The organism is Nocardiopsis xinjiangensis YIM 90004, from assembly GCF_000341145.1.
GTDB lineage: Bacteria > Actinomycetota > Actinomycetes > Streptosporangiales > Streptosporangiaceae > Nocardiopsis > Nocardiopsis xinjiangensis.
Window position 1 is genome coordinate 1 of record NZ_ANBE01000052.1, and the last position, 57051, is coordinate 57051.

55 protein-coding genes (1 of these 55 only partly in view) are annotated in these 57051 nt (G+C 70.7%); 32 read left to right on the top strand and 23 right to left on the bottom strand.

The annotated features are described in order from the left end of the window. Nucleotides 1-187: ABC transporter ATP-binding protein (locus D473_RS25215; protein ID WP_033353805.1), on the top strand; the 187-nt coding region annotated here is incomplete at its 5' end. 67 nt (nucleotides 188-254) lie between these two features. Here the strand turns inward: D473_RS25215 and D473_RS0121740 are convergent. Continuing rightward, complete coding sequence (locus D473_RS0121740) at nucleotides 255-1040, bottom strand: sporulation protein (RefSeq protein WP_017611151.1); 786 nt, start codon at nucleotides 1038-1040, stop codon at nucleotides 255-257. Between the two features lie 174 nt (nucleotides 1041-1214). Beyond that, nucleotides 1215-1835, bottom strand: coding sequence for a TetR/AcrR family transcriptional regulator (locus tag D473_RS0121745; RefSeq protein ID WP_017611152.1), 621 nt, complete (start codon nucleotides 1833-1835; stop codon nucleotides 1215-1217). A 211-nt stretch (nucleotides 1836-2046) separates the two neighbouring features. Between D473_RS0121745 and D473_RS0121750 the strand changes: the two genes are divergently transcribed. Together D473_RS0121750 and D473_RS0121755 are read left to right on the top strand one after the other, a co-directional pair. Continuing rightward, a complete protein-coding gene (locus D473_RS0121750) occupies nucleotides 2047-2433 on the top strand; it encodes a hypothetical protein (RefSeq protein WP_017611153.1) in 387 nt (128 codons plus the stop codon). A gap of 189 nt (nucleotides 2434-2622) precedes the next feature. Further along, nucleotides 2623-2985 carry a GntR family transcriptional regulator gene (locus tag D473_RS0121755; protein WP_017611154.1) on the top strand — a complete coding sequence of 121 codons (363 nt, stop codon included), beginning with the start codon at nucleotides 2623-2625 and terminating at the stop codon, nucleotides 2983-2985. Between the two features lie 163 nt (nucleotides 2986-3148). Here D473_RS0121755 and D473_RS0121760 read toward each other — a convergent pair whose 3' ends face one another. Then, nucleotides 3149-4552 carry a sigma-70 family RNA polymerase sigma factor gene (locus D473_RS0121760; protein WP_026127187.1) on the bottom strand — a complete coding sequence of 468 codons (1404 nt, stop codon included), beginning with the start codon at nucleotides 4550-4552 and terminating at the stop codon, nucleotides 3149-3151. Nucleotides 4553-5056: 504 nt separating this feature from the next. Beyond that, nucleotides 5057-6223, bottom strand: coding sequence for an AMP-binding protein (locus D473_RS0121765; RefSeq protein ID WP_017611156.1), 1167 nt, complete (start codon nucleotides 6221-6223; stop codon nucleotides 5057-5059). A 255-nt stretch (nucleotides 6224-6478) separates the two neighbouring features. Between D473_RS0121765 and menB the strand changes: the two genes are divergently transcribed. The 4 genes from menB to D473_RS0121790 all read left to right on the top strand — a co-directional run bounded on the left by menB (nucleotide 6479) and on the right by D473_RS0121790 (nucleotide 12677). Further along, nucleotides 6479-7318, top strand: a complete 840-nt coding sequence (gene menB / locus D473_RS0121770) for a 1,4-dihydroxy-2-naphthoyl-CoA synthase (protein ID WP_017611157.1) — start codon at nucleotides 6479-6481, stop codon at nucleotides 7316-7318. Next, entirely contained in the window at nucleotides 7315-8286 is a 972-nt protein-coding gene (locus D473_RS0121775; RefSeq protein WP_017611158.1) for an o-succinylbenzoate synthase, read from the top strand. Before menB ends, D473_RS0121775 begins: the two co-directional genes overlap by 4 nt. Nucleotides 8287-8397: 111 nt before the next feature. Beyond that, nucleotides 8398-10113, top strand: a complete 1716-nt coding sequence (menD, locus tag D473_RS0121780) for a 2-succinyl-5-enolpyruvyl-6-hydroxy-3-cyclohexene-1-carboxylic-acid synthase (RefSeq protein WP_017611159.1) — start codon at nucleotides 8398-8400, stop codon at nucleotides 10111-10113. A gap of 524 nt (nucleotides 10114-10637) precedes the next feature. Beyond that, nucleotides 10638-12677 carry a PhoX family protein gene (locus D473_RS0121790; protein ID WP_017611161.1) on the top strand — a complete coding sequence of 680 codons (2040 nt, stop codon included), beginning with the start codon at nucleotides 10638-10640 and terminating at the stop codon, nucleotides 12675-12677. Nucleotides 12678-12756: 79 nt separating this feature from the next. On the opposite strand, the gene D473_RS0121795 is transcribed toward D473_RS0121790, so the two are convergent. Next, complete coding sequence (locus D473_RS0121795) at nucleotides 12757-13209, bottom strand: DUF6194 family protein (protein WP_241474851.1); 453 nt, start codon at nucleotides 13207-13209, stop codon at nucleotides 12757-12759. Between the two features lie 41 nt (nucleotides 13210-13250). Between D473_RS0121795 and D473_RS0121800 the strand changes: the two genes are divergently transcribed. Continuing rightward, nucleotides 13251-14003 (top strand): MerR family transcriptional regulator, encoded by a 753-nt coding sequence (locus D473_RS0121800; protein ID WP_017611163.1) that lies wholly within the window; start codon nucleotides 13251-13253, stop codon nucleotides 14001-14003. Here the strand turns inward: D473_RS0121800 and D473_RS0121805 are convergent. Further along, entirely contained in the window at nucleotides 13969-15252 is a 1284-nt protein-coding gene (locus tag D473_RS0121805; RefSeq protein WP_017611164.1) for an isochorismate synthase, read from the bottom strand. The two genes, D473_RS0121800 and D473_RS0121805, sit on opposite strands and share 35 nt — an antisense overlap. A gap of 222 nt (nucleotides 15253-15474) precedes the next feature. Here D473_RS0121805 and D473_RS0121810 point away from each other — a divergent pair, with 222 nt between their 5' ends. The 6 genes from D473_RS0121810 (at nucleotide 15475) to D473_RS0121835 (ending at nucleotide 20857) form a co-directional block, all read left to right on the top strand. Beyond that, on the top strand, nucleotides 15475-17085 hold the full coding sequence (locus D473_RS0121810; protein WP_017611165.1) for a glycoside hydrolase family 10 protein: 1611 nt from the start codon (nucleotides 15475-15477) through the stop codon (nucleotides 17083-17085). A gap of 186 nt (nucleotides 17086-17271) precedes the next feature. Then, nucleotides 17272-17673, top strand: coding sequence for a TOBE domain-containing protein (locus tag D473_RS0121815; protein ID WP_017611166.1), 402 nt, complete (start codon nucleotides 17272-17274; stop codon nucleotides 17671-17673). Further along, a complete protein-coding gene (gene modA, locus D473_RS0121820) occupies nucleotides 17666-18502 on the top strand; it encodes a molybdate ABC transporter substrate-binding protein (RefSeq protein WP_017611167.1) in 837 nt (278 codons plus the stop codon). The genes D473_RS0121815 and modA overlap by 8 nt, the downstream gene beginning before the upstream one ends. Further along, entirely contained in the window at nucleotides 18499-19335 is an 837-nt protein-coding gene (locus D473_RS0121825; RefSeq protein WP_017611168.1) for an ABC transporter permease, read from the top strand. Before modA ends, D473_RS0121825 begins: the two co-directional genes overlap by 4 nt. After that, nucleotides 19335-20390, top strand: a complete 1056-nt coding sequence (locus D473_RS0121830) for an ABC transporter ATP-binding protein (protein ID WP_017611169.1) — start codon at nucleotides 19335-19337, stop codon at nucleotides 20388-20390. The genes D473_RS0121825 and D473_RS0121830 overlap by 1 nt, the downstream gene beginning before the upstream one ends. A 143-nt stretch (nucleotides 20391-20533) precedes the next feature. Continuing rightward, complete coding sequence (locus D473_RS0121835) at nucleotides 20534-20857, top strand: DUF3040 domain-containing protein (protein ID WP_017611170.1); 324 nt, start codon at nucleotides 20534-20536, stop codon at nucleotides 20855-20857. Nucleotides 20858-20956: 99 nt separating this feature from the next. Here D473_RS0121835 and D473_RS27510 read toward each other — a convergent pair whose 3' ends face one another. The 5 genes from D473_RS27510 to D473_RS0121860 all read right to left on the bottom strand — a co-directional run bounded on the left by D473_RS27510 (nucleotide 20957) and on the right by D473_RS0121860 (nucleotide 27976). Beyond that, a complete protein-coding gene (locus tag D473_RS27510; protein WP_017611171.1) occupies nucleotides 20957-21118 on the bottom strand; it encodes a hypothetical protein in 162 nt (53 codons plus the stop codon). Nucleotides 21119-21212: 94 nt separating this feature from the next. Next, complete coding sequence (locus D473_RS0121845; protein WP_017611172.1) at nucleotides 21213-21530, bottom strand: hypothetical protein; 318 nt, start codon at nucleotides 21528-21530, stop codon at nucleotides 21213-21215. Between the two features lie 251 nt (nucleotides 21531-21781). Continuing rightward, nucleotides 21782-24886 carry a penicillin-binding transpeptidase domain-containing protein gene (locus tag D473_RS28260; RefSeq protein WP_017611173.1) on the bottom strand — a complete coding sequence of 1035 codons (3105 nt, stop codon included), beginning with the start codon at nucleotides 24884-24886 and terminating at the stop codon, nucleotides 21782-21784. 764 nt (nucleotides 24887-25650) lie between these two features. Next, complete coding sequence (locus D473_RS0121855; protein ID WP_017611174.1) at nucleotides 25651-26997, bottom strand: FAD-dependent oxidoreductase; 1347 nt, start codon at nucleotides 26995-26997, stop codon at nucleotides 25651-25653. Between the two features lie 289 nt (nucleotides 26998-27286). Then, complete coding sequence (locus tag D473_RS0121860) at nucleotides 27287-27976, bottom strand: lysophospholipid acyltransferase family protein (RefSeq protein ID WP_017611175.1); 690 nt, start codon at nucleotides 27974-27976, stop codon at nucleotides 27287-27289. A 211-nt stretch (nucleotides 27977-28187) separates the two neighbouring features. On the opposite strand from D473_RS0121860, the gene D473_RS0121865 reads away from it, so the two are divergent. Then, a complete protein-coding gene (locus D473_RS0121865; protein WP_017611176.1) occupies nucleotides 28188-28841 on the top strand; it encodes a cyclase family protein in 654 nt (217 codons plus the stop codon). A 31-nt stretch (nucleotides 28842-28872) separates the two neighbouring features. Here the strand turns inward: D473_RS0121865 and D473_RS0121870 are convergent, their stop codons facing one another. From D473_RS0121870 to D473_RS0121880, 3 genes are all read right to left on the bottom strand, one after another. Then, complete coding sequence (locus D473_RS0121870) at nucleotides 28873-30951, bottom strand: FUSC family protein (RefSeq protein WP_026127190.1); 2079 nt, start codon at nucleotides 30949-30951, stop codon at nucleotides 28873-28875. A gap of 80 nt (nucleotides 30952-31031) precedes the next feature. Next, nucleotides 31032-32258, bottom strand: coding sequence for a coiled-coil domain-containing protein (locus D473_RS0121875; RefSeq protein WP_017611178.1), 1227 nt, complete (start codon nucleotides 32256-32258; stop codon nucleotides 31032-31034). A 128-nt stretch (nucleotides 32259-32386) separates the two neighbouring features. Continuing rightward, nucleotides 32387-32929 carry a GNAT family N-acetyltransferase gene (locus tag D473_RS0121880; RefSeq protein ID WP_017611179.1) on the bottom strand — a complete coding sequence of 181 codons (543 nt, stop codon included), beginning with the start codon at nucleotides 32927-32929 and terminating at the stop codon, nucleotides 32387-32389. Nucleotides 32930-33261: 332 nt separating this feature from the next. Between D473_RS0121880 and D473_RS0121885 the strand changes: the two genes are divergently transcribed. Continuing rightward, nucleotides 33262-34191, top strand: a complete 930-nt coding sequence (locus D473_RS0121885) for a LysR family transcriptional regulator (RefSeq protein ID WP_017611180.1) — start codon at nucleotides 33262-33264, stop codon at nucleotides 34189-34191. 2 nt (nucleotides 34192-34193) lie between these two features. On the opposite strand, the gene D473_RS0121890 is transcribed toward D473_RS0121885, so the two are convergent. Further along, nucleotides 34194-35120, bottom strand: a complete 927-nt coding sequence (locus D473_RS0121890) for a LysR family transcriptional regulator (protein WP_017611181.1) — start codon at nucleotides 35118-35120, stop codon at nucleotides 34194-34196. A gap of 71 nt (nucleotides 35121-35191) precedes the next feature. Here D473_RS0121890 and D473_RS0121895 point away from each other — a divergent pair, with 71 nt between their 5' ends. Beyond that, nucleotides 35192-36271, top strand: a complete 1080-nt coding sequence (locus D473_RS0121895) for an EamA family transporter (protein WP_017611182.1) — start codon at nucleotides 35192-35194, stop codon at nucleotides 36269-36271. Nucleotides 36272-36291: 20 nt separating this feature from the next. On the opposite strand, the gene D473_RS0121900 is transcribed toward D473_RS0121895, so the two are convergent. After that, entirely contained in the window at nucleotides 36292-36612 is a 321-nt protein-coding gene (locus tag D473_RS0121900; protein WP_033353806.1) for a winged helix-turn-helix domain-containing protein, read from the bottom strand. Continuing rightward, a complete protein-coding gene (locus D473_RS0121905) occupies nucleotides 36609-37034 on the bottom strand; it encodes a hypothetical protein (RefSeq protein WP_017611184.1) in 426 nt (141 codons plus the stop codon). The genes D473_RS0121900 and D473_RS0121905 overlap by 4 nt, the downstream gene beginning before the upstream one ends. Before the next feature lie 141 nt (nucleotides 37035-37175). On the opposite strand from D473_RS0121905, the gene D473_RS0121910 reads away from it, so the two are divergent. The 3 genes from D473_RS0121910 (at nucleotide 37176) to D473_RS0121920 (ending at nucleotide 40871) form a co-directional block, all read left to right on the top strand. After that, nucleotides 37176-38978 (top strand): hypothetical protein, encoded by a 1803-nt coding sequence (locus D473_RS0121910; protein ID WP_026127191.1) that lies wholly within the window; start codon nucleotides 37176-37178, stop codon nucleotides 38976-38978. Between the two features lie 61 nt (nucleotides 38979-39039). After that, on the top strand, nucleotides 39040-39690 hold the full coding sequence (locus D473_RS0121915; protein WP_017611186.1) for an alpha-ketoglutarate-dependent dioxygenase AlkB family protein: 651 nt from the start codon (nucleotides 39040-39042) through the stop codon (nucleotides 39688-39690). 89 nt (nucleotides 39691-39779) lie between these two features. After that, nucleotides 39780-40871, top strand: coding sequence for a magnesium and cobalt transport protein CorA (locus D473_RS0121920; protein ID WP_026127192.1), 1092 nt, complete (start codon nucleotides 39780-39782; stop codon nucleotides 40869-40871). Between the two features lie 26 nt (nucleotides 40872-40897). Here the strand turns inward: D473_RS0121920 and D473_RS27775 are convergent, their stop codons facing one another. Both D473_RS27775 and D473_RS0121935 read right to left on the bottom strand, forming a co-directional pair. After that, complete coding sequence (locus tag D473_RS27775; protein ID WP_017611188.1) at nucleotides 40898-41128, bottom strand: hypothetical protein; 231 nt, start codon at nucleotides 41126-41128, stop codon at nucleotides 40898-40900. Between the two features lie 1007 nt (nucleotides 41129-42135). Further along, nucleotides 42136-42894 (bottom strand): nucleotidyltransferase domain-containing protein, encoded by a 759-nt coding sequence (locus tag D473_RS0121935; protein ID WP_017611190.1) that lies wholly within the window; start codon nucleotides 42892-42894, stop codon nucleotides 42136-42138. A gap of 177 nt (nucleotides 42895-43071) precedes the next feature. Here D473_RS0121935 and D473_RS0121940 point away from each other — a divergent pair, with 177 nt between their 5' ends. Beyond that, a complete protein-coding gene (locus tag D473_RS0121940) occupies nucleotides 43072-43875 on the top strand; it encodes an SAM-dependent methyltransferase (RefSeq protein ID WP_017611191.1) in 804 nt (267 codons plus the stop codon). Nucleotides 43876-43993: 118 nt separating this feature from the next. Here the strand turns inward: D473_RS0121940 and paaK are convergent, their stop codons facing one another. Continuing rightward, nucleotides 43994-45349: a phenylacetate--CoA ligase PaaK gene (gene paaK / locus D473_RS0121945; RefSeq protein WP_017611192.1), complete on the bottom strand. Its 1356-nt coding sequence runs from the start codon at nucleotides 45347-45349 to the stop codon at nucleotides 43994-43996. Between the two features lie 305 nt (nucleotides 45350-45654). Here paaK and D473_RS0121950 point away from each other — a divergent pair, with 305 nt between their 5' ends. From D473_RS0121950 to D473_RS0121995, 10 genes are all read left to right on the top strand, one after another. Next, on the top strand, nucleotides 45655-46398 hold the full coding sequence (locus tag D473_RS0121950) for an enoyl-CoA hydratase/isomerase family protein (RefSeq protein ID WP_017611193.1): 744 nt from the start codon (nucleotides 45655-45657) through the stop codon (nucleotides 46396-46398). Between the two features lie 53 nt (nucleotides 46399-46451). Then, a complete protein-coding gene (locus tag D473_RS0121955) occupies nucleotides 46452-47267 on the top strand; it encodes a 3-hydroxyacyl-CoA dehydrogenase family protein (protein ID WP_394296777.1) in 816 nt (271 codons plus the stop codon). 4 nt (nucleotides 47268-47271) lie between these two features. Beyond that, nucleotides 47272-48060, top strand: a complete 789-nt coding sequence (locus tag D473_RS0121960; protein WP_017611195.1) for an enoyl-CoA hydratase/isomerase family protein — start codon at nucleotides 47272-47274, stop codon at nucleotides 48058-48060. Between the two features lie 129 nt (nucleotides 48061-48189). After that, nucleotides 48190-49164, top strand: coding sequence for a 1,2-phenylacetyl-CoA epoxidase subunit PaaA (gene paaA, locus D473_RS0121965; protein WP_017611196.1), 975 nt, complete (start codon nucleotides 48190-48192; stop codon nucleotides 49162-49164). Then, nucleotides 49161-49472 carry a 1,2-phenylacetyl-CoA epoxidase subunit PaaB gene (gene paaB / locus D473_RS0121970; RefSeq protein WP_017611197.1) on the top strand — a complete coding sequence of 104 codons (312 nt, stop codon included), beginning with the start codon at nucleotides 49161-49163 and terminating at the stop codon, nucleotides 49470-49472. Before paaA ends, paaB begins: the two co-directional genes overlap by 4 nt. A 67-nt stretch (nucleotides 49473-49539) precedes the next feature. Further along, complete coding sequence (gene paaC / locus D473_RS0121975; RefSeq protein WP_017611198.1) at nucleotides 49540-50418, top strand: 1,2-phenylacetyl-CoA epoxidase subunit PaaC; 879 nt, start codon at nucleotides 49540-49542, stop codon at nucleotides 50416-50418. Next, nucleotides 50412-50927, top strand: a complete 516-nt coding sequence (gene paaD / locus D473_RS0121980; RefSeq protein ID WP_017611199.1) for a 1,2-phenylacetyl-CoA epoxidase subunit PaaD — start codon at nucleotides 50412-50414, stop codon at nucleotides 50925-50927. The genes paaC and paaD overlap by 7 nt, the downstream gene beginning before the upstream one ends. Before the next feature lie 2 nt (nucleotides 50928-50929). Continuing rightward, nucleotides 50930-52024 (top strand): 1,2-phenylacetyl-CoA epoxidase subunit PaaE, encoded by a 1095-nt coding sequence (paaE, locus tag D473_RS0121985; protein WP_017611200.1) that lies wholly within the window; start codon nucleotides 50930-50932, stop codon nucleotides 52022-52024. A 46-nt stretch (nucleotides 52025-52070) separates the two neighbouring features. Further along, nucleotides 52071-52496, top strand: coding sequence for a hydroxyphenylacetyl-CoA thioesterase PaaI (gene paaI, locus D473_RS0121990; protein WP_026127194.1), 426 nt, complete (start codon nucleotides 52071-52073; stop codon nucleotides 52494-52496). Between the two features lie 79 nt (nucleotides 52497-52575). Beyond that, nucleotides 52576-54804 (top strand): serine/threonine-protein kinase, encoded by a 2229-nt coding sequence (locus tag D473_RS0121995; protein WP_017611202.1) that lies wholly within the window; start codon nucleotides 52576-52578, stop codon nucleotides 54802-54804. A 529-nt stretch (nucleotides 54805-55333) separates the two neighbouring features. On the opposite strand, the gene D473_RS0122000 is transcribed toward D473_RS0121995, so the two are convergent. From D473_RS0122000 to D473_RS27780, 3 genes are all read right to left on the bottom strand, one after another. Continuing rightward, entirely contained in the window at nucleotides 55334-55555 is a 222-nt protein-coding gene (locus tag D473_RS0122000; RefSeq protein WP_017611203.1) for a hypothetical protein, read from the bottom strand. Between the two features lie 239 nt (nucleotides 55556-55794). Next, entirely contained in the window at nucleotides 55795-56412 is a 618-nt protein-coding gene (locus tag D473_RS0122005) for a hypothetical protein (RefSeq protein WP_017611204.1), read from the bottom strand. A 57-nt stretch (nucleotides 56413-56469) separates the two neighbouring features. Further along, nucleotides 56470-56610: a hypothetical protein gene (locus tag D473_RS27780; protein WP_193373312.1), complete on the bottom strand. Its 141-nt coding sequence runs from the start codon at nucleotides 56608-56610 to the stop codon at nucleotides 56470-56472. Between the two features lie 207 nt (nucleotides 56611-56817). On the opposite strand from D473_RS27780, the gene D473_RS25220 reads away from it, so the two are divergent. Then, nucleotides 56818-57051 carry the 5' portion of a TetR/AcrR family transcriptional regulator gene (locus tag D473_RS25220; RefSeq protein ID WP_017611206.1) on the top strand. It continues 402 nt past the right edge of the window, so the window shows 234 of its 636 coding nt (coding positions 1-234); the start codon lies at nucleotides 56818-56820; its stop codon lies beyond the right edge, outside the window.

Genomic DNA, 57051 nt, shown 5'->3' on the forward strand with positions numbered 1-57051 from the left:
GATGAGGAAGGGCGAGATCGTGGAGGCGGGCCACAGCGACGAGATCTACGAGAACCCCCGGAGCGAGTACACGCGCTCGCTGCTGGCCGCGGCTCCGGTGCTGGACGCCGACGAGTCCCGCCGCCTGCGCGCGGTGAGAAGGGGTCAGAGCATGGGTCGGTGGTGTTCGTCGGAGCGTCGAGCATAGACCGGCGGGGCTGAAAACCCGCCCCCGATCTCGCCCCGACGAACCCCGTCCATGACTCGGAAACGACTCAGATCAGGTTCCTGGTGCCCGCCAGGGAATCGATCCACTGGTGCAGGTGGCCGGACCAGTCGCGTCCGGCGCCGCCGTGGTGGTCGACGCTGAAACGGTGGAAGGTGTCGCGTCCTTCGGAGAACAGCAGGCCGCGTTTCTTGTCCAGTTCCAGGACCACGTCGAGGCCCTGGTGGTCGGTGACCATGGTCAGCTCCAGCTCGTTCAGCCCCCGGTAACGGCGGGGCGAGCGGTACTCGATCTCCTGGTAGAAGGGCAGCTGCTGCCGGGTCCTGTTGATGCGGCCCCGTTCCAGGTCGGCGCTCTTGAAGGCGAAACCGAGGGATCCCAGGGAGTCCAGGACCGCAGTCTGAGAGGGCAGGGGCTGGATGTCCACGGGATCCACGTCCCCGGGGTCGACCGCGTTCGCCACGTGCAAACGGGTGTTGACCCCGACCTGCATGGGGTGCAGTCGGCGGTTGCCGTGCAGGGTGAGGGGGGTTTCCCACGGTACGGGGAGCTCGAAGGGGACATGCAAGCGCCGGCCGGGGGAGAGGTCCAACTGCCCGCCCACGCTCACCCGGTGGAACTCCACGTCGTTCTTGATCTCGTGGTCGCCGACCTCGGTCTCGACCCGGGACTGGAGGCCGACGGTGAGCTGCTCGATGTGCTGCTCGACCTCGCCGCCTTCGATCAGGACCGTGCCCCGCAGTGCGCCGCCGGGGGTGGCCACGGGTGTGTCCAGGACGGTTTCCACCGAAGCTCCACCGAAACCGATACCGGCGAGCAGTCGTTTGAGGACCATGGGAGCCTAACTTTCTCGGCCGCCCGGCAGCGCAGTGGCCGGGCGGGTTCAGGGGCCGTTCTCCAGGGCAGACGCGGCGTACGTGCGTGCGGTTCCCTGCGCGCTCCCGATTCTTGCCCGGATCAGGACGAAGCCCTGGCGGCAACGGCTCGGCCCAGGCCCCACCGCGTCGGCTCAGGCCAGCCCCCGCAGCAGGGCCCGCAGCCCGAACCGGAACCGTGCCGCCCACTCCTGAGCGTCCGGGGCGTCCTCGTCGTCGTGGCCGGAGTGCCGCACCTGGTGCACCACCGAACCGATGCAGTAGGAGTGCAGGGCGTCGGCTGCCCGGTCGATGTCCTCCCCGGCCAGCCCGGCCTCGTCGAAGGCGTGGCGCATCAGTGCCCACGTCGTCGCACTGTTGGGGGTACGCGGCGACCGGTGGGCCAACAGCGACAGCGCGCCCGAATAGGTCAGCAGCCGCTCCCGGTAGGCCTCCGCCCACGTGGTCAGCCGCTGGTCCCAGGGGCGCTCGTCGGCCACCGCCCGCTCCTCGACCTCTGTCTGTTCCTCGCCGTCCTGGCCGATCTCGTCGTGGAAGGCGGCGCCGGTGGGGGAGGGAGAGGCGACGTAGGCGGCGATCGAGTTGAACAACTGCTCCTTGCCGAGGGGGAAGTGGTGGTAGATCGCCATCGCCTCCACCTCCAGGGCGTCGCCCAAACGGCGCATGGACAGCCCGCCCAGCCCTCGGCCGGCGATGATGTGCAGCGCCTCGATGAGGATGCGCTCACGGCTGAGTCCGGCGTTGTTCCTGCTCACGGTCTTCCTTTCGGGGGTGTGCCCGACAAAGCTGGCAGCTCGGGGCGGCGAGGGCCAGGCCGACGCGCCGCTCACGGCACGGGTGACCGACCGTCGACACCATGTTTTCCATTGTGGCGGCCGCACAGGTACCCGCGCTCGCCGCCGTCCCCGGCCCGGATGAGACTAGAGTGACTGTGACCGACCACACGCGGGTAACGGAGGACAACAGATGTCACCGGTCATGCAGGGCAGGGAAGAGGCGAAGCAACGCTTGGCCGAGGACCAGGAACGGGCCGACCGGCTGCCCGACCTGCTGCGCTCGGTCCTTCGGGCCCAGAGCGCGCTGGAGGCCGCCCGTGTACAGCGAGCCCCCGCCGAGGAGGTGCGCCACCACGGCCTCGAGCTGGACACGGCCCTGACCGAGGCGATGCGCGCCGCCTACGCCAAGGAGCGCGCACTCGTGGGCCCCAAGGGGTACACGGACCGCATCCACCGCCGCAAGCGCCTGGCCAAGCCGGTCGTGCGCCGTGCCACGGAGGAGGCCGAGGAGCTGCTCACCGCCCGTGAGGACCACCGGCTCCACGGCATCCAGCGCATCCCCCGACACACGTACTGATCCTGCCCGGACGGGCCCCGTGCTGAACTGCACCCTGCCGCACGGGGCCCGTTCGCCTGTCCGGTTCCGGCCGAGCGGGCACACACGGAGGGGGCGCACGGGGTAGTTTGGGTCCCGACCGGACCAGGACAGACCCCCGCACTCGATGGGGACGGGGCCCGCGGGCCCCTGTAGGGAGCGCAGCAGGAGATGGCGGAGTTCATCCGCATTGATCCGACGTCGAAGGTTCCGCCCTACGAACAGATCCGGGCGATCGTCGCGATCGCCGCGGCCAACGGGGAACTTCCTGTCGGGTACCGACTACCGACGGTACGGGCGCTGGCCGGGCAGCTCTCGGTGGCCGTGAACACGGTCGCCCGTGCCTACCGGGAGCTCGAGCAGGCAGGCGTCGTGGAGACCCGGGGCCGCTCGGGCACGTTCGTCGCGGCCTCCGGCGACGACCAGCGGGCCGAGGCCCTGGAGGCGGCCCGCGCCTACGCCGAGGTCATCCAGCGCGTGGGCCTGGACCGTGAGGAAGCCGTGCGGATCCTGCGCGCTGCCCTGGAGAACTGACCGGTCACACCCGGCGACGGGTTCCGGGACCAGGGCATCGACGGGTCCCGCGGCCGTTCGGTTGCCTTCTGCCCGGTAGCGGCAGGCCCCTTCCCTGTGACACACGTGGGGGCCGTCCCGCCGGGACGGCCCCCACGTGTGGTCGTGGACCCCGAACAGGTCCTCAGCTCGCGAAGTCCAGGAGCTGCTGGGCCCGGCTCGGGTGGCGCAGCTTGGACAGCGACTGCTTCTCGAGTTGGCGGATGCGCTCACGGGTGAGCCCGAGATGCTTGCCGATCTCGTCCAGGGTGCGCGGACGGCCGTCCATGAGGCCGAAACGCAGGGACATGATCGTGGCCTCGCGAGGCTCCAGGTCCGAGAGCGCGTTGCGCAGCTGGTCGGCCATGATCTGGCGGTCGACCACCTCGGAGGCCTCCGAGGCGTCCACGTCCTCGATCAGGTCGCCGATGCGGGTCTCGCCGTCCTCACCGATGGTGGAGTCGAGGCTGATGGGCTGACGCGTCACGCGCAGCAGTTCCTCGATCTGGGTCGGCGTCTTGTCCAGCTCCAGCGCCAGCTCCTCGGGCGTGGGCTCGCGGCCCAGCGCCTGGTGCATGTCACGCTCCAGACGGCTGACCTTGCTGAGCAGCTCCAGCACGTGAACGGGCAGGCGGATCGTGCGGGCCGAGTCGGCGAAGCCGCGCTGTATGGCCTGGCGGATCCACCACATGGCGTAGGTGGAGAACTTGAAGCCCTTGGTGTAGTCGAACTTCTCCACCGCGCGGATCAGGCCGAGGTTGCCCTCCTGGACCACGTCCAGCAGCGACATCCCGCGGTCGCTGTACTTCTTGGCCACCGACACCACCAGGCGCAGGTTGGCCTCGAGCATGTGCGACTTCGCGGCACGGCCGTCCTCGACCACCCACTCGAGCTCGTCCTGTTCGGCCGGTGCCAGGGCATAGGACTCGTCGACCTCGCCGTGCTGTCCGAGGCGGTACTCGGCGTAGAGACCGGCCTCCACCCGCTTGGCCAGGTCGACCTCCTGCTCGGCGGTGAGCAGTGGCCTGCGGCCGATCGCCTTCAGGTAGGTGTGGACGGAGTCGCCCATCGCGGGGGACTGGTCGTCGAGATCGGCCTCGGTGGAGTCCGGATCGATGTTGTTCTGGGCGTCCTCGGCCTTCTTCGCGCGCCGCGGGGAGCGCGGCTTCCTCCGGGTGGAGGTGCTCTTGCGGGTCGAGGCCTTGCCGGATGCGGCCTTGGGCGCCTCGTCGGTGTCGAGCACCGTGGCGATGAGAGTGTTTTCCAGCACGTCGTCCTCGGCGTCAGGGTCGGCCACCAGGGCGGAGTCGTCGCTGCTCTTGGAGAGGCGGACCCCGTTCTCGGTGAGTTCACGCAGTATGGTGCGGCCCTCGGAAGCGGATACTCCGGCCGCGGTGAAGGCGGTACGCAGTTCGGAGAGGGACACCTGTCCCTGCGCACGGCCTCGGGTGATCAGGTCGGTCAGGGCCGCGTCGACAGTGATCTCCTCGGTCGGAGCGCTTCCAGCCGTCGCTTCTTCATCCGAAGCGGTCATGCCAGTGCTTGTCATCCGGGCAACTCCCTCCCTTCCTCGGCGATTGGCACGCGGCGGAGGGTTCCCGCCGACTGGACGCGCCAATATGTCCAACGCGTCGGGGAGTCAAATGTTCCCAGTCTCGATTGGATATCGGCGAGAGTGGTATAAGTCACTGTGTCTGCAGTAGCCGTATGGGCGCCGGAGCGGGTAAAGGGAGCCGTCCCTGAGGGGTCGCGGCAGGACCGAGTGTTCCCGGGCCCGGGGGAGGGCGCAGGGTCGCGGACGGATGGGCCGATGGCAGTAGCCAACCGCGGGCCTCCTTGGGACTGAGGGGCCGAAGGACCGGATACTCGGGTAAGACGCGAAGAAGCCTCCGGAAGTTCCCGGCCGCACATCACCGCTCGGCCGGAGCCCTCCCATTACCGTGTGCACCCGACCGGGCCGGTGTGTACACGCACATCTTCCGCCCCAGGCTCCCACGGGTTGGGAGCGCACCGGTAAACGCCGCTTCGTCCCCCGAACGTCCGCCGACGCCGCTCAGGCCTCCCGAAGGGCCACGAGGTCCGGTTTGCCGGAGGCCAGCAGCGGGATCGACCCACGCAGGTCGAGCTCGCGCGGTGCGGCGTAGGCGGGAAGGTGCTCACGCACCCACGACCGCAGATCCGCTAAGGTCGGCGGGGCACCGGCGTCGGCCGGGACCACCACGGCGCTCACCCTCTGGCCCCACTCCGGGTCGTGGCGTCCCACCACGACCGACTCGGCCACCGCCGGGTGTGCACTCAGAAGGGTGTTGACCTGGCTCGGTACGACCTTGTGCCCCCCGGTGTTGATGACCTCGTCGACCCGGCCCAGGACCCGGAGGCGCCCTTCCTCGAACCGCCCCAGGTCCTGAGTGGGCAGCACACGCCGCCCGGAGGGCTCGTGCACGAACGGATCGGGGCCCGGATCGCTCCCCGGCGGGTACCGGTACCCGCTCGCCAGGACCGGGCCCGAGAGCACGATCCGCCCCGGCCGGCCGGGCTCCTCGGACTCCACCCGGGCCTCGACACCGTCCAAGGGCACCCCGTCGTAGACACATCCGCCGCAGGTCTCGCTCATGCCGTACGTGGTCATCACCCGGCCCCCGGCCGCACGGGCGGCCTCCAGGAGCTCGGGTTCGGCGGCGGCCCCGCCCAACAGGACCGTGCCGAACCGGCCCAGGTCCATCCCGGCCGCGAGCAGGCGGCGCAGTTGTGTGGGCACCAGGGACACGTGCGGATTCAGGCGTTCGGCCAGCTCGGCCACCCTGTCCACGTCGAAGGGGGCGTGCACGGGCTCGGCCCCCGTCGCCAAGGCGCGGGTGATGACCTGCAGCCCCGAGATGTGCCCGGCGGGCAAGACGCACAACCAGTGGTCCTGCGGCCCGGCGCCGATGCGCTCCACCGAGGCCCGTGCCGAGGCGAGAAGGGCCGCCGACGACAGCTCCACACCCTTCGGGGCACCCGTGGACCCGGAGGTCGTCACCACCAGAGCGGTCTCCTCACCCACCGGGGAGCCGCCCTCCAACGGCGTCCGCCCCTCGGGGGTCAGCACCGAGTCCGGGCGCATCGACTCCAGCAGCTCGCGTACCCGTGCCTCGGGGGTGCCGGACGGGATCGGCAGCAGGGCCGGCCCCTCGCCCTCCAACGCACGTGCGTACAGTTCGGTGATCCGCTCGGGGGACAACCCCACCGCGGCCCGCAGCGCCCGCCCGCCCGACGAGGGGCGGGTGCGGACGGCGGACGGCTCGACGCTCTGGCTAACCACGCACGCCAGGATAGGCCCGCGCGGGCCGCACCCGGCCGCCCGCCGGTGATCGGGGGCCAGGCGCACGGAACCCCGGCGGCCTGGCAGAATGTGTATGAAGTTGACGTCGGGGCGTACGGTTCATCCGGTGCGCAACGCACGTCCCCGTGTTCCCGTGAGGAGAAGGCAGTAGCCGTGAGCAGCGTGATCGATTGGCAGCGGTCGGGCGAGTACTCCGACATCACCTACGAGACCGCGGAGGGCATCGCCAAGATCACGATCAACCGCCCCGAGCGGCACAATGCCTTCCGGCCCCAGACCCTCTTCGAGCTGCAGCAGGCCTTCAGCATCGCCCGCGACGACTCCGAGGTCGGTGTGATCATCCTCACCGGCGCCGGCGACAAGGCGTTCTGCTCCGGCGGTGACCAGAAGATCCGCGGCGAGGACGGCTACATGGGCGACGACGCCGTGGCCAAGCAGGGCATCGGCCGCCTCAACGTCCTGGACCTGCAGGTGCAGATCCGCCGCCTGCCCAAGCCGGTCATCTGCATGGTCGCCGGCTGGTCCATCGGCGGCGGCAACGTCCTGCAGGTGTGCTGCGACCTGACCATCGCCGCCGACAACGCCCGCTTCGGCCAGACCGGCCCCCAGGTCGGCTCCTTCGACGGCGGCTACGGCTCCTGGCTGCTCGCCGAGACCGTCGGCCTGAAGAAGGCCCGCGAGATCTGGTACCTGTGCCGCCAGTACGACGCCGAGGAGGCCAGGGAGATGGGCATGGTCAACACCGTCGTCCCCCTCGCCGACCTGGAGAAGGAGACGGTGCAGTGGGCACGCGAGATGCTCGCCAAGTCCCCGCTGGCCCTGCGTATGGTCAAGGGCGCCATCAACGCCGTCAGTGACGGAGCCGCGGGCATGCAGCAGTTCGCCGGTGACGCCACCATGCTCTACTACATGAGCGAAGAGGCCCAGGAAGGCCGCGACGCCTTCAAGGAGAAGCGCAGCCCCGAGTTCGACAAGTTCCCGCGCCGCCCGTGAGTCGCCCGGTACCGCCCCCGGAGGCCGGGTCCGCCCGGGGACGTGCCTTCGCGATCGGTCTGCGCAACCGGTTCCGCGGCATCACCGTGCGCGAGGGCCTGCTCGTGCACGGCCCGGCCGGTTGGGGGGAGTTCTCGCCCTTCGCCGAGTACGGCCCCCAGGAGAGCTCGCGCTGGTGGGCCGCCTGCCACGAGGCCGCCCACCTGGGCCCGCCCGCCCCTGTGCGCGACCGGGTCCCGGTCAATGTGACCGTGCCCGCCGTCGGCCCCGAACGCGCCGCCGGGATCGTCGCTCGGGGCGGGTGCTCCACCGCCAAGGTCAAGGTCGCCGAGAAGGGCCAGGACCCCGCCGAGGACCTGGCCCGCGTCGAGGCCGTCCGTGACGCGATCGGCCCCGGCGGCCGGATCCGTGTGGACGCCAACGGTGCCTGGGACGTGGACACCGCCGTCGCCATGATCACCGCGCTGGAGCGCTTCGGGTTGGAGTACGCCGAACAGCCCTGCGCGAGCTTGGAGGAGCTGGCCCGGGTCCGCCGCAGGGTGGACGTGCCGGTCGCCGCCGACGAGTCGATCCGCAAGGCCGAGGACCCGCTGAAGGTCCGCGCCGCCGAGGCCGCCGACGTGGTCGTGCTCAAGGTCCAGCCTCTGGGCGGGGTCCGCCCGGCCTTGGAGGTCGCCCAGGCATGCGGGTTGCCCGTGGTCGTCTCCAGCGCTGTGGAGACCTCCGTCGGGATCGCCGCGGGGGTCGCACTGGCCGCCGCCCTGCCCGAGCTGCCCTATGCTTGCGGGCTCGCGACCGTGCAGATGCTCACCGACGACGTCACCGCCGAACCGCTGCTGCCTGTCGACGGGGCCCTACCGGTCCGCCCGGTCGCCGTCGACGAGGACTGCCTGCGTGCCGTGGAGACCGACCCGGCCGGCTGGCGCGAGCGCGCCGAAGCGGCCGGACGTGCCGGTCAGAGCCGCTGAGCCGGTCCCCGCGACGGGGCCGTGCCAGATCACACCGGGTCGGCTCGCGTGGGGGCCGCCGAGCGGGTTGACTGGAATTGGCACACTCTTTGACGAACGAAAGCTATGGGAATGAATCCGTCTACCGCCCTGGCGCGGGTCCTCGTTGACGAACTGGCCCGCTGTGGCCTGACCGAGGCCGTCGTCGCGCCGGGGTCGCGTTCGACCCCGCTCGCGCTCGCCCTGGTCGCCCACGACGGCATCAGGGTGCACGTGCGTGTGGACGAGCGTTCGGCCTCGTTCCTGGCCCTGGGTCTGGCGCGGGCCTCGCGTGCGCCCGTGGCCGTCGTCTGTACCTCCGGCACCGCCGCAGCCAACTTCCATCCCGCCGTCATGGAGGCCGACGAGTCCGGGGTCCCCCTGCTGGTGCTCACCGCCGACCGGCCGCCCGAACTGCGCGGTACCGGCGCCAACCAGACGACCGACCAGATCGGCCTCTACGGCGGGGCCGTGCGCATGTTCACCGAGGTCGGCACCCCTGACCCCGTCCCCGGCATGGTCGCCTACTGGCGTTCGTTGGCCGGACGCGCCTGGACCTCGGCCCGGGGCGGCCGGCCCGGGCCCGTGCACCTCAACGTGGCCTTCCGCGACCCGCTCACGCCCGACGGGGGCGAGGAGCCCTCCTGGCCCGAGTCCCTGCACGGGCGCCCCGACGGAGGGCCCTGGACCGCCCGCCCGCCGCGCGCCCCCGAACCCGCGCCCTTCGAGCTCCCCGACGTCGAACGGGGTGTCATCGTGTGCGGGGACGGCGACTACGACCCGGTGCCGTTCCTGGCCCTGTCCGAACTCACCGGATGGCCGCTGCTGGCCGAGCCCACCTCCAACGCCCGCCGCTCGGGGGCGGTCTCCACCTACCGGCAGCTGTTGGCCTCACCCCGGTTCGCGCACGAGCACACACCCGAACTCGTGGTGAGCGTGGGACGGCCCAACCTGTCACGCCAGGTGCTGTCCTACCTGCGCCGGGCACAACGCCACGTCGTGGTCACCGCCGACGAGGTGGGCGATCCCGCCTCCCGCCTGGCCAACGCCTACTCCGATCCGGCCCGTACCGCCACCGACGTGGTCGCGGCCGTGGCCCCGCCCGCCGGGACGGAGCACGGCGCACCCGCCAGTACCGGCTGGTCGCACTCCTGGCAGCGGGCCGAGAACGCCGCCCGCGCCGCCCTGGACGCGGTCCTGGACTCCGAGGAGGCGCTCAGCGAACCCCGTCTGGCCCGCGACCTCGTCTCACACCTGGCCCCGGGATCGCTGCTCTTCGCCGGCTCCAGCATGCCCATCCGCGACCTCGACTCGACCATGCGGGCCCGCTGCGGCGTGCGCCTGCTCGGCAACCGCGGGGTCAGCGGTATCGACGGCACCGTCTCCACCGCCGTGGGCGCCGCCCTGTCCCACCAGCGCTCGGAGCAGGGACGTGCCTTCGCCCTCCTGGGTGACCTGGCGATGATCCACGACCAGAACGGGCTCCTCATCGGCCCCGGCGAACCCCGCCCCGACCTGGCCGTCGTGGTCGTCAACAACGACGGCGGCGGGATCTTCTCCGGTCTCGAACAGGCCGGGCATCCCGACTTCGAGCGGGTCTTCGGTACCCCGCACGGGATCTCCATGGAACGGATCGCGGCCGTGTCCGACCTGCCCTACACCCGCCTGGAATGGGCCGGGGACCTGTCCAAGGCGCTCATGGGAGAAGGGCTGCGCATCATCGAGGTGTGTACCTCGCGTGCGGCCGGCGCGGACCTGCGCCGCCGCCTGCAGGCGGCGGTCGACGAGGCCCTGGACGCTCTCCCGTGAGCGCAGGGGCCGTGTAGGACGCGTCTTCTGGAACTCCGTACAGGGGTAGTGATTCCCGGCGACGGATGGCACCGCCCCGCACCCACCAGAGCGATGGGTGCGGGCATCGGAGCGTTCAGTCCGGACCACGTGGCCGAGGGCGTGGGGGAGACCGCCCCCGCGCTCCCGGACCACGGACACGGTCCGATGGCGCTGGAGGCGGACGGAACGCGGTGAACCAGAACGCCCAGGACCGTTCGGGGCGTTCGGCTGGGCACGAGCAACTCATACTCGGTTTCCAGGGACGGTAGGCAAGGATCGTTCCGGGTACTACGGTGTGTGCGCTCGCAACTGTCCAGCGTGATGAGGACGAGTCGTGTGTGGGAGTTGCGTGTGTGTTCACCCCGGTTTCACCGGACCGAGTGGATCCTCGGCCAAGGTCGTAGTCGACCAGGCAGAGGACCCCGCCCGTCAGTCTCCGTGCCCCCACCCGGAGCCCCGCATCGGCTGAGGGCGTGGAGAACCACGATCCATGAGGAGAACGAGTGCCCGAATCAGCGCCCCGCCGCCGACTCCTGCCTCTGTTCGCAGACGTCGGAGGCGGTCGTTCCCCCAAGACCTGCCAGTACCGGTGCGGCAACGCCTGTTTCCACCCGGCGCCCAACAAGAGCGAGAACCCGTACTTCGGCGACATTTTCCGGGCGGTGCTCTCCCGCCGGACCGCGCTGAGCGGTGCTGCCGTCACCGCCGGCGCGGGGGCATTGGGATTCTCCTCGGCGGCCCCGGCGGCGGCCAACGGCCGGGACCACCCCGCGCCCCGTCCCACCTTCAAGGCGGTCCAGCCCAACACCGACGACGTGGTGACGGTCCCGCAGAACTACGACCACCACATCATCATCCGGTGGGGTGAGCCGGTCCTGCCCGGTGCGCCGGAGTTCGACTTCGAGAACCAGACCGCTCGGGCTCAGGCCCAGCAGTTCGGTTACAACTGCGACTACGTCGCCTTCCACCAGCTCGACGACGACCGCGGGCTCCTGTGGGTCAACCACGAGTACACCAACGAAGAGCTCATGTTCGCCGGCTACACCGATGGCAGCGAGGCCGACCCGGAACACATCAAGGTCGCCATCGCCGCACACGGCGGCTCGATCGTGGAGCTGGAGCGCCAAGACGGCACCGGCGAATGGCGCCTGGCCGAGGGCGAGCGTCCCTTCAACCGCCGCATCACCGGCAACACGCCGTTCCGGATCGCCGGTCCGGCCGCCGGCCACGAGCTCCTGCGCACCGAGGCCGACCCCGACGGCACCGAGGTCCTGGGCATGCTCAACAACTGCGCGGGCGGGTACACCCCGTGGGGCACCATCCTCAGCGGTGAGGAGAACTGCGACCAGTACTTCGTGGGCGGCGACCAGGCCCCCGAGGAGAAGCGGGAGGCGCTGGCGCGCTACTCCATCGAGGTCGAGGGCGAGACCTACGTGGGCCGCCGCTTCGACCGGGTGGAGGAACGCTTCGACCTGGCCCGGCACCCCCACGAGGCCAACCGCTTCTACTGGGTGGTGGAGATCGACCCGCTCGACCCCGAGGCCAAGCCGGTCAAGCGCACCATGCTCGGCCGTTTCAAGCACGAGGGCGCCACCACCGCCCTCACCGAGGACGGGCGTGTGGCCGTCTACATGGGCGACGACGAGCGTTTCGAGTACATCTACAAGTTCGTCAGCGCCAAGAAGTACGTCGAGGGCTCGCGCCGGCACAACATGAGCCTGCTCGACACCGGAACCCTCTACGTGGGCCGCCTGACCGGCAACAGCCCCGAGGAGGAGATCGACGGCACCGGCACCCTGCCCGAGGACGGTGAGTTCGACGGCACCGGCGAGTGGGTGCCGCTGACCAGCGACAGCGAGAGCTTCGTGGAGGGTTTCACCGTCGAAGAGGTGCTCATCCACGCCCGGATGGCCGCCGACGCGGTGGGCGCCACCAAGATGGACCGCCCCGAGGACTTCGAACCCAGTCCGGTCACCGGGAAGGTCTACTGCTGCCTGACCAACAACGATGCCCGCGAGCCCGGCCAGGCCGACGAGCCCAACCCGCGCGGGCCCAACAAGTTCGGACACATCCTCGAGCTCGTCGAGGGCGGTGACGACGCCGGCGCGGAGTCCTTCACCTGGAATGTGCCCATCGTGTGCGGTGACCCGGAGGACGAGAGCACCTACTTCGCCGGTTTCGACAAGTCGAAGGTCATGCCGATCGCGGCGCCCGACAATGTCACCTTCGACGAGGACGGCAACCTGTGGGTGGCCACCGACGGCCAGCCCGGAACGTTGGGGATCAACGACGGCCTGCACGTGGTCCCGGTCGAGGGGCGCTTCCGCGGCGAGTTGCGCACCTTCGCGACCGTCCCGGTGGAGGCCGAGTGCTGCGGCCCGTTCATCACCGAGGACAACAAGACCGCTTTCATCGCCCCGCAGCACCCGGGTGAGAACGGCACCGTCGAGGAGCCCACCAGCACCTGGCCCGACGGAGACTTCCCGCGCCCGTCCGTGGTGTGTATCTGGCACACCCAGGGCCGGGACGTCGGCAAGGCCTGACCCGAGCGGTCCGCAGACCACCGGCACCGGAGTCCGTCGTGGGGGACACCGGTGCCGGTTCGTGCGTGCTCTGCACGGCTCAGGAGGAGCGGCGCCGGGCGCGCTCCTTCGCGTCGTCATGAGCCCGGATCAGGAGTGTGAGGAGGGTCGGCGTGGTGCTTTCGCCCGGGGCGACCACCGCGATCCAGCCCTGGGCTCCGTAGACGGGGTGGGGCAGGAGCACGTCCGCTGCCTTGAAGTCGGGTTCGCCGCTCCGCTCGGGGCCTCCGGCGAGCTCGGCGCGGTCCTTGTTGCCGACGTGGACGTTGATCCGCCACCGGCCCTCCGGGGCCAGGCCGGACTCGGGCTCGCCGGGGTAGTCCTTCGTCACGATGGTGGCGTAGGGCTGGCCGTGCGGGATCTTCCCGTCGGGTGCGTAGTAGAAGAAGTGGTCGCCCCAAGCGATCTCAGGGAACTTGCTGTCTTCGGTCGGGGCGAGTTCGAGGACGCCGTCGAAGGAACGGACCGTGTCGAGGAGTTGCTGCATACTCATACTTCGAGTGTGAGATTGAAGTGCTGATGGAGGGTTGAGCGGTGTGCCCCACGGATCCCCGTCTGGACGAACGACTGACGACAGCGTCGGTCGCGGCAGCCACCGGCTACTCCGTGCAGCAGGTCCGCGATCTCGAAGCGCTCGGCGCCCTCCCTCCGGCGCCCCGTGCGGCGAACGGGTACCGCGTGTTCACCGGGGAGCACGTGCGCGTGCTGTGCGCCTACCGTGACCTGGCTCTCGCGGTCGGACCCGTCCGTGCCCGCGGCACGCTGCGTGATGTGCGCACGTTGCCGGGGGAGGAGGCGTTGGCGTTGCTCAGCTCCCTGCACGTGGGTCTGGTGCGGGAGCGGGACGACGCACTCGCCGCGCAGGAGGCGCTGCGGGCGATCCGGGAGGAAAACGGCACCGAGGCTGCTCCGACGAGTGAGGACACGATGACGATCACTGAGCTCGCCGGGGCGCTCGGTGTTCGGACCTCGACCTTGCGGTTCTGGGAGAAGAAGGGGCTCGTCGTCGCCGAGAGGGTCGACGGCCGTGTAGGCGCGGCACGGCGCTACCCGCTCGCGGCGATCCGGGAGGCCCGGATCGCCGCTGCGCTCAGAGCGGCCGGTTATCGCATTCCCGAAGTCCGGGACACGATGGGTGCCCTGCGCGGATTCCATGGCGTGGACGATCCGCTCGACGCACTGGAGGAGCGGGTCGGGGCGATCGCACGGCGGATGTCGGCGTTGCTGCGGGCGGGAGCGGAGCTCGCCGGTCTCACTCGTGGGGTTCGGTCAGGGCCTCGCGGATGACACGGAACTTCGACTCGGTCTCGGCGAGCTCAGCGTCCGGGTCGGACCCGGCGACGATACCCCCGCCGGCGAACAGGCGCGCGCGGTCGCCCTCCACACGGGCGCAGCGGAGAGCGATGCCCCACTCGGCGTTGCCGTCGCCGTCGATCCAGCCGACCGGTCCGGCGTAACCGCCCCGGTTCATACCCTCGACCTCGGCGATCAGGCGCATCGCCGCCTCGGTGGGTGTGCCCCCGACGGCGGCGGTGGGGTGCAGGGCGGCCACGGCGTCCAGGGCGGAGACCCCTTCGGCGAACCGGGCGTCCACGTGCGTGGCCAGATGCTGGACGTTGGCCAGCCGCAGCAGGTCCGGGCTCCGGGGGATGTCCAGTTCCTCGACCAGAGGGCCCAGCGCGACCCGTAGGGAGTCCACGGCCAGGTGGTGTTCCTGGTCGTCCTTGGCCGAGGCGAGCAGGTCCTCGCCCAGGGCCCGGTCGCTCTCCCCGTCCTCCCCGCGGGGACGTGTGCCCGCCAGCACCAGTGAGGACAGGCGTTCGCCCTCGCGGCGCAGCAGCAGCTCGGGTGTGGCCCCCACCATGCCGTCCACGGAGAAGGTGAAGCAGCTCGGGAACCGTCGGCGCAGCCGTTCCAGGAGTACCCGTACGTCGATGGGGCCGTCGGCCTCGGCGACCGCGTCGCGGGCCAGGACCGCCTTCTCCAGGTCCCTGTCGCGGATGCGGGCGACGGTGCTGGTGACCGCGTCCTTCCACTCCTGGGCGGTCAGGGAGCTCTCCCGCCACGTGATGGGGCCGATGGGACGGGCGGGGGAGCGGTGGTGGGTGAGCTCGCGCGGGTGGCCGCCGGGGGTGTCGGTGACGGTGGTCAGCCAGGTGTGCCCGTCCCGGCGGCCGATGAGGACCCGCGGAACCACCAGTGCCGATCCGTGGGAGGTCGGCGCGAAGGTGAAGGTGCCGAAGGTGACCAGGCCGGTGCCGGGCAGGCCGACCTCGTCGTGGACGGTGGCCCCGGCGACCAGGCCGTCGATCCATCGGGCGGCTTCGGAGAAACGGGTGGTGTCGGTGGGGGAGGTGCCCTCGGGCTGCGGGGACAGGTCCAGGCGTACCGCCTCGCCCCAACCCACGACCCCGTCGTCCCCGGAGAGCCAGGCCAGAGGTGCTCCGGCCGGCAGATGATGTACCAGGCTCTCGGCGCGATCGCGCAGTTCGACGGTGCGGACGACGAGTTTCGGTGGGGTCAGGGCGCAGCTCACGGGACCCGAGTCTAGGACGTCGTTCGGGAGGGTGTGTCCGATTCGAGCCGTACTGGTTGCGGTGTTCGGCACCTGGACGAGGATTCCGATGCCTTCTTTGTGCGAGGTTGTCCACATCAAGCCGTGATCGTGACGCAATCTTGACATATTGCTTTAATCTTGAACGCGATGTGACGCCAGAGGACGGCGGCATGCGGACCATTTCTCGGAGGAGACGTTCTTATGGGTTCTGTGGCACGGGCCGTGACCACGCCGCGCACCGCCACACGGTGGGGGATCGCTGCTGTCGCCACCACCGTGCTGCTGTCGGCCTGCTCCACCGGGTCGGAGCAGTCCCAGGACGGCTCCGGTGGCCGGGCCGCCCCCTCCGCGGCGTGCGGGGCCGCACAGGACAAGCGGGACATGCGCGGCGCCTGGCTGACCACGGTGCGCAACATCGATTGGCCCTCCGAGCCGGGCCTGTCCGAGGAGGAACAGAAGGAGGAGCTCGACGCCTGGCTCGACGACGCCGTCGACATGAACCTCAACTCCGTGTTCCTGCACGCGCGCCCCACCGCCGACGCGGTCTACGACTCCGACATGGAGCCCTGGGCCCGCTACCTCACCGGTGAGCAGGGCGGGGACCCGGGCTACGACCCGCTCGAGTACGCGGTCGAGCAGGCCCACGAGCGCGGCCTGGAGATGCACGCCTGGTTCAACCCGTACCGGGTCGGTCTGCTCGAACCGGACCTGGAGAACCTCACCGAGGACCACCCGGTCAGCCAGAACCCCGAATGGCTCGTCGAGCACGGTGAGGAGGCCTACGTCGACCCCGGCAACCCCGAGGTCCGCGAGTGGGTCACCACCGTGATCATGGACGTCGTCGAGCGCTACGACGTCGACGGCATGCACTTCGACGACTTCTTCTACCCGTACCCGGTCGAGGGCGAGGAGTTCGACGACGACGCCACGTGGGAGGAGTACGGCGGCGATTTCGACGACCGCGGCGACTGGCGCCGCGACAACGTCGACCAGCTCATGCGCGACGTGCACGGCCGGATCCAGGAGAGCAAGCCGTGGGTGAGCTTCGGTGTCTCCCCGTTCGGTATCTGGCGCAACGACTCCACCGACCCCAGCGGCTCGCCCAGCGCCGGCCTGCAGTCCTACGACGACCAGTTCGCCGACACCCGGACCTGGATCGAAGAGGGCACCATCGACTACGTCGCCCCGCAGCTCTACTGGGAGCGCGGCTTCGAGACCGCCGACTACGAGCAGATGACCGACTGGTGGGCCGAGGAGGTCGAGGACACCGGCGTCGACCTCTACATCGGTCAGGGCGCCTACCGCCTGGGTGAGGACTGGAGCGAGGACGACGCGCTCAGTACCCAGCTCGACTACTCCGGCGAGAACGAGCAGGTCGGGGGCGACATCTTCTTCTCGATCAAGAGCATGCGGGACAACGAGGCCGCCGTCGACCATCTCGAGGACAGCCACTACGGGCAGCCGGCCCTGCCCCCGCAGACGGACCCCGGCGCGGAAGGACCGCAGGTCGGTGCCGTGGAGGGCCTGGAGGCCGACGTCTCCGACGGCACCGCCGAGGTGACCTGGGAGGAGGACGAGGACGCCCGCTTCTACGCGGTCTACCGGCTGCCCGCCGACGCCGCCGAAGCAGCGGCCGGTGACGACCCGGAGGAACAGTGCGCCGCCCTCACCCGGCAGAACCTGGTCGAGGTCACCGGCGGAACCGGGCTGACCGACGACGTCGGGGACGACACCGCCGGTTACGCCGTCACCGCCCTGGACGACTACCGCGCCGAGGGGCCCCTCGGCGCGGTCGTGGACGTGCGCAGCTGAGACCGCTCCCACACCGGGGCCGATCCCCGACAGGCCGAAGCAGGGGCCGCACCCATCCCCGGGGTGCGGCCCCTCGCCGCGCGTCGGGGTCTTTGTGGTATCTGCCAAGAGAAACGGCTCAGGTGTGCGCACATGCCAGGTTGATACCACTATTTGGCTCGCACGTGCGGCAGGTATGGTCGACCCATGCCCACATTCCGGATCAGTGAGGCCGCCGACCTCCTCGGTGTCAGCGCCGACACCGTGCGCCGCTGGGTCGACTCCGAACGTCTGCCCGCCGGCCGCGACGACAGCGGACGCCGCCTGCTCGAGGGCGCCGACCTGGCCGCCTTCATGAGCGCCGGCTCCGACCAGGACCCGGCCCGCCAGACCTCCTCGGCCCGCAACCGCTTCCGCGGCCTGGTCACGAACGTGGTCCGCGACCGTGTCATGGCCTCCGTGCAGATCCAGGCCGGTCCCCACCGGGTGGTCTCCCTCATGAGCCGCGAGGCCGCCGACGAACTCGGCCTGGAGGTCGGCAGCATCGCCACTGCCGTCGTCAAGTCCACCAACGTCGTCATCGAGACCACCGGAGACCGCCATGCGTGAGACCGGCCCCCGTGCCCCCGTCCTGGCGCCCTTGGCCGCCGCCGCGTTCCTGCTCCTGGCCGCGACCGCCTGTGTCGGCGACGGATCCGATGAGCAGGATGCTCGGGAAGACCGCAGTGAGCTGTCCGGTGAACTCGACGTCTTCGCCGCAGCCTCCCTGACCGACGTCTTCGAGGACCTGGCAGAGGAGTTCGAGGCCCAGAACCCCGACGTCGACGTCGTCCTCAACTTCGCCGGCAGCAGCGAACTGGCCGTGCAGATCAACTCCGGAGCACCTGCCGACGTCTTCGCCGCCGCCGACACCGTGACGATGGAACAGGTCGCCGACGATCTCGGCCTGGACCCCGACTGGGCTGCCGACCACTCCGAGGACGGTGCCCTGTTCGCCACCAACACCCTCCGGATCGCCGTGCCCCCCGACAACCCCGCCGGCGTCGAGACCTTCGGTGACCTGGCCGGGGACGGAGTCGACACGGCCTTCTGCGCCGAGGAGGTCCCCTGCGGCGCCGCCGCTACCGCGGCCATGGAGGGATCGGGCACCGACATCACCCCCGTCACCTACGAGGAGGACGTGCGCGCCGTCCTGACCAAGGTCGAGCTCGGCGAGGTCGACGCCGGACTCGTCTACACCACCGACGTCGTCTCCGCCGGCGACCGTGTCGAGGGCCTGGCCTTCCCCGAGGCCGAGGCCGGGGAAGCCCTCAACGACTACCCCATCGGGGTGCTCTCCGGCGCGCAGGAGCCCGAGGCCGCCCAGGCCTGGGTCGACCTGGTCCTCTCCGGGACCGGCACCGCCATCCTCGAGGAAGCAGGGTTCGGTACACCGTGACCACCCCGTCCCCCGTCACCGCCCCGAACGCCCCGGGCCGCCGCCTGCGCGCCCGCTCGGGGCGTGCGCCCTGGATCCTCGTCCTGCCCGCGCTGGCCGCCGTCGCCTTCCTCGTGCTGCCCTTCGCCGGTCTGCTGATCAGTGCCCCTTGGCCGGACATGGGCCAACGCCTGCGCGAGCCCGACGTGCTCAGCGCGCTCTGGCTCTCGCTGGTGACCGCCACCGTCGCCACGGTCGTCTCCGTGCTGTTCGGGGTCCCCCTGGCATGGCTGTTGGCCCGCGCAGAGTTCCCCGGCCGCCGGTTCGTCCGCGCGCTGGTGACCGTGCCCCTGGTCATCCCGCCCGTCGTCGGCGGTGTGGCCCTGCTCATCGTCCTGGGACGCAACGGGATCCTCGGCAGCCACCTGGACGCCTGGTTCGGCCTGACCATCCCCTTCACCACCGCCGCCGTGGTCATGGCGCAGGTGTTCGTGGCCATGCCGTTCCTGGTCATCAGCGTCGAGGGCTCCCTGCGGGGCGCCGACCGCCGCTACGAGGAGGCCGCCGCCACCCTCGGCGCGAGCCGCGCCACCGTCTTCACCCGTGTGACCCTGCCGATGGTGCTGCCCGGCATCGGTGCCGGTGCCGTCCTGTGCTGGGCCCGCGCCCTGGGGGAGTTCGGCGCCACCATCACCTTCGCCGGGAATTTCCCCGGCAGTACACAGACCATGCCCCTGGCCGTCTACATGGCGATGCAACGCGACCCGGAGGCCGCCATCGTGCTCAGCCTCGTCCTGCTGCTGGTGTCTCTGGCCGTGCTCGTGACTCTGCGTGAGAAGTGGGTGAACACGTGATGGGTTCTTACCTGGATGCCGACCTGCGCCTGAGCCGCGGCGACTTCACCCTCGACGCGCGTCTGGGCGCCGAGCGAGGCGAGATCCTTGCCTTGCTCGGCCCCAACGGCGCCGGCAAGTCCTCGGCCCTGCGCGCGCTGGCCGGGTTGGTGCCCTTGGCGGCCGGACACGTGCGGGTGGACGGCCACGACGAGACCACCACCGCCGTGGAGGGGCGCCCCATCGGCATGGTCTTCCAGGACTACCTGTTGTTCCCGCACATGAGCGCTCTGGACAACGTCGCCTTCGGCCCGCGCTGCCAGGGGGCGGGCAAGACCGAGGCGCGTCGCAGGGCCGGGTCCCTGCTGGAGCGCATGGGCCTGGTCGAGCACGCGGGCGCCCGCCCCGGGAGCCTCTCCGGCGGGCAGGCCCAGCGGGTCGCCCTGGCTCGTGCCCTGGCCGTCCAGCCGCGTCTGCTGCTGCTCGACGAACCCATGGCGGCCCTGGACGCCAGTACCCGGGTCGAGGTCAGGGCCCGCCTGCGCCACTGGTTGGAGGAGTTCGACGGGGCCACCGTCCTGGTCACCCACGATCCCCTGGACGCCATGGTGCTCGCCGACCGGATCGCGGTGATCGAACACGGCGGGGGGGGGGAGCAGGGCACCCCCGCAGAGGTGGCCCGCCGGCCCCGGACCCCCTACGTGGCCCGACTCGTGGGCCTCAACCTCTTCCGGGGGAACGCGGAGGGCACCACGGTCACCCTGGAGGCCGGGGCAGAGGGGAAAGCGGCGACAGTACGGCTGCCCGAGCCGGCCTCCGGGCCCGCGCTGGTGGCTTTCCCGCCCCGCGCCGTGGCCCTGTACGCCGAGCCGCCCCACGGCAGCCCCCGCAACGTGTGGCGGGTGTATGTGGACGGGGTGGAACGCTTCGGCGACCAGGTCCGGGTCCACCTGGCCGGGCCGCCCGATCTCGCCGCCGACGTCAGCCCCGCCGCCGTGGCCGAACTCGGTCTGGTACGCGGGAAGACGGTCTGGGCCGGGGTCAAGGCAGCCGAGGTCGAGAGTTACGGCACCTGAACGGCATGTGTGCACGTGCCCGTGGGTTTCGGTGGACCCTGCCGGGAAAACCTGACGATACCGGGATATTCGCGGCGTGGCCTGGGGAGACTCGTAAGAACCCGGAGACGGCGGTCAGTCCCCCAGCGGCTGAGGAGGGTGCCATGTCCCTGAGAGAACATGAACGGCGGATCCTCGCGGAGATCGAACGGCAGCTTGACGAAGAAGCGCCCGATCTTGCGGATCGACTCGATTCTTTTACGGCCGAGGACCCGGACGAGCCGGCCGAACCAGGTCTGGGCAGTTGGAAACCCTGGGCGGCGTGCGCGGTGATCGCAGCTGTCACCGCGGGCCTGTTGGTCCTGTTGTTCCTGCTCACGCCGGGGACTCCGCAGCCGGAACCAGCCAGTGAGAACGTCCCGGGCACGGGGGAGAGCGTTCCGGCCGAGGAACCCGCGGGGGAGAGGGTGCCGGCACCCGGACCCTGACCCCCTGTCCCGGTCACGGGGGCAGGGGGAAAACGAGGGCCGTCCGAGTCGGCGTCGGACGGCCCTTCGGCGTGGGTGCCCCGAAGAACGGTAGGAGGATCAGCCCGCGCTGCTCCGGGTCCTCTCCTGCCAGGCCCCGTCCGGCCCGGCGTGGGAGCCACTGGTGGCGAAGCCCGACCCGGCCAGAGCGAGGGCGGGAGTTCCCAAGGTGCACCCGGCGGTGACCACGGCCACGGCCAGGCTCCGACATGTGTGCCCCATGTGTTCCTCTTCTCGGGCCAGTGGTGAAACGGCTGGTGAAAGCGGTCGGGCGCGGTGGTGCACGCACCACCGCGCCCGACGCCGGGTGCTCACCTCAGTGGTGAGTACCACTCACAGTGCCGCCCTGGCCTGCGCCCCCCGGACCGGCGTAGGTGTAACCGTCGGCGTAGATGCTGCCGAAGCCGCCGTGGCCATGGTCACCGTGGTGGTGGTCCTTGCCCTTGCCGCCGTGCCCGAAGTCCGGGCTCTGGGTGGCGGAGACGATGCCCCACTGGTGGGCGCCCTTCGGTCCGGCGTGCTCGCCACCGGTGGCGTAGAAGCTGTCCGCCATTGCCACGGCCGGGCCGCCCAGGGCCAGGGCAGGGGCTGCGACAGCCGCGACGGCGATGCTGGTCAGGGTCTTACGGTTCATTCAGGGTGTCCTCTCGACACGGATACGCTCTTCCGGCTCGACCGAACCGCCCGCCCGCGGCGAGAGGCCTGTTTCCGAGCCACTCCTCTCATGCCCTGCACCAGCGAATCGTAACTCTTCGTGTTCAGTTGATTGCACAAGAGAAAATTGACTGTGCTGTATTGAGTATTGACCCGCATCGGGGAGGAGTGAACTTGTGCCGAGAGGAACTTGGTAGTGGAGGAAGCGCGCCTTCCGTCCGTTTTTGTGGCTTATCGCAGTCCGTTGGCAAAGCTCTCGGCCAGCGGGCCCGCCACCGATGAACCGCCGCCACCACCGTCGACGACCACGGCGAAGGCGACATCGCCCTTGTAACCGACCATCCACGCGTGGCTGGGCAGCTCGTCGTCCTCGTCGGCGTCCTCGGCGGTGCCGAACTCGGCCGTACCGGTCTTGCCGAAGACCTCACCCTGGAAGTTGAGCGCCTCGGCCGTCCCGTCGGTGACCACCGCACGCATCATCGGCCGGATGGCTTCGGCGTTGGCGATCTGAGTCGGCTCGGGAAGGTCGGCGGGTGCGGGCTCGTTCACCAGGACCGGGTGGCGCCAGGAACCGTCGGCGATCGCGGCCGGGAGTGTGGCCATGTGCAGCGGCGAGGTCAGGATCTGGCCCTGACCGATGCCCTGCGAACCCAGCATCGTGGCACTGTCCACGGGGGGAAAGAGCGGCTCATGCGTGGTCACACCGATGTCCAGCGGCTGGGTCATCCCGAACTGCTCGGCGCTGGCCTGCAGCTGCTGGCCGCTGACCCGGTCTCCCAGCTCCGATACGAGAGAGGTGTTGCAGGAGGTCGCGAACGCCTCGGTCATCGACTGCGCCCCGTACTCGGCCTGACCGGCGTTACGGAAGGGCCAGCCGCCCAGGTCGTACTCCTCGGGACAGTCCATCGTCGCGTCCGTGGACATGCCGCTGTCGAGCAGCGCGCTGTAACTGACGATCTTGAACGCCGAACCGGGCGGGTACTGGCCCTCGAAAGCACGGTTGAACCCGCCGGGCACGTTCACAGCAGCGAGGATCTCGCCCGAGGACGGGCGCAACGCCACCATGCCCGCAGGGTCGTCGGCTGCCATGATCGCGCTCGCCGCGATGCTCTGCACGTTCGGGTCGATGCTGGTGGTGATGTCCTCGCCGTCGGAGCCGTCGAGGGTCGCCACGGTGTTCTCCTCGGTGGCCTCCACCGAACCCTCGTCCTGAGCCTCCTCGGCGTCGACCATCACGATCGTGGTCGCCGCCTCACCGGCCAGGTGTTCCTCGTGGGTCCTCTGCAGGCCGTCCACACCGATGGTGTCGCCCACGTCGTAGGCCGGGCCGAGCCGCTCGATGTCGTCCTCGTCGGCCTCGCCCAGCGAACCCGTGATCATCTGCAGTGAGCCCGAGGACTCCGGGGTGTCCAGGCGGGAGCCGTCGGCGGCCAGGATGTGGCCGCGTTCGCCCCACACCGCGGTGCGTGCCAGGACCTCGCCCTCACCCAGGCCGGGGTAGGCGACCTCGGGGGAGAAGTCGATCCACCATTGGCCCTCCTCGCGCAGCAGCGGGAGCTCCCCCTCCCAACCCCAGTCGTCGGCGTTGGTCAGCGAGACCGTCACCTCGTAGGAGGCGCTGCCCTCGCCCCTCTCCACGGAGGGCTGACCGACGTCGACGTCGATGGAGTCCACACCGAGCCCGGCGTCGATACCTCCGAGGATCTCGGCGGCGTCGTCGCCCCTGGTGGTTTGGGCCAGGGCCTCGTAGTCCTGGGCCTGCCAGCTCGAGGCGAAGGCGGCCGTGGCTTCCTCGGGCTCGGGCATCTGCCACACGTACCAGCCGATGGCGCCGCCGACCAATGCGAGCACGAGCACGCTCGATGCACCGATGATCAGGCCCTTGCGGGACTTGCCGCGGGGCTTGCCGTCCGGGTCCGGGGCCGCGCCGTGGTCGGCGTCGTGGTCGTCATATCCGTCGTAACCGTCGTGACCGCCGCTGTGGGATCCGCCGTACAGGTACTCATCCCCCTCGGAGGCAGGGGGCTGGACCGGATCGCCCGGATAGGGGGTGTCGCCCTGATAGGCGGGCCGGCCGCGGTAGGGATCGTCCCAGCCCGGGTCTGCGCTGTGGGCGTCACCGTAGAACCCGGTGCCACCGCTCTCGCCGTAGGGGGAGGTCCCCCATGCGGCGGCGCCCACCGCGCCTGTTTCCCAAGCGGTGTTCGGACCGGAGCCCCGGTCGTCGTCGTTCTCGTTCTCCCAGGCGCCCCAGCCGCCGCCGTGCGCGGCTCCGTACTGGTACTCGTCGTCGGGGTGGCCGACCGAGCCGAACGCGGCCGTGCCGGGACCCGGGTCCTCAGGGCCGGGACGGCCCCAGGCGTCGCCGCCCTCGCCGTAGGAGCGGCCGGTGTTCCAGGCATCGTGGGTTCCGTGTGCGGGACCGCCCCACGTATCAGCGGCACCAGGCTCGTCGCGCGCCCCGGAACCCCAGGTGTGGCCCGCGTCGGCGGCACCCGTGCCCCAGGCGTCGTGGCCGCCGGGCTCCGGGCCCCGGGTGTGGGCGGCGCTGCCGTGTGCGCCGGAGCTCTCGGAGGGGTCCCAGGCGCCGGTCGCGCCGGACGGTGTGCCCCAGCCGGAGTACTGGTCCTCGTCAGCGGTGGGACCCCGGCCGGGGGCGTCTGCGCCCAGCGGGACCTCGGACGCGGGTGTTGCCCACGCGTCGCCGGAGGGGGAGCCCCAGGAGTCCCCGGATCCGGTGCCCCAGGCGTCGTGCTCGGCGCCGGAGGTGCCCCAGGTGTCACGGGGACCATGCTCCTCGTACGGGCCGGAACCTGTGGCGCTGTCGGCGCTCCATGCCTCGCCCGTGCCACGGGGACCACCCGTGGTGCCCGTGCCCCAGGCGTCGTGGCTGCTGGGATCGGAGCTCCACGTGTCGTCCCACGTGCTGCCGGTGTCTGTGCCTGCGTCCCAGGAGTGGCCGGTGTCGTCACCGGCCCGACCGGTGGGGTCCCAGGCGGAGGCACCGGTGTCGTAGCGCCGATCGGGGCTCTCGGGCGAGGCCCAGGGGCGGCTCGTGCCATGGGGCTCACCCATGGCGCCGGCGCCCCAGCTCTCGCTCGCGCCCTGAAAGTCCCATGCGTCACCGGTGCTGCGGTCCTCGCGCGTGTCGGCGCCCCAGCTGCTGTCGGGCCCGGGAAGGTCCGTGCTCCGGGAGGCGTCGGAGACGGGGGTCGCCCACGTGCCATCGGCGTCGTGCTCGCCGGAGGCATCCCCTCGGTCCTCCTCCGAACCCGGGGCCTCCTCGGGTGCACCGACGGAACCGAAGGCGGAAGTACGGGGCTCCTCGTCCGGCACGGGCGCGCCCCACGGGGTCCTGGTGTCCCAGCTGTTCCCGGAGCCCGGGCCCTCGGCGGAACTCGTGGCGGTGGAAGAGCCGTCACCGGGGACGGGGGCACCCCACGGGGTGTCGGGTCCGCTCTCGGACCCGCCGGCGGCACCGCTGCGGAAGGGGTTGTCCCACGCGTCCGTGGCGGGGTNGGATCCTCATCCTTCTGCGCGGGGTGCTCGTAGCTGAAACCGCCCGTTTCCTCGCGCTCGCTCTCCGGCGGCCGCTGAGGGATCCGGTACGGATTCGGTGGGCGCGCCTCGGCGCCCGTGTCCGCGGAGTCCTCGGGCGGCTCGGAGGAATCCGGCTGCCGGGGGGGCCGTTCGTCCACGCCTGACCGTCCTTCGTTCAGTGCTCCTGGATAACCACGATGCCCCGCTCCCACCGGAGGCGGGGGCGGGGCACAAGGTTGATGGCCGACGTGGCGGTCGCCTCTCGGCGCAGGGCACAACGGGGCTCCGGACCGTACGGTCACCCTCCCGGGAGGAGGGGCCGGACGCGGTATTCCGCGAAGGCAATAGTTGAGGCCCGGGGGACACTTGCTACCACGCCGACCAACAGTGACTCTAACTCATGTCGACCGCCCGTTGTTCCGGCATTTCCAAGTGATCGGAATGCGCTATGTCACCGATTCCGCGGGGTGAAAAGGGGCCGGTCCCGCAGAGGGGCGCGGGACCGGCCGGGAAGCCCGACAGGGCTTGGTTCGGTCGGGGCGACCGGGAGGCCGAAGGGCCTAGGACTGCAGGGCGGCCCCGTTCAGTTCGTCGCGGGTGAGCATCTTGAGGCGCTTGCGGCCGCGCTCGGCACCGAGCTCCTCCTCGCGGGCCTCGATGCGCTGCCAGCCCTCCCACGTGGTGTACTCCACGCCGCGCTCACGCAGCAGGTCGCGGAAGGATCCCGTCTCCGGTTCCGGCGCCGGGGCCAGGGAGCCGCGGTCGGCGACCAGATTGGTGACGGTCTCCAGGGCGTCGCCCTTGGTGTGGCCGATCAGGCCCACGGGGCCGCGCTTGATCCACCCGGTGGCGTAGACCCCCTCGACCGGCTGATCGTCCAGGTCCAGGACCCGGCCCGCTTCGTTGGGAACCACGCCGCGGGACTCGTCGAAGGGCAGCCCGGCCAGCGGGGATCCGAGGTAGCCGATGGCGCGGTAGACCGCCTGGACCTCGTGGTCGATGAACTCCCCGGTGCCCTTGACGTTGCCGTCGCCGGTCAGCTCGGTGCGCTCGGTGCGCAGTCCGGTCACACGGTCCTCGCCGAGGATCTCCACGGGGCTGTGCAGGAAGTGCAGGTGCAGACGCTTGGCGTCTCCGCGCTCATCGCGGATCGCCCAGTCCTGCAGCACCTTGACGTTGGTCTTGACCTGGTTGGACTCTTCGCAGGCCTGCAGGCTGCCCTCGTCCAGGTCGAAGTCCTCCGGGTAGACGATGACTTCGACGCCGGGCTGCTTGTCGAGCTCGCGCAGTTCCATCGGGGTGGCCTTGCACTGGGCGATGCCGCGGCGGGCGAACACGTGAACGTCGGTGACCTGCTTGGCGCGCAGCCCTTCGTAGACGTTGTCGGTGATGTCGGTCTGCAGCAGGTCGTCCGCGTCCTTGGCCAGGATGCGGGCCACGTCGACGGCGACGTTGCCGGCACCGATCACGGCGACGCTGGTGCCCTCCACGTGCCAGGACGGGGAGACGTCGGGGTGGGAGTCGTACCAGAAGACGAAGTCGGCGGCGCCGTGGCTGCCGGGCAGGTCGGAACCGGGCACGTCCAGGGGCCGGTCCCGATCGCTGCCGGTGGCGAAAATGACGGCGTCGTAGTGACGGTGCAGGTCCTCGAGCTTGAGGTCCACGCCGTACTCGACGTTGCCGTAGAAGGTGATCTCGGGTTTGTCGAGGATCTTGTGCAGAGCACCTTGGATCTGCTTGATCCTCGGGTGGTCGGGTGCGACGCCGTAACGGACCAGGCCGTAGGGGGAGGGCATCTTGTCGAGGATGTCGATGCTGACGGACGTGCCGCACGCGGACAGGGTCTCGTCCTTGGTGAGCAGGTCGGCGGCGTAGATGCCGGCCGGTCCTGCGCCAACGATTCCCACTCGCAGGGGTCGCGTCATCGCACAGCTCCAAAGTCTTCGCGCCAGAGTGGACGCCATCGAAAGGTAAGGCTTGCCTAATCTACCTGGTATCACGCGCCGGAAAGCCTACTATAAAGGTAGGAAATACTGTTCCCGTGCGAGGCCCTCCCGGGCGGGGTCGCCCCCGCTTCGACGGGAAAAGCCTGCTCACCGCGGGTTCGAAGCCCCTCGGGGGTGGTGATGAAGGGCCTCGATCACGGGTCAACACGCGGTCAGCGCGTGATCAGTCCTCTTGCGACTATGGGGAAAGTCACTGCCGACCGCGCTCGAGCTCGGCCTTGACCGAGGCGGCGAAGCGCGGGACCTGTTCCTGTCCGGAGAGCTTGGCGATCGCCGCCATGATCGCGTCGGTCGCCTCCCGCCGGGGGCGCGCCCGGTGCGCCTGCCCCGACCAGGGCGACAGGTCCACGGGCGGGCCGAACTGCACACCGACCCGGTTGAACGAGGGGACCTTGCGCCCGGGAGGCAGGATCCGCCCGGTGCCGGACAGCGCCATCGGCACCACGGGGGCGCCCGTCGTCAGCGCCAACCACGCAAGGCCGGTCTGGCCCTTGTGCAGACGCCCGTCGGGGGAGCGGGTGCCCTCCGGGAAGATCCCGAAGACCTCCCCGCCTTTGATGACCTCCACGCTGTTGTTCATGGCCTCTTGGGCGCTCTGTCCGGGGCGGCGGTCCACCGAGAGCGGGCCGAGGGCGCGCAGCAGACGCGAGAGCGCCTTGCGCGGCAGGGTGCTCTCGTCGAACAGCTCCTGCTTGGCGATGAAACGCACAGGACGGGGGCAGACCGTGCCGACGAAGATCGGGTCGATCAGGGCCAGATGGTTGGACGCCAGGATCACCGGACCGTCCGCGGGAACGTGGTGCACGCCCTCCACCCGCTGGGGCCACGCGACCCGGCTCAGGGGGGCGACGACGAACTTGGCCGCTCCGTACAGTGACACGATGAGACCGACCCTTCTCGTTCTGTGTGGTGGGGAGGGGGCAGGGCCGGAACCGGCACCGGCCGTTCCGAATCCTATCGCTGCGTGCCCGGCTCTTCGGGTCACAGGCCCTGACGAATCGATGTGCCCAAGACCTCCCGTGACGGAGGACACACCCTTAGGGTGGTGGTCTAGACCTTTGGTCCGCGCTCGTGAAACGGGGAAGACAGCCATGCCCACACTCGTCGACGTCAGCCACCAGATCACCGACGGGATGACCACCAGCCCCGGCCTCCCCGCCCCCGCCGTCGAAGAGGGCTCGGTCGGCACCGACCCCATGCTCGGTGCCGGCGGCACCGGCGGCCGTGTCAGCCTCGCCGGAGCCACCGGGACCTACGTCGAGATGCCCGCCCACCGCTACCGCGACGGCGCCGACCTGGCCGACCTCGACCTGGCACGTGTGGCCGACCTGCCCGGGCTCGTCGTGGACGCCACCGGCCGCCATCCGATCGACACCCGCCTCCTGCAGGGCCTGGACGTGCGTGACCGCGCGGTCCTGCTGCGCACCGGATGGGACCGCCACTGGCGCACCGACGGCTACAACGACCCCGATCACCCCTACCTGGAGGAGGCCGCCGCCAAGCTCCTGGTCGAGGGCGGTGCCGCGCTCGTGGGCATCGATGCCGCCGGTGTGGACCGCACCGCGCCCGCCGCCGAGGGTGCCCGGCCCGCCCTGGGGTTCCTGCTCTCGGCGGGTGTGCCGGTCGTGCGCCACCTGTGCCTGCTCGACCGCCTGCCCACCGACGGATTCCGTTTCCACGCGGTCCCCGTCAAGGTGCGCGGGATGGCGGCCTTCCCCGTGCGCGCCTTCGCCGTCGTCGGCTGAGGTCCGCGACCGCCCCGGGCGGGGCGCGGACTCACAGATCGGCGTCGACGTCCTTCTGGGCGCGGCGCCGTTCGCGTTGGGCCCGGCGTTCGGCTTCCTTCTGCGCGGCCCGCTCATCCTGGGCCACGGCCGTGGTCATCGCGCTGGAGAGTGCCCGCAGTTCCATGTTGATCCGCGGGTAGGCGGGCAGACGCGGCAGAGCCCCCATCCGGGGGGTACGCCGTTCCTCCATAGAGGCGATCAGCTCCCTGAAGGCCAGGTCCACCCGTTGCAGCGTGATCGTGCCGACCGGTTCGGGGTTCTCCAACTGCAGAGCCGACAGCGCCAGATACCCGGTGCGCTGAGTGGCCACCACCACCGGCCACAACGGGCGGGTGGCACGGGCCCGGGGCAGGTCACCCACGGCGCTGTTGTAGACACCGCGCAGGCTCACCAGCGCCGCCCGCATGTCCCGGCGCAGTTCGTAGCGGCGTTGCGATGACATGTGCACGTCCTGGTCGAGCATCTCCACCACACACGGGCGCGCGGTCTCCAGCACCTTGGTGATCGTCTGCGGCAACCGGGTGGCCGAGGTGCGCCGCCACAACAGCAGCGCCCCCGCCAGGCCCAGGAGCGAGCCGACCACGGTGTCGATGATGCGCGACTGCGCGAGTTGTTCGATGGGGTAGGGCACCGCTGTGTAGGCCAGCAGCAGCGCCATCGGGGTCAGCGTGACCGACCCGTAGAAGAAGTTGCGCCCCACCACCAGCTGGGTCAGCCCCTGGAAGAGGCCCGCGAGGACCACGACCGCGGCCAGCGGAAGTTCCTGGGTGAGCAGGAGCGCGCCGACGAGCACACCCAGCATCGTGCCGAGCGAACGCTGCAACGACCGGTTCAGGGTCAGCACGACGTTGCCGCCCTGCAGCACCGAGGTGGTGGTCAGCGCCACCCAGTAGTAGTGGTCCAGACCGATCCACAGACCCAGCACACCGGCCAGGGTCACGGTGATCCACATGCGCAGCGCGGTCGGCAGGATCAGCGACTGTTTCGTCAGGCTGGAGCGCAACGCCCCCCACAGGGCCGGATAACGTTCGTCGTGCAGGCGGCTGCCGCGTTCGTCCTCCCGGTCGGCCTCGTCGGGGGTACGCCGGGCCGCCACCGCGGCGCGGCCCAGCAGGTTGTAGACCCGGGCCTCCAGGGCCCGGGGGCGCAGACCGCGCCGCAGTTCGTCCAGATCGGCCGGGTCGGGGGACAGCGAGGGTTCGGCCACGGCTGCGATCATGCGGTCGGCGAAGTCGGCGGCCGCGTCCGGCAACGGTTCGTTGCGGGCCATGCACACCTGCGAGGTCGCCAGGTGGATGTCGGAGACCCAACGCAGCAGCGACCGGAGCCGGGCCGCCTCGGGGGTGCCCCGGTAGCCGCGGGTCTGTGCCAGCAGCACGATCCGCCAGGCCTCGGCCACCGCGACCGAGGCCCGGTGCTGGGCGTGATCCAGGTCGGGGGAGCCCACCGCCCGCAGGAGCTCGCCCAGCTGGCGGAAGGCCTCCGAGACCGCCTTGTACTCGGGGTGCCGGGCCCGCACGGCCCCCGACATCGACACACACCAGCCCACGGCCGCACCCAGGGTGGCCACCCCCGCGTGCAGGGGCACGTCGGCCGGTCCGCCCGGGACGATCGTGGAGATGGTGCTCACCAGGACGAAGAAGATCGGCCCCGGTTTGTCCACCCGCCAGGCGGCACACAACCACGTCGCCAGCCCCGCGGTCAGCCCGATGGCGAAGACCGCCGCCCATGGTGAGAACGCCGAGGACAGCGACCCGAGGGTCACCGCAGCCACGAACCCGAGCCCCACGAGGGCCAGCGCGGCCGACCGGTAGGCGTAGGGGGTCTTCCTCTCGTACAGGACGCTCATCGAGCCCAGGGCCGCGAGGGTGGCCAGGCGGGGGTCGATCAGCAACGCGACCAGGCTGAAGGAGGCGATCATCGCGACGGCGGCCCGCACCGCGGTGGCCCACGCCCAGGGGGTCCCGGGCTCCATCCCGAAGAGCGCCTTCAGGTCGACCCTGTGGCGGGGTCGTTCGGCCACCTCCACACGTTTGGGGCCCTCGTCCTGGGAACCCCCCAGGTCCATGGGGCCGGTGTTGCCAGTGGTTCCCAGATCTCGCACGGTCTCCATCCTAGAGATCGGTCCCCGCGGGGGACGATCGGTGCTCATCGCTCCTGGTGGTTGGTGTCCTCGTCGGTGTGCGCGCGTGCGCCACCGCGTTCGGCCTCGGCCCGCTCGGCCCGTTCCACCGCATGGTCGCGTTCCTGCTGCAGGACCGACAACCGGGCCGCGGCCGCTTCCCGGGACTCGGACAGCGTGACCTCGGCGTTGTGGCGCTGTTTGTCGAGCTCTCCGGCCAGACGGTCGCGCTCACCGGTGAGCCGGCCGACCTCGGCCATGAGCCGCTCACGCTCGGCCGCGGCTGCCGCGGCCTCACTCTCGCGCTGGTCACGGGTGCGCTCCAGCTCGGCGCCCAGGCGGGTGCGTTCCCCGTCCAGGGTCTGCTCGGCGGTCCGTGTGCGCTCCTCGGCACGCTCGCTCCGATCCCGGGCCTGATGCTCGGACCGTTCGGCCTCGTCGGCACGTCGGGCGTGCTCGTCGCGTTCACGGCGCAGCTGCGCGATCTCCTCGCGAGCCAGGGCCGAGCGGCGTTCTGACTCCGAACGCTCGTGAGCCAACTCCGCCCGGGCGCGCTCGTTCTGCTCGGCCAGGCGCCGTTCGGCGGCGGCCAGACCCGCGTTGGCCTCGGCCACGGCCGCATCGCGTTCGGTCACGGCCCGTTGGTGTTCCCGAGCGTACCGGTCGCGTTCGGCCTCGGCGCCGTCACGGCGGTCGATGGCCTCCTGAGCCATACGTTCGGCCTCCTGGGTGGCCTCGACCGCGGCAGCGGCGGCCTTCTCGGCGCTGCGCCGGGCCGTTTCGGCCTCCCTGCGCCGGTTCTCCGCCTCCAGACGGGCTGCGTCGGCCTCGGCGACCTGCCGGGCGCCCTCGACACGGGCTGCCTCGACCTGGGCCTCTGCGGCGCCCGGGTCGGTCATGGTGGCGAACGCCTCGGTGGCCGAACTCAGGGTGGCCTCCAGCTGTTCGCTCTGTACCGCGAAACGGGTGAGCAGGTCGTCGGCGCGCAACCGTGCCGCGGTGACCGGCTCACCCCGGCCGCCGGCGGGAGCGGCGCCGGGGGAGGGCGGTGCCGTGCCCTGCTCGCTCTCCCCGGTGTGCTCGGCGCTCGCGCGTTCGGCCTCCTGTGCCTGGCGCTGGCGCTCCTTCCAAGCACGCCACCGGGTGTGCTCAGGCAGTTCGCAGTACTGGGGCGGGCGCCCGGGGGAGGAGGACCGGGGGACGGGGCGGTCGCATCCGGGGAAGGTGCAGGTGTTGGAATCGGAGGAGGCCACGGGGCAGAGGGTAGCGCCTCACCGCGCCGGTGTGCCCGGGTGTGTCGGGCCCCACCACGGGGGAGCCCCCGACCCGAGGGGCCGGGGGCTCGCTCAACCGTTGTCGCCGATGCGGTCGTGCACCCGCTTCAGTCGTGGGCGCCGAGCCCGCCCACGCGACAGACCATGGTGGTCGTGAGGGGCTGGAACCCCTCCTCCTCGAGGAATCCGATGTCCTCGGAGGAGGTGGCCAGCGCCGAGAACTCGATGTCGCGGACGCCCGACGAGCCGAGCTGGTTCCGCATCTCTTCCAGGAGCTTGGAACCCACACCGGTGCCGGTGTACTCCGGGTCGATGGCGAAGGTCTGGACGACGGCCACCCGGTCGCCGCGGTCCCAACTGCCGAGGGCGTTGTCGCGGATGGTGACCATCGCGTAGCCGGCCAGGTCGCCGTCGTGCTCGGCGAGGATGGCCATGGTGCCGGGGTCGCGCAGCCACTGCAGGTACTGGGCGCGGCGGCGCCGCCAGGACTCCTCCAGGCTCATCGTGCCGATGATCTCCTGCAGGTGCGGGGCGGTCACGGTGTGCCGCTGGTGGAGCGCGCCCCACAGGTCCGCGAGTTCTTCCACCTCGTGGGAGCCCAGGTACCGGAAACCGAGGACACCCAGGTCGGACGGCCGAGGTTTGGTCATCAGCGAAGTTTGCATTTTCTTCTCACCCGTTCCAGCAGCGTGAGGTGGCGGCATCCGGGGTCCGAGGTCCCGAGTGCCCGGTGGTTGAGCTGTGCCTCTGACTGTACGTGCGGGCCTGCGCCCCTGTAGGTGCAACATGAGAAAACTCGCGCAAGAGATCTCTGTAATGAAAGAAGTCTGGTTCTTTCCTTCTGGCTGGCGGAGGGGTGGCGTCGGAGGGTTCGATCGCGGTGACCCTCTGTGTTCCAGTGTGTACCGGATCACGCCCCGAAACCACTCAACACGGCCGAAAGTACGCCGAAACCTGCATGTTCTGTCCTAAGTTGGAGAGCATGATCGACCTTCGGCGGTTGCAGCTCCTCCAAGCCCTCGACCAGCACCGCACCGTCGCTGGAACAGCAGAGGCACTCCGCGTCACACCGTCGGCGGTGTCCCAACAACTCGCTTCCCTCGCCAAGGAGGCCGGCGTCGCCCTCGTCGAACGCCATGACCGCCGCTTCCTGCTCACCGGTGCCGGACGGGTCCTGTTGGAACGGGCCCACGTCATCTTCGCCGAGATGGAACGCGCCACCGCAGACCTGCACGCCTACTCCGCAGGCGACCGCGGTGTCGTACGAGTGGGTGCCTTCTCCACCGGCATCAGCGATCTGATCGCCCCCGCCCTGGCGCGCCTGCGCGAGAGCCACCCCGGCTGGAGCTTCGAGGTCGTGCAGGCCGAACCCGAGGCGAGCACCGAGATGGTCCGCGACGGACGCCTCGACATCGCCCTCACCATGTCCACCTCCCACATGCCCCCGGCCGGTGACCCCGAGTTCCGGACCGAGCCGGTCATGGTGGAGCTCTTCGACGCGATCCTGCCCTACCAGCATCCCCTCGCCACCCGCACCGACCTGCACCTGGCCGAGGACCTGGCCGGGGAGGACTGGATCATGTCCGCCCCCGGCACCGCCTGGCACTCCTGCGTCACCGGTGCGACCAGCCAGGCCGGGTTCCAACCGCGTGTGGCCCACACCGTCGACGACTTCAGCGCCGTCTTCGCCCTCGTGCGCGCGGGCCTGGGCATCGCCCTCATGCCCCGCCTGGCCTGGACCGGACACAACCCGCCGAACGTGGTCGTGCGAGGGGTGGGCGAGACCGCGCGCCGCCACATCGTCGCCCTCACCCGCGCCGGGGCCGGAGCCGAGCCCCTGATCACCGCCGTGCGCGAGGCCGCCAGCAAGGTCCCCGTGCCCTCCGTGGGCCCCTTCGCCGTCGCCGGCTGACCTCAGCCCTCCCAGGGCAGATCAGGAACGTCCTCCAACACGGAGCGGGCCGACTCGTGCAGGTAACGGGCGGTCACCCGGATCGGTTTCCACGCCCAGCCGCCGGTACGCCCGGCCAGATAGATCTGGCGCACACCGCCCAGCTCACCCACCGGCGCGTGTGCCACACCGCGCCGGGTCGTGGCCGCCAACCGCGGCACCACCGCCACCGCCAACCCGGCCGCCACCAGGTCCTCGATCAGGGCCAAGTTGTCGATGCGGTGCACCAGGCGCGGGGTGAACCCGGCATCGGCGCACATCCGCTGCACCAGAGCGTCCTCATCACGCCGGAACGGACTCGCGATCCAGGACGCGTCCGCGTGCTCGCGCAGGCGCCGCCGCGTGAGCGTGCGGCTGTCGGCGCCCGCCGAGGGTTGGGACAACAACAGCTCCTCCGTGCCGATCGGGCGCACCGTCAGGGTCTCCGGGAAAATTCGGGGGAGCAGGCTGTACTGGTACACCACCCCGAGGTCGGCGCCGCCCTCCTGCAGCAGGTCCAGGGCCTGCTCCGACTCGTACTCGGTCAGATCGACCTCGATGCCGGGATGGTCCTCGCGCAGACGCCGCACCGCGGGCAACACCAGGGGTGCCGCGCTGGTGTACATGACCAGGTGGACGCGGCCCTCAGGTTCGCCCTCACCCTCGAACTCGGCCCGTGCGGCCTCCACCCGCGCCAGGATCCCCACCGCGTGTTCGGCCAGGCGCCGCCCCGCCGGGGTCAGCCGCACCCGCCGGCCGTCCGGGGCGATCAACGGGACCCCCGTCTCACGCTCGAGCACGGCGAAGTGTTTGGACACCGCCGACGTGCTCATCCCTGTGACCTCGGACACCGCCGCCATCGTGCCCAGACGCCCGAGTTCGACCAGCAGGCGCAGCCGTGTGAAATCCATCCACTGAAACTACACGGTCCATCAACCACAGCTCCCTGGACAGAAACGGAGGGCGTGGATGCAATGGTCGGGTGATCCTCTCCTCCCTTCCCTCGCTGAGCCGTGCCCGATTCGGGGTGCCGGCGCCCCTCATGCTGCTCATCGGCATGTTCGCCCTGCACACCGGCAGCGCGATGACCGTGCACGCCTTCGAGGCCGCCGCCCCCGCGACCGTCACCTGGATGCGACTGACTTGGGCCGCCCTGCTCCTGGTGGCCCTCGGCGGCCCGTCCCTGTGGCGCGCGGTGCGTGCGGCGAGCCCGCGTGAGCTCGGTTCCGTGGTGATCCTGGGCACAGCGAGCGCGGGGATGATGCTCTTCTACTCCGAGGCGACGGCGCGCATCGAACTCGGCACCGCCACCTCCATCGAGTTCCTCGGCACCCTCGTGGTCGCCGTCCTGGCCATGCGGCGCCGGCGCGAACTCGTCTGGATCGTCGCCGCAGTGGCCGGGGTCCTCTGCCTCACCCGCCCCTGGCAGGGCGAGCTCGACCTGGCCGGCATCGGTTTCGCCCTCGCCGGCGCCCTGTGCGTGGTCGGCTACATCGTCCTGACCCAGCGGGTGGGCGCCGGGTTCGGCGCCGTGCACGGCCTGGCGCTGTCGATGGTCGTCGGCGCCGCGGTCACCGCGCCCCTGGGTGCACCGGGAGCGGTCATGGACCCGAACCCGCAGCTGATCGCTCTCACCCTGCTCATCGCGCTGCTGTTCCCGATGCTCCCGTTCCTGCTGGAGATGGTCGCCCTGCAGCGCATGAGCCGCACGGCCTTCAGCACCTTCTCCAGCCTCGAACCGGCCGTCGCCCTGCTCATGGGCATGCTCCTCATCGGCCAGACCCCGGTCGCCGTCCAGGTCCTCGGTATGGCCCTGGTCGTGATCGCCGGGATCGGAGCCGCACGCGGTGACCGTTCCGACCGCCCAGCCGTGCGCCGCCCAGCCGTGCGCCGCCCAGCCGTGCGCCGTGCGGTCCGGCGCCGAGACACCGGTGCCGGACCGGGGCCGGAGGGCAGCGCCCCCGGGGCCCGCCCCTCCGACGGTGCGGACGGGCACCCGCACACACCCGTGACTGCGTCCGAGTCCGTTCCGCCCTCCGGCCAGGTACTGTCCAGAGGCTGACGGGGGCGAGGCCTCGCCGGCTAAGCGTCGTCGGGGGCCGCCGCTCCGGTCCCCTCGGCGATCTCCCTCAGAGCCCGCACATGCGCCTGGAAAGCGGCCCGGCCCTCGGACGTCAGGCTCAGCGAAGTACGGGTGCGCCGGCCCACCGCGAACTTGCCGACCTTCACGTAACCGGCGTTCTCCAACACCGAGACCTGCTTGGACAACGCCGAGTCCGAGACCTCCACCGCATCGCGCACGAACCGGAACTCGGCCTGGTCGGCGGCGGCCAACGCCGCCATCACCGAGAACCGGACGGGGGAGTGGATGGTCTCGTCCAAGCGCGAACGCGGGTGCCTCACCGCTGCCTCCCGGCCGTGCGCAGCGTGTACACCGTCAGCGCCCACGGCGGCAGCGCGGTGGCAACGGCCATCGGTACCCACCAGGCCGGCTCGCCGGGGAAGAAATTCCGGCCCACCAGGAGCGCCACGGAGTACAGCACCGCCCACCCCAGGATCATCGCCGTGTGCAGCCACCCGAACCGCCGGGGGCTCACCGGACGCGTCGCTGCCCACACCACCAGAACCAGCACCATGAGCCCGAACACGGCCATGACCGCGGTACGCAGCGGACCGTGCGAGGCCATGCCCGTGGTCAGGACCACACTCAGGGTCCCCACACCGAAGACCGCGCAGTAGAGGGCCAACCACCGTCCGCCCCCGCGCACCCGGTCGCCCAGCGCGTTCGCCCGATCCAGGGCCCGGCGTGCCTCGTCCTCCCGCATGGAACCCCCTCCGCTTCACGTGATGCCAGAGTGGCACCGGTCTGAGTACTCGGCAACTGCTTGCCGGCGCGGGAACTCGCCGAGCCCCCGCGCCGTTACTGATCACGCGTCCACATCCGCATGTACTAGCTTGGTGCGATCATGCCGTCCCCAACTGACCTCGAACTCCTGCGCGCCCATGAACCGGTGCTCGTGTACACCAAAGGGGAACTGTTCTTCCCCGCCGACGTGGAGTCCTACGTCCGTAACTGCAGCCTTTGGACCGAGGAACCCAACGGCCGCGAACGCCTCGCCGTCCCGGCCGGCGAACTCACTCTCGACCGCCTCTCACGGGCGGAGGAGGAGTGGCCGCGCAGCTACAAGCACCTGCGGTTCGTGCAGGAGGACACCCTCCGTGAGGAGGTCCGCCGCTTCAAGGGCATCGCGCGCTCGGTCATCCCCAAGAGCGGCCGCCTGGTCGCCGTCGGTGTCCTGGGCAGGGTCCTCGACATTCTCATGAAGCTGTCCCTGCTCGTGCGCGGGACCGTCCCCGGCGGTGTCACCTACGCTGCCGTCACCCGCTACCGCGAACGCCTCGACGACGGACGCGCCCACTACTACGGCCGGGTCACCCGTGAGGGCGGCTACATCGTCCTGCAGTACTGGTTCTTCTACGCGATGAACGACTGGCGCACCATCTACGGCGGCGTCAACGACCACGAGGCCGACTGGGAACGTGTGACCGTCCACCTGGCCGAAGACCCCGACGGCACCACCCGCCCCGTCTGGGTGGGCGCCTCCTCGCACGAGTACCACGGCGACGACCTGCGCCGCAGCTGGGAGGACACCGACCTGCACCGCGAGGGCCTCCACCCGCGTGTCTACGTCGGAGCCGGCTCCCACTCGCACCAGATGCTGCCCGGCGACTACCTCATCCAGGTCGATCCCTCGTTCCTGCGCGGACTCGTACGCGCCTGGCGCCGCCTCACCCAGCGCCTCTTCCGAGCCGACAGCGCCATCAACCGCCACGGCATCGGAGTGCCCTTCGTCGACTACGCCCGCGGCGACGGCATCAAACTCGGCCCCGGCGGCGACCGCGAGTGGAACGCCGTCCTCGTCGACGACGAGACCCCCTGGGTGCGGGGCTACCGCGGGCTGTGGGGACGCGACACCGGCGACTTCTTCGACGGCGAGCGTGCACCCAGCGGGCCCCGCTACGAACGCGACGGCACCGTCCGCCGCTCCTGGGCCGATCCCCTGGCCTGGGTCGGGTTGCAGAAGGTGGCCCCCACCGAGGAGGCCGCCCGTGCCCAACTGCGCGCCCACATCGAGGACCTGGACCGCACCATCCAAGAACTGGACGCCGATCTCGTGCGCGGGCGCGACGAGATGCGCCGCCTCGACTCCGCACGGATGGTCCTCGCCCGCGAGGTGCACTCCCGGCCGCTCGCCCGCGAGTACGGCGAAAAACTGGAGGAGATGGAGGAAGAGCACGCCCGCCTCTACGAACGCCAGGTCCTGACCTGCGACGAGCGCGAGTCCCACCTGCGGGCCCTGGACTCGGACACCCCGCTGGTGCCCGACCCCACCGGCCACCTCAAGACCCCGCACACGCCCTACGCCTCCGGCGAGCAGCGCCACAACCGGTTCCAGTACCTGTGGGTGGCTCTGAGCACCCCGCTTCTGCTGGTGTCGCTGGCACTGACGCTGTTCCTGCTCGACGGACAGTGGACCCTGTACGCGATGTTCGGTGTCGTCCTCGCCTTCGCCGCCATCGACGCCGTCGCCCGCCGCAGGTTCCGCCAGTACCTGATCGGTATCGCGGTCGTGGCGGTGGTCCTCGGTCTCCTCGCGGGGGTGGTGGCCGCCTTCGTCGCCGACTGGCGCATCGCCGTCACCGTGCCCGTGGGGATCGTCGTCGTGGTCCTGCTGGTGGTCAACGTCCGCGACCTCTTCCGGCGCTGACCGTGTTCCGCCGGGCCGCTCGTTCCGGCCCGGCGGAACACACCGGCGTTAGCCTGAAGGCATGGACGAGCCGCTGTTCGGGTCGCCGCCGGTGACCGTGGCACCCGGGGCCGTGCACGTGCCCGGGTGGCTCGACGCCTCCACCCAGCGCACCCTCCTCGAGCGCTGCCGGGACTGGGCGCGCGGACCGGCGGGCACACGCCACCACACCATGCCGCGCGGTGGCCGCATGAGCGTGTCGACGACCAGCCTGGGATGGTTCTGGCGGCCCTACTCCTACAGTGATCGCCTGCCTGACGGCACACCCGTCCGGCCCTTCCCCGAGCTGCTGTCCGAACTGGCCGACCGGGCCCTGACCGCGGCCCTCGGACGGCCCGCCGCCGAGGAGGACCCGCCCTACGACATCGCCCTGGTCAACTTCTACGACGCCGACGCGCGCATGGGTATGCACCAGGACAAGGACGAACACGCCGACATGCCCGTGATCTCCCTCAGCCTCGGCGACACCTGCGTGTTCCGCTTCGGCAACACCGAGACCCGCACCCGCCCCTACACCGACGTGGAACTGCGCAGCGGCGACCTCTTCGTCTTCGGCGGCTCCGCGCGCATGGCCTACCACGGGGTGCCCCGCACCCGCCCCGACACCGCGCCCTCCTGGCTCGGCCTCCGCGGACGCCTCAACATCACGCTGCGGGCCCTGGGTCGCCCGTGAACCTCCTGCCTGCGTGTCGGCCCCCGGCGAGCCGCTCACGCACGGGCGAAGATCGAGCTGTCACGAGCCGATCCACCAGGGAGCCGATGATGTCCGAACCCGCACCGGAACGCACCATGGCCGTGGGCCACAGGACCACCACGGCGCCCTCCGACGCCGCTCCCGGGGAAGTGCGCACGCTGCTGTACCGGGGCGGCAGCCGGGAACGGGGGACCGACACCGTCCAGGAGGCCCACCAGGCGGTCACCTCCGACCCCGGCCTCATGGCATGGGTGGCCATGCGCGCACCCGACCGCACCCAGCTCACCGAACTCGCCCGCACCTTCGGCCTGCCGGCCTTGGCGCTGGAGGACACGATCGTGGCCCATCAGCGCCCCAAGGCCGAGACCTACGGCGGGGTGGTGTTCGTCGTACTGCGTCCGGCCGGCTACGACGACGTGTACGAACGGGTCGAGGTCGGTGAGATGCATCTGTTCGCCTCGGAGAACGTCGTCATCACCATCGGCCACACCGAGCAGGTCGATCTGGAGAGCGTGCGTCGCCGTCTGGACTCGGAACCGCGCCTCCTCCGGCACGGCACACTCGCGGTGGTCTACGGCGTCCTCGACGCGGTCGTGGACGCCTACGCTCCCGCCGTCTCCGCCCTGCAGCAGGACATCGACGAGCTCGAGACCCAGGTCTTCGACGGTGATCCCCAAGCCGCCGGACGTGTCTACCGGCTCACCCGGGAGGTCATCCTCCTGCAGCGGGCCGTGGATCCCCTCGGTGCTGTGCTGCAGGACCTCATGGCATCCCCGGAGCATTCCGACCCGGCCGGATCCGACCGGCCGCGGACGCACGGTTGCGACCCCGACCGCGTCCTCCTGCACCACCACATGCGCGACGTCGCGGACCACGTGACGGCCGTGCGCGAACACGTCGACGGGTTCCGCCAACTGCTGGAGGACATCATGTCGGTCAACAACTCCCTCATCGACCAGTCCCAGAACGAGGCGATGAAGAAGATCTCCTCCTGGGGCGGCATCCTCGTCGTGCCGGCCCTGATCGCTTCCTTCTACGGCATGAACAACGCTCCGCAGGACGCCATCCACTGGATGTTCAGCTGGCCGGCGACCCTGGTGCTCATGGTGTTGTCCGCCCTTGTCCTGTACGGGCTCTTTCGCCACTACGACTGGCTCTGAGCCCCGGCCCCTGCGGCCGGGCCGGATCAGGCCTGTCGGCGGGCCACGCCTCCGAACGCGCCGACCACGGCCCCCAGAGCGAACATGGAGGCCTCGTCCTCGCCCAGGTGCACGATTCCGGCCGGCACCCGGACCCGGTAGGGCTTGTCCTCGCAGGCGCGGATCTCCAGGCCGTCGATGATCCCCTGCCCCTCCAGCATCAGGAGGGCTTCTTCGATCCTGCCCCTGCGGTCACCGCGTGACCAGATCGACGACATCTGCCAACTCTCATTCAGGATCCTGGACCGGGGGACCGCCGGTCACCCGAACGACACGAGCGCCGCGTCATCCCAGACATACCACCGCGGTGGGCGGCGCACCCGGGGTCTTTCCCTTCCTGCCGTGCGGTGGCCGGAAACGGTCACGTCAGGCCGTCGAAGGGGCCGTGGTCTGCTTCGGTGCCACGGCGCATCGAATCGTGTGTGTGCCGTCCGGTCCCCTCGCCGGAAGTTGCGCCCCCGGTGGTCGGTCCGGGGCCCTGTGACCGGGCTTTCGGGGCGTCCCGGAGCGGTCGCGGGTTGTCCCTGCGGCCTCGCGGGTGCATCCTGGCGACGCTCTCCGGACCGGCGGGGCTCCAGCCGCGCCAACGAGCCCCGATCCTGCCCTGCGAACCCGAGTGGACCGGCCGACCGGGCCGCAGGCACCGCCGGGGCGGCTCCTCGCCGTCCCGCCCGTGCCGAGCGGCCCGGGTCGGCACCGGCTCGTGCGCCTGCGCGGGAAACCTGTGGCATCGCACAGGAGGCAAAAGGGATCTACAACGTAAAAGCGAGTCTCGCATGCAGAAATGTGCATCACATGGGTCCCGAAAAACACTCCCGCCTCCCCACCCCGGTTCCGTAAGGTGGAGCCCACGCGCTCCACGTGCGTGGGCCGGTGCGGGGCACAGGACGGGTGCCCCGGGCCGGAAGGCCGGCGTGGGTGGGGCCGTGCGCGGGTACCGGGGAAGCCCCCGGTACCCGTTGCCATCTCTGTCAGCGGGTCTTCATGACCGCGGGCAGGAGGCCGGTGATGATCATCATGCTCAGGCTCACGACCATGAGCACGAATCCGATGGTTCCGAGCATTGCTGGGTGTCCTCACCTTCGCTTGTGGCCGTCACGGACAGCCGCGCGGGGCGGCCCGATCCGGCGCCGCCCCGGAACCGGAGCGGCCTCTACCTCTGCGCGGTCACCTTATCCCGGCCACAGCACAGGCTCCCGGCGGGTGCCCGTCGCGACCTGCGTGCTCATCCCCACGTCCGCAGATGGGCCTGCACCAGCCACCGGTCCGCCCAGTCGGTGTCGGGCTCCTCGGGCACGTCGGCCTCGACGCACAGCACCGACAACCGTTCCTCCAGCCGCCGTGCGCGCTCCAGCGCCTCCTGGCGTGTGCGCTCTCCCCGCCGCAACGACAGCAGCCACGAACGGTCCGGTTCGGGCATCGGCAGGCTCATCCGTCCCCGCTCCATCAGCTCCACACCCTGCAACCCCAACCTGACCATGTGGTAGGCGAACTTGGTGTCGAAGCCGTGCGCCTCCACCAGCTCGGGACGGTTGGTGTGCCCGTGCCCACCCGTCATGCGCTCGCGTTGGGCACGCAGATACCCCAGGAACCGGTGGCCGGCGCGCCGGGTCACGAACCGTTGCGCCTGGGCCCGCAGCTCCCGGCCCAGGCCGGTGACGGCCACGATCTCCTCCTCGGGCGCGAACAACGGCAGCAGCACCGTCGGGTTGCCCTCCAGGGCCAACCGGGTCCACTTGCGCAGCGAGTACACCGTCAGGTCCAGGTCGCCTTCGCCCGAACGCACGTGCTCGGGGCGGCTGCGGTACACGTACTGCTCGAAGCGGCGCAGCCCCGCCACGTACTCCGGGGGCTCGACGCAGATGCCCATTTCGTCCCGGTCGCCCTCCTCCAGGGCCAACCCGTGCACCCGCGAACCCACCTGGCAGCGCAGCACGGTCCCCTCCTCGGCGATGCGGGCGAACTCCTCGCTCGTGTGCTTCAACGCGCCCCCCTGCGCACTCGGTGACACGACGGCGGCAATCTACCGGTGCCCGCCCGGCCGTGCCGAAGGATTTTTCCGACACGTCCCCCTTGCTCGGGCCTCCTCGAGGGCCGTATGACTGGTCAGCGACCGCCACGCCCGGCCCCGGCCGGGCCCGACCCCGAGAGAGATCAGGCCGTGCCCCCTCACCCCACCCGCCCCGAGATCGACACCGCCGTTCCCCACAACGCCCGCATCTGGAACCACTGGTTGGGCGGCAAGGACAACTACCCCGTCGACCGGGAGCTCGGCGAACAGATCCGGGCCTTCTTCCCCGAGATCGTCGACAATGCCCGGGCCGACCGGGCCTTCCTGGTCCGTACCGTCACCCATCTGGTCCGGGAGGAGGGCATCGACCAGTTCCTCGACATCGGCACCGGTCTGCCCACCCACAACAACACCCACGAGGTCGCCCAGGCACTGGACCCGCGCGCCCGGGTGGTCTACGCCGACAACGACCCCCTCGTACTGGCCCACGCGCGCGCCTTGCTCGTGGGCACCGAGGAGGGACGCACCGACTACGTCGACGCCGACCTGACCGACCCCGGCGCCATTCTGGAGGCGGCCGCGCGCACACTCGACCTGGATCGGCCGGTGGCCCTGATGCTGTTGGGTGTGCTCAACTTCGTCGGGGAGGACGCCGTGGTCCGCGATGTGCTGGACCGGCTGTCGGAGGCGCTCGCCCCGGGCAGTTTCCTGGTGATCGCCCACCCCACCGACGAGGTCGACCACGAACGCGCCCATGAGGTCGCCGAGGCCTGGAACGAGCGTGGTACACCCCTTCTGACCATGCGTTCGGCCGACCGTGTGCGTTCCTTCTTCGCGGGCCTGGAGATGCTGGAGCCGGGACTGGTCTCCTGTCCCCTGTGGCGTCCCGACGCCACCGAGGTCGGCGCCGCCCGCCCCGTCGCCGAGTACGGGGGTGTGGCCCGCAAGAGATGAGGCGCGCCGCGTGTCCGGGTGGTCAGGCGGGCAGCAGCACCCGCGTGAAGGAGGCGGACCGGTCCCGGACACGGCGGGGTCCGCCGCCTTTCCGGCGGGCCCTGTGCACGGGGCGGGGTCAGAGCTGGCGCTGGTCGATGATGCGGCGGAACTTGCCGACCGAGCGCTCGATGCCCTCGGGATCGACGACGTCGACGGTGACGCTCACCCCGACCCGGTCCTTCACGGTCGCGACGATCTCCTTGCTCAGGCTCACGCGGCGGTCGGCGGTGCAGTCCGGGGCTGCCTCCACGCGCACGGACATGCGGTCCATCCGGCCGTCCTTGGTGAGTACGAGCTGGAAGTGCGGGGCGAGCCCGTCCAGGTCCAGGAGGATCTCCTCGATCTGGGTGGGGAAGACGTTGACCCCGCGCAGGATGATCATGTCGTCGCTGCGGCCGGTGACCTTGTCCATGCGGCGCACTGAGCGGGCGGTGCCCGCGCGCAGTGTGGTCAGGTCGCGGGTGCGGTAACGGATGACGGGCATGGCCTGTTTGGTCAGGGAGGTCAGGGCCAGTTCGCCGTTCTGCCCGTCGGGCAGAACGGCGTGGCTGACGGGGTCGAGGACCTCGGGGTAGAAGTGGTCCTCCCAGACGTGGAGGCCGTCCTTGGTCTCCACGCACTCGTTGGCCACGCCCGGTCCCATGACTTCGGAGAGGCCGTAGATGTCGACGGCGTGGAGGTCGAATCGTTCCTCGATCTCGCGGCGCATCTGCTCGGTCCAGGGTTCGGCGCCGAAGATGCCGGTCTTAAGGGAGGTCGTGCGCGGGTCGATGCCCTGGCGTTCGAACTCGTCCAGCAGGGTCAGCATGTAGCTGGGTGTGATCATGATGATCTCGGGGCGGAAGTCCTGGATGAGTTGGACCTGTTTGGCGGTCTGGCCGCCGGAGGCGGGGATGACGGTGCAGCCCAGTTTCTCGGCGCCGTAGTGGGCGCCCAGTCCGCCGGTGAAGAGGCCGTAGCCGTAGGAGACGTGCACTTTCTGGCCGGGGCGGCCGCCGGCGGCGCGTACCGAGCGGGCCACGACGCTCGCCCAGGTGTCGATGTCGTCCTCGGTGTAGCCGACCACGGTGGGGCGGCCGGTGGTTCCGCTGGAGGCGTGGATGCGGCTGACCTGTTCCTGGGGGACCGCGAGCATGCCGAAGGGGTAGGTGTCGCGCAGGTCGTCCTTGGTGGTGTGGGGGAAGTGTCGGAGGTCTTCCAGGGCCTCGAGGTCCTCGGGGTGCACGCCGGCCTCGTCGAACTTGCGCTTGTACAGCGGCACGTTCTCGTAGGCGTGCTTCAGGGTCCACTGCAGGCGGGTGAGCTGCGTTGCGCGCAGCTCGTCGACACTCATTCGCTCGGCCGGGTCGAGTTCCTGGGGATCCGGCGCCTGACCGAGGCGCTGGGAAAGGGCAGTACCGGCCGACTGCGGGGTCGTGTCGTGGATTGCCATGGGCCTCTCCGGATACTGAGCGCGGTTCTACCGCCAGGCCGGACGCCTGGGAGGGGCGGCGGGTGGCCCGCGCGTCGGGTGGACGCGGTCCGTCCGCGGGGTGGACCGACTTGCTTACTGACCGACCGTTCGGTTACTAATGCATTTATTCAGTCTCCGGTCAGCCGTGTCAAGGAGAAGTGTCGATGAGTTCACAGGCGATGGTGGCACGCGCCACCACGATGGGTACGGGAGGGCACACGTGAATGAGGACCACTCGGCCGGCGGGGCCCGGGGACAGGGCACCCACTCGTGTTGGAGCGCGCGTGAGTGAAGAGTTCGAGACCCTGGACGTCGACCGGCGCGAGGACCGCGTGGTGGTGGAACTGCACCGCTCCGAGGCCCGCAACGCCATCAACGGCCGCATGATCGAGGAACTGCACCAGGTGTGCGCCGAGGTCGAGACCGATCCCAGACCCCTGCTGCTGACCGGGCACGGCACCGTCTTCGCCGGGGGCGCCGACATCACCGAACTGCGTGCCCGTGGTCGCCAGGAGGCCCTGGACGGCATCAACAGCCGCCTGTTCGAGCGGCTGCACCGCCTGCGGGTGCCCACTGTGGCGGCGGTGGACGGGTTCGCGCTGGGCGGCGGCGCCGAGCTGTCCTACGCGTGCGACATCCGGATCGCCACGCCCACGGCCGTCTTCGCCCAACCCGAGCCGGGGCTGGGCATCATCGCGGGCGCCGGTGCGTGTTGGCGCCTGCGCGAGCTGGTGGGTGTCTCGGTCGCCAAACAGGTGCTGCTGGGCGGCTACCGGCTCGACGCCGACGCGGCGCTGCGCCATGGGCTGGTCGCCGAGATCGTGCCCTCGGAGGGGCTGCGCGAGCGCGCCCACGCTCTGCTGGACCGCATGGCCCGGAGTTCGGCCCAGGCCCTGCGCCTGACCAAGGCGGTCGTGGATGCCGACGGTCCCCATCCGTTGGCCGACGACCTGACGCAGGCGGTGCTGTTCGAGAGCGCCGACAAACACGAGCGGATGAGTCGTTTCCTGGAGAGGAAGAAGCCTTGAGCAGCACCCAGCAGCCGGTTCCCGAAACCGTCGCCGTCGTCGGCGGGGGCACCATGGGGGCCGGTATCGTCCAGCAGTTCCTCACCGCGGGTGCTCGCGTGGTGCTGGTGGAGGCCTCGGGGGAGGCCGCCGCGGCCGGGCGCGAGCGTGTGGCGGCCGGTCTGGGGAAAGCCCGCGAGCGCGGCAAGATCGAGAGTGGGCCCGAGGACTACCTGGCGGCCCTGACCACGGTGGTCGCGGTCGAACAGATCCCCGCCGGGGCGGGTCTGGTGGTGGAGGCGGTGCCCGAGAAACCCGAACTCAAGATCGCCGTGCTCGCCGCCGCCGAGGCGGCCGTGGGTGAGGACGCCGTCCTGGCCTCCAACACCAGTTCGCTGTCGGTGAGCGACCTGGCGGCGGCGCTGAAGCGTCCCGCACGGTTCCTGGGCACCCATTTCTTCAACCCGGTTCCGGCCTCCAGGCTCGTGGAGATCGTCACCGCGCCCGAGACCGACCCGGTGGTGCTGGCGTCGGTGCGCGGTTGGGTCGGCGCCTTGGGCAAGGCCGAGATCGTGGTCCGTGATGCCCCCGGCTTCGCCACCAGCCGTCTGGGCGTGGCCCTGGGGCTGGAGGCGATCCGCATGGTCGAGGAGGGGGTCGCCTCCCCGGCCGACATCGACACCGCCATGGAGCTGGGGTACCGCCACCCCATGGGTCCGCTGGCCTTGACCGATCTGGTCGGGCTGGACGTGCGTATGGCCATCGCCGAGCATCTGGCGGGTGAGCTGGGGGACCGGTTCGCTCCGCCCGAACTCCTGCGCCGTAAGGTCGCCGAGGGAGAGCTCGGCCGCAAGAGCGGTCAGGGTTTCCACGACTGGAACGAGGAGTGAGAGCGTGAGCGAACAGAAGGCGGCGGAGTTCGTCGAGGCCGATGGTCTGGCCACGGTGCGGCTCAACAGCCCGGCCCTGACCCGCGAGGTCAAGGAGGAGCTGCTGGGTGCGTTGCGGCAGGCCGCCGAGTCCGCGACCGCCCGTGCGGTGCTCGTGGTGGGTTCGGGTCGGGCTTTCTGCGTGGGCCAGGACCTGGCCGAGCACGCCACGATCCTGGAGCAGGCCCCCGAACAGGCCCTGACGACGGTGCGCGAGCACTACAACCCCATCGTCCAGGCTTTCGAGAACATCCAGGTTCCGGTGGTGGTCGGTATCGGTGGCGCCTGCGTGGGCGCGGGTCTGGGTTTCGCCCTGGCCGGGGACGTGCGGGTGGCCGCGCGCCGGGCCAAGTTCGGTACCGCCTTCACCGGCATCGGGCTGGCCTCGGACTCGGGGCTGGCGGTGCGCCTGGTGCGTGCGCTGGGCAGCGCCCGGGCCATGGAGCTGATGCTGCTGGGCACGATGCTCCCGGCCGAGCGTGCCCTCGAGTTGGGGCTGGTCACCGAGGTCGTGGACGACGACGCCTGGCAAGAGCGGGCCCGTGAGCTGGCCTCGACCTTGGCGGCCGGTCCCACCAGTGCGTTCGTGGCGGCCAAGCGTGAGGTGCGCTCGGCCTCCGAGGGCGGACGCGACCTTCCCGAGCTGTTGGAGGAGGAGGCCGACCTCCAGAACCAGCTGGGCACGACCGGTGACCACGTCGGTGCGGTCGCGTCGTTCCTGAACAAGGAGAAGCCGGCCTTCTCCGGGAACTGACGGAGGGTTCGCCGCGCGGATCGTTGCGGCACGTCCGGATCCGGACGCTCGAGGACTTGCGTCGGGCGGACGGATCCGGGGATACTAATTACTGACCGAACGTTCGGTTATGAATGGGGACGGAGAACCATGACAACCACGGCAGGGGAAGCGCCCCCAGAAGCGGACCGGGCCCTGCAGGCCGACTTCGACACCAAGGTCGCCGCCAAACAGCGCATCGAGCCCCGAGACTGGATGCCGGAGGGCTACCGCAAGAGCCTGGTGCGCCAGATCGCCCAGCACGCCCACTCCGAGATCATCGGCATGCAACCCGAGGGCGACTGGATCGCGTCCGCGCCGAGCCTGCGCCGCAAAGCCATCCTGCTGGCCAAGGTCCAGGACGAGGCCGGTCACGGCCTGTACCTGTATGCCGCCGCCGAGACCCTCGGCGTGGACCGTGCCGAACTCACCGAGCGTCTGATCGATGGGCGCCAGAAGTACTCCTCGATCTTCAACTACCCCTCCCTGACCTACGCCGACGTCGGCGTCATCGGCTGGCTCGTGGACGGCGCCGCCATCTGCAACCAGGTGCCGCTGTGCCGCACCTCCTTCGGCCCCTACGCCCGCGCCATGGTGCGTATCTGCAAGGAGGAGTCCTTCCACCAGCGCCAGGGCTACGAACTGCTCATGCGCATGATGGAGGGGACCCGGAGCCAGCGCAGGACGGTCCAGGAGGCCGTGGACCGCTGGTGGTGGCCCTCGCTGATGATGTTCGGCCCGCCCGATGCCGATTCCCCCAACACCCAGCAGTCGCTGGAGTGGGGCATCAAGATCGACACCAACGACGCCCTGCGCCGCAAGTTCGTCGACATGACCGTGCCCCAGGCCGACAAACTCGGTGTCACCCTGCCCGACCCCGAACTCGTCTGGAACGAGGACAGCGGCCAGTACGACTTCGGCGAGCCCGACTGGAACGAGTTCAAACAGGTCGTCTCCGGTAACGGCCCCTGCAACGCCGAGCGCGTGGCCCGCCGCCGCGCCGCGCACGAGGAGGGTGCGTGGGTCCGGGAGGCCGCCACCGCCTACGCGAACAAGCACCGCAACACCCAGGAGGTGGCCGTATGAGCGCCGACGACAAGCCCGGGCCCGTCCGGCCCGAATGGCCGCTCTACGAGGTCTTCGTCCGCGGCAAGCGCGGCCTGAACCACGTGCACGTGGGGTCCCTGCACGCTCCCGACGAGCAGATGGCGCTGCACAACGCCCGCAACCTGTACACGCGCCGCAACGAGGGCGTCAGCATCTGGGTGGTGCGCGCGGAGGACATCACCGCTTCCAGCCCGGACGAGAAGGACCCCTTCTTCGAGCCGAGCGGTGACAAGGTCTACCGTCACCCCACCTTCTATCCCGTCCCCGAGGACGTCCCCCACATCTAGGGCGAGCATGCGCTGCACGGTAGGCGCCGCAGGACGCAGGGGACCGAAGAGGCATTGAGGAACGACATTGAGTGGCGAGAACATCTTCACCGGGATGGTCGAGGAACACGACGGTGACGAGCGCTGGGCCTTCGGTACCGGTTTCACCGAGGCGCTGGCGGGTGTGGACACCGCCCTGCCCGAGGGCGTGGACGGTGGGGAACTGGCGCAGTACTGCCAGATGCTCGGCGACGACGCCCTCGTCCAGGCCCAGCGCCTGAGCCAGTGGGTCACCGACGCGCCCGAACTGGAGGAGGAGGTGGCCCTGGCCAACATCGCGCTCGACCTGATCGGCCAGGCCCGCCTGCTGCTGGCCCGTGCCGGGCAGGCCGACGGAACCGGTCGGGACGAGGACGCCTTCGCCTACCGGCGTGAGGCCGCACAGTTTCGCAACGTGCGTCTGGCCGCGGCGCCCCGGGGCGACTTCGCCCGCGCGATCGTGACCCTGTTGGCCCTGTCCAGCTGGCGTCTGGCCTTGATGAGCCGGCTGAGCCGGAGCCGTGACCCGGTCCTGGCCGCGATCGCCGCCAAGGCCGTCAACGAGCTGACCTACCACCGCGAGTACGCGGTCTCCTGGGCTCTGCGCCTGGGCGACGGCACCGAGTACTCCCGCGAGCGCACGGCCGCGGCGGTGGCCCAGGTGTGGCCCGACACCGGAGAGCTCTTCGCCACCCACCCCGTGGAGGCCCGCCTGGCCGAGCTCGGTGTGGGGGTGGACCCGGGCCCGCTGAGAGCCGAGGTGCACGACGTACTGGTGCAGGTGCTGACCGCCGCCACCCTGGACGCGCCCGCCGCTTTCCCCGAGTCGGTCCTGGCCGGGCGCAGCGGCGACCACGGCCCCGAACTCGCCCCTCTGCTGCAGGAGATGCAGGAAGTGGCCCGAGCGCACCCGGAGGCGACATGGTGAGCACACTGACCGAACGCGACCGTGCCCGTGGGGCCGCCGCGGCGGTGACCGATCCCGAACTGCCCATGCTGACCCTTCAGGACCTGGGCATCCTGCGGGAGGTGCGGATCGAGCAGGACGGCACCGTCGCCGTGTGGATCACGCCCACCTACTCGGGCTGCCCGGCATTGGCCGAGATGCGGGCGGATGTGGACCGTGCCGTCCGGGCGGCCGGTTTCGAGCGGGTCGAGGTGCGCACGGCGCTGTCCCCGGCCTGGAGCTCGGACTGGATCACCGAGCGGGGGCGCCGCAAGCTCTCCGAGTACGGCATCTCCCCGCCCGGGCAGGCCCCGGAGCGTCCCAGCGGCCCCGTCCCGTTGACGCTCCTGCCCACCAGGGCCGTTCCGCGCTGTCCCCTGTGCGGGTCCGACGGGACCGAGGAGTTGTCCCGGTTCGGTGCGACCTCGTGCAAGTCCTTGCACCGCTGCCGCAGTTGCCTCGAACCGTTCGAGCACGTCAAGGAGATCTGACAGTGTCCACCACCGTGACCGAAGCGCCCGCCCGGAACCGGGGTACCTTCCACCGGCTACGTGTGGCCGACGTCGAGCGTTTGTGCGAGGACGCCGTCGCGGTCACCTTCGACGTTCCCGACCACCTCGCCGGGTTCTACGCCTTCGCGCCCGGCCAGTCCCTGACCCTGCGCCGTGAGGTCGAGGGGGTGGAGGAGCGGCGCAGCTACTCCATCTGCGCCCCCGTGGGGCGGGCGCCCCGGGTGGGTGTGCGTCTGGTCTCCGGTGGCCTGTTCTCCACCTGGCTGGTCGAGGAGGTGCGGCCCGGTGACGAGATCGAGGTCGGTGCACCCGTCGGCCGGTTCAGCCCCGATCTGGACCGGGCCGGCCGGCACGTGCTCGTGGCCGCAGGGTCCGGTATCACCCCGGTGCTGTCGATGGCTTCCTCGCTGCTGGGGCGCACCGACTCGACGGTGACGCTGCTGTACGGCAACCGTCGCAGCGCCTCGGTGATGTTCGCCGACGAGTTGGCCGACCTCAAGGACCGTTACGGCCCCCGCCTGGAGCTGGTCCACGTGCTCTCCCGTGAGCCCCGCGAGTCGGAGCTGTTCACCGGCCGGCTCGACGCCGAAAAACTCGACCGCTTGTTGAACACGGTGGTGGCGGCCGATGCCGTCGACCAGTGGTGGCTGTGCGGGCCCTACGGCATGGTCACCGACGCCCAGCAGGTGTTGGCCGAGCACGGGGTCGAGGGTGAACGCATCCACCAGGAGCTTTTCTTCGTGGAGGGGGCCGAGCCGCCGCCGCAGGCCCGCCACGAGGAGCCCGAGGTCGATGGGCCCTCCACCGAGGTCACCGTCGTGCTGGACGGCCGCTCCAACACCATGACCCTGCCGCGCGGGGTGCCGGTGCTGGACTCGGCCCAGCGGTACCGTCCCGACCTGCCCTTCGCCTGCAAGGGCGGGGTGTGCGGCACCTGCCGGGTCCAGGTGTGCGAGGGCGAGGTGAAGATGCGCCGCAACTACGCCCTGACCCCGGCCGAGGTCGAGGCGGGGTACGCGTTGGCCTGCCAGTCGTTGCCGCAGACCGATGAGCTCACCGTCGACTTCGACTCCTGAGGAAGGAGAAGGGCGCCTCGGCCGGTCCGGGGTGCCCGACCCGCACATGAGCGTCACCGACCCCTCGCAGGGGGAGAACGAGACCGCCCGCCGCATGTTCGAGGCCGACCGTGCCTCCAAGAACCTGGGCATGCGCCTGGTGGAGGCCGGCCACGGCACGGCGACCGTGGAGATGACCGTGGGTGCGCTCATGGTCAACGGCCACGGCATCGCGCACGGTGGTTTCGTCTTCAGCCTGGCCGACACCGCCTTTGCCTGTGCCTGCAACGTCGACGGGCGCGGGATCACCGTGGCCTCGGGCGCGGACGTGACCTTCGTGTCCCCGGCCGAGGAGGGCGACGTGCTGGTGGCCACGGCCACCGAACGTGTGGTGCGCGGCCGTAGCGGGGTCTACGACGTGACCGTGCGCCGGGGTGAGGACGTGGTGGCGGAGTTCCGTGGCCGCAGCCGCACCCTGCCCTCACGCGAGTAGGCCGACGCGGCCCCGTCCACAAGCGGCCAGTGGCCGGAACGGAGTTGTCGCCTCTGCCCGGCCGGGGGACAGTGGAGCGATGGACGCCGGACCTCCCCTCGCCCCGACCCCCGAGCTGCCCCCCGAACTCGGCCCTCTGGAGAGCGGGGATCCACGCGTCGTGGGCCCCTACCGTCTGGTGGGCCGGATCGGCGCCGGCGGTATGGGAGCCGTCTACGGGGCCTTGGACGGTCAGGGGTCGTGCGTGGCGGTCAAGACCGTCCACGCCGGCTTCGCCCGGAAGTCCTCGTCCCGGGAGGCCTTCGCCCGCGAGGTCGAGATGCTGGGGCGCGCCGGCGGGATCAGTACTGCCCGTCTGCACGACGCCGACCCCGAAGCGGCGGTGCCCTGGCTGGCCTTCGACTACGTGCCCGGCCGCGACCTGCGTACCCACGTACGTGCGTTCGGCCCGCTCGAGGGCGACATGCTCCGCACCTTCGCGCTGGGAATCGCAGAGGGTCTGCTCGCCCTGCACGCGGCGGGGATCGCCCATCGGGACATCAAACCGGGCAACGTCATCCTGTCCCCGCAGGGACCGAAGATCGTGGACTTCGGTATCGCGGTCAGAATCGGCACCGAACGCTCCTCCGACGCCTCGGCCTCCTACGGCACCCCCGGCTGGGTGGCCCCCGAACGTTACTCCGGGGCGGCCGCGGACCCGTCCGCCGACGTGTTCGCCTGGGGCGGGCTGGTGACGCTGGCCGCCACCGGACACCAGCCTTTCGGCACCGGTGACGCGGGGGAGCTGGCGAGCCGGGTGCGCGAAGGGGCGTACGACATCGACGGGGTGCCCGAGGATCTACTCGGCCTGGTCGAGGCAGCGCTGTCGGTGGCTCCGGGGCGGCGTCCGAGCTCCGAGGTGCTGGTGCGGGAGCTACTGCCCGAACCCGCCGAGGGGACGGAGGGCCGGGTCGCTCCTCCGCAGACGGCCACCGATTCCCTGCGCCGCATGCTCCACGATTACTGGCGCGGTGTGGATGATGCCGGACACGAGCCCGGCCGTTGGGCGGCGGCGCTGGGTGTGGCCTCCGCCGCCGGGCTGGGCGCGACCGCGCTCGGTTCGAGTGCTCTGGGTTCCGGCGGTGCCTCCGGAGCGGGAGCCGCCGGCACGACCGCGGGCGGGGCCACGACGGCGGCGGGCGGAGGCGCGACCGGGACGGGCCTGACCACTGGGGGCGCACTGAGCGGGGTCGCCACGTCCAAGCTCGGCCTGGCCGGCGCGGGTCTGCTCGCCGTGGCCGGACTGGGCGCCGGCGGCTTCGTGGTCCACGACCAGGTGAGTGAGAACCCGTCGGAGACGGTCGCCGCTGCGGTGTCGGTACTGGAGGAAGGGTCGGGGTTCACCGCCCAGGTGGAACGGGTGCCCGTGAACGGGGGCGAGACGGTCACCGAGGAGTACCTGTACTCGGCCGACACCGACAGTTTCCTCCTCACGGGGCAGGCGATGGGGCAGGAAACGGTAGCCGTGGCCAACCACGGTGGTGAGTTGTACGTGTATGCCCCGCGTGCGGGGAGTATCTCCTGGGGCAACTGGAACGCCTCCGCCGAGCCGCTCGAGATCGAGGCGGGCGTGAGCGAGGATTCCGTCTCACTGGATCTGGTTACCGGACCGTTGCGTGCTCTGGCCGAGTCGGGGGAGGCCGAGGGTACGGACGAGGAAGGGGTGTACTCGGGGCCGACCACGCTCGAGGTCCTGGACGAGGGGATCCTGACCTCGGCGGAGGCCGAGGGCAGGGCCGAAATCGACGAGGACGATGCGCCGGTGTGGGTGGACTACACCACCGAGCGGTGGGAGGTACACGTGGAGTTCACCGGTACCGACGAGGAGGTCACGGTGGAGGACCCCCAGATCTCGTCCCTGCAGGACGGGATCGGCTGGGCCGCTGTCCACGCGCCGGTGTGCGGGAGCGTGACCGCCGTAGAGCGGGAGTGGCAGGTCCGAGCCAGCGGCTGGGAGGTGGACTGTGCCTATGCGATGGAGCTTGCGCAGATGATGAGCGAGACCGAGACCTACGGGGAGAACGCCGATCCGGAGCGTGTGCAGCACCTGGCCGGACACAGCGGTAGTGGCGGCAGCACCTGGCTCGTCGACGAGGCCATGGCCTGTTCTCTCTTCCGTCACGAGCCGGGCGGGAACATCGCCAACCGCACCTTCCTGTTGTCGGCGTGTCAGCCGGCTGAGGTCCTGAGTGAGGGCACCCAGGAACGGCCCTACGACGAGGTGGAGTTCGAGGGCAGAACCCTGATCGACTTCCACGAACAGCCCTGACCGGGGTAGTACGACGGCACTGTGGGGCCGGGCCCTGACACACGAGAGGTCCGGGGGCGCGACGGTGTCGCGCCCCCGGACATAGCTGTGGCCCGCGTCCCCCAACGCGGGCCACAGCGGGCGCGGCCAGGGTGCACTGAGTGCGGTCTGGCCGCTGGGAAGGCGAATGCGGCATATCAAGTCGTGTCGGAAACCCCCATTACCGACACGCGCGCTCGCATCCGCGCATGGTTTGTGGTGAGTACCTCGAGGGCTCTGAAGGGTGTGGGGTTTTCGGTCTCAAGGCGCTTCACCTGGATCAACGCCTCTAATGACTGTGGTGTTCCCGCTGTGGGTACCGATTTTTCGTCTTGGCCGTTAAAAACCCGGTGAGGAATGGGCAACGGCCAGGTCGAAGGGGCAGGTGCCGGGTGTGCAGGGGTGGGATCGTGAGGGCCGAAACCCCTGTCGCTTGGGGCTTGTGGGACCTGTGGGCCGGTTCTGTGTGCCGAGCCCGGGTGGGGCAGGACACCTGTGGGGGAGGGACAGTTCACCGGGTCGGTGTGGAGGAAGCGGAGGACCGGTGGCGGCGATGCGGATGACCCGTCCTGCCGCCGGCGGGGGAGGGGCGCGGGTGTGCGGGTTCGGTGTCGGTGCGGCGGTGCCGGGACAGGTGGTCCAGGACCTCGGGCAGGGCCTGGGCCAGGCGGACGGGTGCGCGGTCGGGGGTGCGGTCCGGGGCGGTCTCGTCGACGGGGCCGGTAGGGGGCATGGCGGTGCGGGCGCGGAGCGCCCTCCTCCTCGTCGGTGTGCGATCGGTCCGCGGCCACGGTGGTCGCGGGTGTGTCGTCCTCCATCTGGGATAGCACGCGCCAGTGACATTCTGTGGGCACGGAGCGTGGCCTGTGGACGAACACGGTCCTCGGGAGCGGGGAGCGTCACGGTGGCCCCAGAGGCCCGAGGCGGCGGGGGCGACCGCGGCGGCCCCTCGCCCGCACCCCTGGGCCGGGATCAGAGACCCAGGATCGGGGGCACGAGGAAGTAGATCTCGGCGACCTCGTAGACGGCGCCGATGACGAAGAGGGCGAGGGCGGGGACGGCCAGCCGCCCGAGGTGGGACAGGCCGCGGAAGTAGCCGGAGCGGCGGGTGGCGGCGCCCTCGGACGCGGGCCGCAGCCAGGTGCGGCCCAGCAGGTAGGCGCCGAACATCACCAGGATGTAGGCCTGGAATTCGATGAGGAGCGTGAGCGAGTGGGGGATGAGGGTCAGCGCCGCGGTCCGGTCCACCGGTGCCAGCATGATCCCGATGTCGATGGTCTTGACCGTGAACACGGCGAGGCCCGCGAAGGGGACCGCCAGGGACGGCAGGACGATGAGCGGCAGGGTCGTGGCGATCACGTTGACGCCGAGGATCGTGGCGCCGAACAGCCACGGGTTCCCGATCACCGCCTCGATCAGCGCGCTGTTGCCGCCGTCGATGAACGACGAGGTCCGGGCCGCGTGGAGGTCTGGGAAGGCGGCGGCGAGGGCCATGCCGAGGAGGACGGCGCCGTAGGTGAGGGCGTTGATCCAGAGGTAGGCGCGCAGGTCGGCGCGGATGATCGCCAGAGGTCGGCGGATGAGGTCCATGGGTTCACGTCCGTTCCGGTGGTGGGTCTCCGGGTGGGCAGGTGGGTGGCCGAGGGGTCAGGATCCGGCGCCGTCGAGGAGCCAGTGGTGACGCAGCCGCAGTGCACGCTCGACGCCGCCCAGCGCGGCCACCGCGGCGAGTGCCGCGGTCAGCCGGGCGCGAGGGAGAAGACCGACCGGCCGGTGATCAGCTGCCACCAGCGCAAGCGCCGTATCGGCCGTCCGTCGCCCGGCTGGATGCGCCTGACGGCCCGGCGGCGCCGCCCCTTCGTGAACATGTCTTCTCCGTCCTCCTGCCTGTGCAGGCGTTGTCCCACCGAGTCACTAACACAGTGTGTTAGTCGCCTGATCGGCAAACTATCACAGTGTGCTAGTAACATCGGAGGGCGACGAGGAGGTCTGACGGTGACAGATGGCGACGCGCTCAGCAGCCGCGACAAGGTGCTGCTGGCGGCGGTGCAGATGGTCGGGGAGAACCCCGGGGCGAAGCTCAGCGTGCGGGCGGTGGCCGCGCGGGCGGGGGTGAGTACTGGATCGCTGCGCTACCACTTCCCGACGCAACAGGCGCTGCAGGACGAGGTGCTCGTGCGCCTGTACGACGTCGTCGTGACGGAGGGGCGCATCCACGACCAGGGGGGA

Coding starts and splice junctions, on each gene's coding strand:
- D473_RS0121835 (WP_017611170.1), top strand. CDS start 20,534: ATGTCCCTGAGAGAACATGAACGGCGGATCCTCGCGGAGATCGAACGG.
- D473_RS0121995 (WP_017611202.1), top strand. CDS start 52,576: ATGGACGCCGGACCTCCCCTCGCCCCGACCCCCGAGCTGCCCCCCGAA.
- D473_RS0121795 (WP_241474851.1), bottom strand. CDS start 13,209: ATGAGTATGCAGCAACTCCTCGACACGGTCCGTTCCTTCGACGGCGTC.
- D473_RS0122005 (WP_017611204.1), bottom strand. CDS start 56,412: ATGGACCTCATCCGCCGACCTCTGGCGATCATCCGCGCCGACCTGCGC.
- paaD (WP_017611199.1), top strand. CDS start 50,412: ATGGTGAGCACACTGACCGAACGCGACCGTGCCCGTGGGGCCGCCGCG.
- paaB (WP_017611197.1), top strand. CDS start 49,161: ATGAGCGCCGACGACAAGCCCGGGCCCGTCCGGCCCGAATGGCCGCTC.
- menD (WP_017611159.1), top strand. CDS start 8,398: ATGAATCCGTCTACCGCCCTGGCGCGGGTCCTCGTTGACGAACTGGCC.
- D473_RS0121880 (WP_017611179.1), bottom strand. CDS start 32,929: ATGACCAAACCTCGGCCGTCCGACCTGGGTGTCCTCGGTTTCCGGTAC.
- D473_RS0121815 (WP_017611166.1), top strand. CDS start 17,272: ATGCCCACATTCCGGATCAGTGAGGCCGCCGACCTCCTCGGTGTCAGC.
- D473_RS0121845 (WP_017611172.1), bottom strand. CDS start 21,530: ATGAACCGTAAGACCCTGACCAGCATCGCCGTCGCGGCTGTCGCAGCC.
- D473_RS0121740 (WP_017611151.1), bottom strand. CDS start 1,040: ATGGTCCTCAAACGACTGCTCGCCGGTATCGGTTTCGGTGGAGCTTCG.
- D473_RS0121915 (WP_017611186.1), top strand. CDS start 39,040: ATGGACGAGCCGCTGTTCGGGTCGCCGCCGGTGACCGTGGCACCCGGG.
- D473_RS0121920 (WP_026127192.1), top strand. CDS start 39,780: ATGTCCGAACCCGCACCGGAACGCACCATGGCCGTGGGCCACAGGACC.
- D473_RS0121865 (WP_017611176.1), top strand. CDS start 28,188: ATGCCCACACTCGTCGACGTCAGCCACCAGATCACCGACGGGATGACC.
- D473_RS0121750 (WP_017611153.1), top strand. CDS start 2,047: ATGTCACCGGTCATGCAGGGCAGGGAAGAGGCGAAGCAACGCTTGGCC.
- paaA (WP_017611196.1), top strand. CDS start 48,190: ATGACAACCACGGCAGGGGAAGCGCCCCCAGAAGCGGACCGGGCCCTG.
- D473_RS0121760 (WP_026127187.1), bottom strand. CDS start 4,552: ATGACAAGCACTGGCATGACCGCTTCGGATGAAGAAGCGACGGCTGGA.
- D473_RS27775 (WP_017611188.1), bottom strand. CDS start 41,128: ATGTCGTCGATCTGGTCACGCGGTGACCGCAGGGGCAGGATCGAAGAA.
- D473_RS0121910 (WP_026127191.1), top strand. CDS start 37,176: ATGCCGTCCCCAACTGACCTCGAACTCCTGCGCGCCCATGAACCGGTG.
- modA (WP_017611167.1), top strand. CDS start 17,666: ATGCGTGAGACCGGCCCCCGTGCCCCCGTCCTGGCGCCCTTGGCCGCC.
- D473_RS0121955 (WP_394296777.1), top strand. CDS start 46,452: ATGGGGGCCGGTATCGTCCAGCAGTTCCTCACCGCGGGTGCTCGCGTG.
- D473_RS0121885 (WP_017611180.1), top strand. CDS start 33,262: ATGATCGACCTTCGGCGGTTGCAGCTCCTCCAAGCCCTCGACCAGCAC.
- D473_RS0122000 (WP_017611203.1), bottom strand. CDS start 55,555: ATGCCCCCTACCGGCCCCGTCGACGAGACCGCCCCGGACCGCACCCCC.
- D473_RS0121830 (WP_017611169.1), top strand. CDS start 19,335: ATGGGTTCTTACCTGGATGCCGACCTGCGCCTGAGCCGCGGCGACTTC.
- D473_RS27510 (WP_017611171.1), bottom strand. CDS start 21,118: ATGGGGCACACATGTCGGAGCCTGGCCGTGGCCGTGGTCACCGCCGGG.
- D473_RS0121870 (WP_026127190.1), bottom strand. CDS start 30,951: ATGGACCTGGGGGGTTCCCAGGACGAGGGCCCCAAACGTGTGGAGGTG.
- paaK (WP_017611192.1), bottom strand. CDS start 45,349: ATGGCAATCCACGACACGACCCCGCAGTCGGCCGGTACTGCCCTTTCC.
- D473_RS0121755 (WP_017611154.1), top strand. CDS start 2,623: ATGGCGGAGTTCATCCGCATTGATCCGACGTCGAAGGTTCCGCCCTAC.
- D473_RS0121905 (WP_017611184.1), bottom strand. CDS start 37,034: ATGCGGGAGGACGAGGCACGCCGGGCCCTGGATCGGGCGAACGCGCTG.
- paaI (WP_026127194.1), top strand. CDS start 52,071: ATGAGCGTCACCGACCCCTCGCAGGGGGAGAACGAGACCGCCCGCCGC.
- D473_RS0121810 (WP_017611165.1), top strand. CDS start 15,475: ATGGGTTCTGTGGCACGGGCCGTGACCACGCCGCGCACCGCCACACGG.
- D473_RS0121890 (WP_017611181.1), bottom strand. CDS start 35,120: ATGGATTTCACACGGCTGCGCCTGCTGGTCGAACTCGGGCGTCTGGGC.